At 63.0% G+C, this 57,671-nt stretch carries 50 protein-coding genes and 1 pseudogene (1 of these 51 running past the window's edge); 25 read left to right on the top strand and 26 right to left on the bottom strand.

Translation table 11 applies throughout. The features are described from left to right. The 3 genes from FJ492_RS25315 to FJ492_RS25300 form a co-directional block, all read left to right on the top strand. Positions 1 to 1,330, top strand: partial view of an FAD-binding oxidoreductase gene (locus FJ492_RS25315; RefSeq protein WP_140772844.1) — the 3' portion only. Its footprint begins 74 nt before the window's first position; only the last 1,330 of its 1,404 coding nucleotides appear in the window; the start codon falls outside the window, past its left edge; its stop codon occupies positions 1,328 to 1,330. Between the two features lie 208 nt (positions 1,331 to 1,538). After that, entirely contained in the window at positions 1,539 to 2,120 is a 582-nt protein-coding gene (locus FJ492_RS25305) for an NAD(P)H-dependent oxidoreductase (protein WP_140772814.1), read from the top strand. After that, positions 2,120 to 2,707, top strand: a complete 588-nt coding sequence (locus FJ492_RS25300; protein WP_140772812.1) for an NAD(P)H-dependent oxidoreductase — start codon at positions 2,120 to 2,122, stop codon at positions 2,705 to 2,707. Before FJ492_RS25305 ends, FJ492_RS25300 begins: the two co-directional genes overlap by 1 nt. A gap of 210 nt (positions 2,708 to 2,917) precedes the next feature. Here FJ492_RS25300 and FJ492_RS25295 read toward each other — a convergent pair whose 3' ends face one another. The 5 genes from FJ492_RS25295 to FJ492_RS25275 form a co-directional block, all read right to left on the bottom strand. Beyond that, a complete protein-coding gene (locus FJ492_RS25295) occupies positions 2,918 to 5,368 on the bottom strand; it encodes an FAD-dependent oxidoreductase (RefSeq protein ID WP_140772810.1) in 2,451 nt (816 codons plus the stop codon). Further along, positions 5,365 to 6,546 (bottom strand): pyridoxal phosphate-dependent aminotransferase, encoded by a 1,182-nt coding sequence (locus FJ492_RS25290; protein WP_140772808.1) that lies wholly within the window; start codon positions 6,544 to 6,546, stop codon positions 5,365 to 5,367. Before FJ492_RS25290 ends, FJ492_RS25295 begins: the two co-directional genes overlap by 4 nt. Continuing rightward, positions 6,539 to 7,444, bottom strand: coding sequence for a homocysteine S-methyltransferase family protein (locus tag FJ492_RS25285; protein ID WP_140772806.1), 906 nt, complete (start codon positions 7,442 to 7,444; stop codon positions 6,539 to 6,541). Before FJ492_RS25285 ends, FJ492_RS25290 begins: the two co-directional genes overlap by 8 nt. Beyond that, complete coding sequence (locus FJ492_RS25280; protein ID WP_140772840.1) at positions 7,441 to 9,894, bottom strand: FAD-dependent oxidoreductase; 2,454 nt, start codon at positions 9,892 to 9,894, stop codon at positions 7,441 to 7,443. The genes FJ492_RS25285 and FJ492_RS25280 overlap by 4 nt, the downstream gene beginning before the upstream one ends. Before the next feature lie 95 nt (positions 9,895 to 9,989). Then, on the bottom strand, positions 9,990 to 10,577 hold the full coding sequence (locus tag FJ492_RS25275) for an XRE family transcriptional regulator (RefSeq protein WP_051442803.1): 588 nt from the start codon (positions 10,575 to 10,577) through the stop codon (positions 9,990 to 9,992). A 180-nt stretch (positions 10,578 to 10,757) separates the two neighbouring features. Between FJ492_RS25275 and FJ492_RS25270 the strand changes: the two genes are divergently transcribed. Beyond that, positions 10,758 to 11,462, top strand: a complete 705-nt coding sequence (locus FJ492_RS25270; RefSeq protein ID WP_181166753.1) for a nitroreductase — start codon at positions 10,758 to 10,760, stop codon at positions 11,460 to 11,462. A gap of 21 nt (positions 11,463 to 11,483) precedes the next feature. Here the strand turns inward: FJ492_RS25270 and FJ492_RS25265 are convergent, their stop codons facing one another. The 5 genes from FJ492_RS25265 to FJ492_RS25245 all read right to left on the bottom strand — a co-directional run bounded on the left by FJ492_RS25265 (position 11,484) and on the right by FJ492_RS25245 (position 18,224). Next, complete coding sequence (locus tag FJ492_RS25265) at positions 11,484 to 12,926, bottom strand: MFS transporter (protein WP_140772802.1); 1,443 nt, start codon at positions 12,924 to 12,926, stop codon at positions 11,484 to 11,486. Positions 12,927 to 13,088: 162 nt separating this feature from the next. Further along, on the bottom strand, positions 13,089 to 13,676 hold the full coding sequence (locus FJ492_RS25260) for a sarcosine oxidase subunit gamma (RefSeq protein ID WP_140502622.1): 588 nt from the start codon (positions 13,674 to 13,676) through the stop codon (positions 13,089 to 13,091). Next, a complete protein-coding gene (locus tag FJ492_RS25255; RefSeq protein WP_140772800.1) occupies positions 13,669 to 16,662 on the bottom strand; it encodes a sarcosine oxidase subunit alpha in 2,994 nt (997 codons plus the stop codon). Before FJ492_RS25255 ends, FJ492_RS25260 begins: the two co-directional genes overlap by 8 nt. Next, a complete protein-coding gene (locus tag FJ492_RS25250; protein WP_140772798.1) occupies positions 16,659 to 16,955 on the bottom strand; it encodes a sarcosine oxidase subunit delta in 297 nt (98 codons plus the stop codon). The genes FJ492_RS25255 and FJ492_RS25250 overlap by 4 nt, the downstream gene beginning before the upstream one ends. A 9-nt stretch (positions 16,956 to 16,964) precedes the next feature. After that, positions 16,965 to 18,224, bottom strand: a complete 1,260-nt coding sequence (locus FJ492_RS25245) for a sarcosine oxidase subunit beta (RefSeq protein WP_140772796.1) — start codon at positions 18,222 to 18,224, stop codon at positions 16,965 to 16,967. A gap of 196 nt (positions 18,225 to 18,420) precedes the next feature. Here FJ492_RS25245 and FJ492_RS25240 point away from each other — a divergent pair, with 196 nt between their 5' ends. From FJ492_RS25240 to FJ492_RS25205, 8 genes and pseudogenes are all read left to right on the top strand, one after another. Beyond that, entirely contained in the window at positions 18,421 to 20,910 is a 2,490-nt protein-coding gene (locus FJ492_RS25240; RefSeq protein ID WP_140772794.1) for a mechanosensitive ion channel family protein, read from the top strand. A 147-nt stretch (positions 20,911 to 21,057) separates the two neighbouring features. Next, the gene (locus FJ492_RS25235) at positions 21,058 to 21,321 is read left to right on the top strand and encodes a hypothetical protein (protein ID WP_027145877.1); all 264 of its coding nucleotides are present in this window, start codon (positions 21,058 to 21,060) and stop codon (positions 21,319 to 21,321) included. Between the two features lie 104 nt (positions 21,322 to 21,425). Beyond that, positions 21,426 to 21,583, top strand: a pseudogene (locus FJ492_RS29600) (FkbM family methyltransferase); the annotation flags it as partial. Positions 21,584 to 21,735: 152 nt separating this feature from the next. Continuing rightward, positions 21,736 to 24,297, top strand: coding sequence for an FAD-dependent oxidoreductase (locus FJ492_RS25225; RefSeq protein WP_140772792.1), 2,562 nt, complete (start codon positions 21,736 to 21,738; stop codon positions 24,295 to 24,297). A 90-nt stretch (positions 24,298 to 24,387) separates the two neighbouring features. After that, complete coding sequence (locus FJ492_RS25220) at positions 24,388 to 25,236, top strand: DUF1194 domain-containing protein (protein ID WP_140772790.1); 849 nt, start codon at positions 24,388 to 24,390, stop codon at positions 25,234 to 25,236. A gap of 113 nt (positions 25,237 to 25,349) precedes the next feature. Continuing rightward, on the top strand, positions 25,350 to 26,300 hold the full coding sequence (locus FJ492_RS25215; protein ID WP_140772788.1) for an ABC transporter substrate-binding protein: 951 nt from the start codon (positions 25,350 to 25,352) through the stop codon (positions 26,298 to 26,300). Between the two features lie 68 nt (positions 26,301 to 26,368). Next, positions 26,369 to 27,142 carry an ABC transporter permease gene (locus FJ492_RS25210; RefSeq protein ID WP_140502780.1) on the top strand — a complete coding sequence of 258 codons (774 nt, stop codon included), beginning with the start codon at positions 26,369 to 26,371 and terminating at the stop codon, positions 27,140 to 27,142. Further along, positions 27,139 to 27,924 (top strand): ABC transporter ATP-binding protein, encoded by a 786-nt coding sequence (locus tag FJ492_RS25205; protein WP_140772786.1) that lies wholly within the window; start codon positions 27,139 to 27,141, stop codon positions 27,922 to 27,924. The genes FJ492_RS25210 and FJ492_RS25205 overlap by 4 nt, the downstream gene beginning before the upstream one ends. Positions 27,925 to 27,957: 33 nt before the next feature. Here FJ492_RS25205 and FJ492_RS25200 read toward each other — a convergent pair whose 3' ends face one another. Further along, the gene (locus FJ492_RS25200; protein WP_348625742.1) at positions 27,958 to 28,971 is read right to left on the bottom strand and encodes a GlxA family transcriptional regulator; all 1,014 of its coding nucleotides are present in this window, start codon (positions 28,969 to 28,971) and stop codon (positions 27,958 to 27,960) included. A gap of 255 nt (positions 28,972 to 29,226) precedes the next feature. Between FJ492_RS25200 and FJ492_RS28905 the strand changes: the two genes are divergently transcribed. Beyond that, the gene (locus tag FJ492_RS28905) at positions 29,227 to 29,640 is read left to right on the top strand and encodes a hypothetical protein (RefSeq protein ID WP_181166752.1); all 414 of its coding nucleotides are present in this window, start codon (positions 29,227 to 29,229) and stop codon (positions 29,638 to 29,640) included. 80 nt (positions 29,641 to 29,720) lie between these two features. On the opposite strand, the gene FJ492_RS25190 is transcribed toward FJ492_RS28905, so the two are convergent. Continuing rightward, entirely contained in the window at positions 29,721 to 29,906 is a 186-nt protein-coding gene (locus FJ492_RS25190; protein WP_027145885.1) for a hypothetical protein, read from the bottom strand. Between the two features lie 218 nt (positions 29,907 to 30,124). On the opposite strand from FJ492_RS25190, the gene FJ492_RS25185 reads away from it, so the two are divergent. Then, positions 30,125 to 31,024: a LysR substrate-binding domain-containing protein gene (locus FJ492_RS25185; RefSeq protein ID WP_015317416.1), complete on the top strand. Its 900-nt coding sequence runs from the start codon at positions 30,125 to 30,127 to the stop codon at positions 31,022 to 31,024. Here the strand turns inward: FJ492_RS25185 and FJ492_RS25180 are convergent, their stop codons facing one another. Continuing rightward, positions 31,025 to 31,978 (bottom strand): alpha/beta hydrolase, encoded by a 954-nt coding sequence (locus FJ492_RS25180; protein ID WP_140718102.1) that lies wholly within the window; start codon positions 31,976 to 31,978, stop codon positions 31,025 to 31,027. A 216-nt stretch (positions 31,979 to 32,194) separates the two neighbouring features. Next, positions 32,195 to 32,380: a hypothetical protein gene (locus FJ492_RS28900; RefSeq protein WP_181166751.1), complete on the bottom strand. Its 186-nt coding sequence runs from the start codon at positions 32,378 to 32,380 to the stop codon at positions 32,195 to 32,197. A 295-nt stretch (positions 32,381 to 32,675) separates the two neighbouring features. Here FJ492_RS28900 and FJ492_RS25170 point away from each other — a divergent pair, with 295 nt between their 5' ends. After that, positions 32,676 to 33,737, top strand: a complete 1,062-nt coding sequence (locus tag FJ492_RS25170; RefSeq protein WP_246676119.1) for an acyltransferase — start codon at positions 32,676 to 32,678, stop codon at positions 33,735 to 33,737. A gap of 29 nt (positions 33,738 to 33,766) precedes the next feature. Here the strand turns inward: FJ492_RS25170 and FJ492_RS25165 are convergent, their stop codons facing one another. From FJ492_RS25165 to FJ492_RS25125, 7 genes are all read right to left on the bottom strand, one after another. Further along, on the bottom strand, positions 33,767 to 35,896 hold the full coding sequence (locus FJ492_RS25165) for an ASKHA domain-containing protein (protein WP_140502636.1): 2,130 nt from the start codon (positions 35,894 to 35,896) through the stop codon (positions 33,767 to 33,769). Next, positions 35,847 to 36,821, bottom strand: a complete 975-nt coding sequence (locus FJ492_RS25160) for a methyltetrahydrofolate cobalamin methyltransferase (protein WP_027145888.1) — start codon at positions 36,819 to 36,821, stop codon at positions 35,847 to 35,849. Before FJ492_RS25160 ends, FJ492_RS25165 begins: the two co-directional genes overlap by 50 nt. Positions 36,822 to 36,903: 82 nt before the next feature. Continuing rightward, complete coding sequence (locus FJ492_RS25155) at positions 36,904 to 37,995, bottom strand: methylenetetrahydrofolate reductase (protein WP_027145889.1); 1,092 nt, start codon at positions 37,993 to 37,995, stop codon at positions 36,904 to 36,906. Next, positions 37,992 to 38,588, bottom strand: coding sequence for a methylenetetrahydrofolate reductase C-terminal domain-containing protein (locus FJ492_RS25150; RefSeq protein WP_140751864.1), 597 nt, complete (start codon positions 38,586 to 38,588; stop codon positions 37,992 to 37,994). Before FJ492_RS25150 ends, FJ492_RS25155 begins: the two co-directional genes overlap by 4 nt. Then, positions 38,581 to 38,883 carry a virulence factor gene (locus FJ492_RS25145; RefSeq protein ID WP_027145891.1) on the bottom strand — a complete coding sequence of 101 codons (303 nt, stop codon included), beginning with the start codon at positions 38,881 to 38,883 and terminating at the stop codon, positions 38,581 to 38,583. Before FJ492_RS25145 ends, FJ492_RS25150 begins: the two co-directional genes overlap by 8 nt. Positions 38,884 to 39,291: 408 nt before the next feature. After that, a complete protein-coding gene (locus tag FJ492_RS25135; RefSeq protein WP_140772784.1) occupies positions 39,292 to 39,867 on the bottom strand; it encodes a DUF4893 domain-containing protein in 576 nt (191 codons plus the stop codon). A 568-nt stretch (positions 39,868 to 40,435) separates the two neighbouring features. Further along, positions 40,436 to 41,065 carry a DUF1638 domain-containing protein gene (locus FJ492_RS25125; protein WP_140502782.1) on the bottom strand — a complete coding sequence of 210 codons (630 nt, stop codon included), beginning with the start codon at positions 41,063 to 41,065 and terminating at the stop codon, positions 40,436 to 40,438. Positions 41,066 to 41,128: 63 nt separating this feature from the next. Here FJ492_RS25125 and FJ492_RS25120 point away from each other — a divergent pair, with 63 nt between their 5' ends. Further along, positions 41,129 to 41,269 carry an entericidin A/B family lipoprotein gene (locus FJ492_RS25120; protein ID WP_140502638.1) on the top strand — a complete coding sequence of 47 codons (141 nt, stop codon included), beginning with the start codon at positions 41,129 to 41,131 and terminating at the stop codon, positions 41,267 to 41,269. An 87-nt stretch (positions 41,270 to 41,356) separates the two neighbouring features. On the opposite strand, the gene FJ492_RS25115 is transcribed toward FJ492_RS25120, so the two are convergent. Beyond that, positions 41,357 to 42,055 carry a B12-binding domain-containing protein gene (locus FJ492_RS25115; protein ID WP_140502640.1) on the bottom strand — a complete coding sequence of 233 codons (699 nt, stop codon included), beginning with the start codon at positions 42,053 to 42,055 and terminating at the stop codon, positions 41,357 to 41,359. A 288-nt stretch (positions 42,056 to 42,343) separates the two neighbouring features. Here FJ492_RS25115 and FJ492_RS25110 point away from each other — a divergent pair, with 288 nt between their 5' ends. The 7 genes from FJ492_RS25110 to FJ492_RS28895 all read left to right on the top strand — a co-directional run bounded on the left by FJ492_RS25110 (position 42,344) and on the right by FJ492_RS28895 (position 50,341). Beyond that, positions 42,344 to 43,918, top strand: a complete 1,575-nt coding sequence (locus tag FJ492_RS25110; protein WP_140502641.1) for a trimethylamine methyltransferase family protein — start codon at positions 42,344 to 42,346, stop codon at positions 43,916 to 43,918. A 97-nt stretch (positions 43,919 to 44,015) separates the two neighbouring features. After that, positions 44,016 to 44,696, top strand: a complete 681-nt coding sequence (locus FJ492_RS25105; RefSeq protein ID WP_181166093.1) for a 4Fe-4S dicluster domain-containing protein — start codon at positions 44,016 to 44,018, stop codon at positions 44,694 to 44,696. 105 nt (positions 44,697 to 44,801) lie between these two features. Further along, positions 44,802 to 45,539: a dienelactone hydrolase family protein gene (locus FJ492_RS25100; RefSeq protein ID WP_140772782.1), complete on the top strand. Its 738-nt coding sequence runs from the start codon at positions 44,802 to 44,804 to the stop codon at positions 45,537 to 45,539. Positions 45,540 to 45,644: 105 nt separating this feature from the next. After that, positions 45,645 to 46,823, top strand: coding sequence for an NAD(P)/FAD-dependent oxidoreductase (locus tag FJ492_RS25095; RefSeq protein WP_140772780.1), 1,179 nt, complete (start codon positions 45,645 to 45,647; stop codon positions 46,821 to 46,823). 122 nt (positions 46,824 to 46,945) lie between these two features. After that, positions 46,946 to 47,506, top strand: a complete 561-nt coding sequence (locus FJ492_RS25090) for an RNA polymerase sigma factor (RefSeq protein ID WP_140502645.1) — start codon at positions 46,946 to 46,948, stop codon at positions 47,504 to 47,506. Between the two features lie 2 nt (positions 47,507 to 47,508). Then, positions 47,509 to 49,719, top strand: coding sequence for a VWA domain-containing protein (locus FJ492_RS25085; RefSeq protein WP_140772778.1), 2,211 nt, complete (start codon positions 47,509 to 47,511; stop codon positions 49,717 to 49,719). A 352-nt stretch (positions 49,720 to 50,071) separates the two neighbouring features. Further along, positions 50,072 to 50,341 carry a hypothetical protein gene (locus FJ492_RS28895; protein ID WP_181166750.1) on the top strand — a complete coding sequence of 90 codons (270 nt, stop codon included), beginning with the start codon at positions 50,072 to 50,074 and terminating at the stop codon, positions 50,339 to 50,341. A 16-nt stretch (positions 50,342 to 50,357) separates the two neighbouring features. Here FJ492_RS28895 and bmt read toward each other — a convergent pair whose 3' ends face one another. Together bmt and FJ492_RS25070 are read right to left on the bottom strand one after the other, a co-directional pair. Further along, a complete protein-coding gene (bmt, locus tag FJ492_RS25075; protein ID WP_181166754.1) occupies positions 50,358 to 51,380 on the bottom strand; it encodes a betaine--homocysteine S-methyltransferase in 1,023 nt (340 codons plus the stop codon). Positions 51,381 to 51,509: 129 nt separating this feature from the next. Further along, complete coding sequence (locus FJ492_RS25070; RefSeq protein WP_140772774.1) at positions 51,510 to 52,367, bottom strand: helix-turn-helix transcriptional regulator; 858 nt, start codon at positions 52,365 to 52,367, stop codon at positions 51,510 to 51,512. Between the two features lie 230 nt (positions 52,368 to 52,597). On the opposite strand from FJ492_RS25070, the gene FJ492_RS25065 reads away from it, so the two are divergent. Next, positions 52,598 to 53,608, top strand: a complete 1,011-nt coding sequence (locus tag FJ492_RS25065) for a fatty acid desaturase (protein WP_181166749.1) — start codon at positions 52,598 to 52,600, stop codon at positions 53,606 to 53,608. A 94-nt stretch (positions 53,609 to 53,702) separates the two neighbouring features. Further along, positions 53,703 to 54,533, top strand: a complete 831-nt coding sequence (locus FJ492_RS25060; protein WP_140772771.1) for a PhnD/SsuA/transferrin family substrate-binding protein — start codon at positions 53,703 to 53,705, stop codon at positions 54,531 to 54,533. Here the strand turns inward: FJ492_RS25060 and FJ492_RS25055 are convergent. Both FJ492_RS25055 and FJ492_RS25050 read right to left on the bottom strand, forming a co-directional pair. After that, positions 54,498 to 55,853 (bottom strand): Xaa-Pro peptidase family protein, encoded by a 1,356-nt coding sequence (locus tag FJ492_RS25055; RefSeq protein ID WP_140772769.1) that lies wholly within the window; start codon positions 55,851 to 55,853, stop codon positions 54,498 to 54,500. The two genes, FJ492_RS25060 and FJ492_RS25055, sit on opposite strands and share 36 nt — an antisense overlap. 9 nt (positions 55,854 to 55,862) lie before the next feature. Beyond that, positions 55,863 to 57,671, bottom strand: a 1,809-nt coding sequence (locus FJ492_RS25050; RefSeq protein ID WP_140772768.1) for an FAD-dependent oxidoreductase, incomplete at its 5' end; no start/stop codon positions are given.

Raw genomic sequence — 57,671 nt, 5'->3', positions numbered from 1 at the left:
GAGCCGCGACTTCTACTGGTACAGCCCGGTTCTGAAACAGCAGCTCGACCATATCACCGGCGACCTGATCGTGACGCCGAAGACCGAAGCCGAGCTGATCCGCGTGCTTGCCGCCTGTCACCGCCATGGCGTGCCGGTGACGCCGCGCGGCAGCGGCACCGGCAATTACGGCCAGGCGATGCCCCTGTCGGGAGGCGTGGTGCTCAATCTTGCGGAGATGAACGAGATCAAGTCGATCGGCCCAGGCCGCGTGGTGACCGGACCCGGCGCGATCCTGGCCGACATCGACAAGGCGACACGGGCGCATTCCGGACAGGAATTGAGGCTGTCGCCCTCCACCTACAACACCGCTTCGATCGGCGGCTTCATCGCCGGCGGTTCTGGCGGCGTCGGCTCGATCAATTTCGGCGGATTGCGCGATTTCGGCAATGTGCTGCGCTTGCGCGTGGTGACGATGGAGGCCGAGCCGAGGGTGCTCGAACTGACAGGCGAAGACCTGCACAAGGTGACCCATGCCTATGGCACCAATGGCATCATATCAGAGGTCGAGATGCCGCTGACGGCAGCCTATGAGTGGATCGACGTCATCGTCGGCTTCGACGCTTTCATGGATGCGGCCCGCTATGGCAATGCGCTGGCCTGCCAGGATGGCATCCTGACCAAGCTGATCACGCCGATCGCAGCACCCGTTCCGCAGCTCTATTTCAAACGCCACCAGAAATTTTTCAGGGAAGGCCAAAGCATCTGCGTCGTCATGGTGGCGCAGCATGGGCTGGACGCCTTCCTTGCCTTTACGCGCCGCGCTGGGGGCGAAGTGATCTTCAACGCCGCCCTTGCCGCGCCGGACGAGAAAAAGGGCTTGCCGCCGGCCTATGAGTTGGCCTGGAACCACACCACGCTCAGGGCGCTGCGCGTGGACCCCGCGATTACCTATCTGCAGTCGCTCTATCCCTTTCCCAACCAGCTGGCGCTGGTCGAGAAAATGGATGCGATGTTTCCCGGCGAGGTGTTCTCGCATCTCGAATTCGTGCGGCTGGACGGCAACATCACCTGCTTTGGCCTGCCACTGGTCAACTTCACCACCGAGGCGCGGCTCAACGAGATCATCCGCCTGCACGAGGACAATGGCTGCCCGATCTTCAACCCGCACCGCTACACGCTGGAAGAGGGCGGCATGAAGCAGACGGACGGGGTGCAACTCGCCTTCAAGCGTGAGACCGACCCGCAAGGCTTGCTCAACCCTGGCAAGATGATCGCCTGGGAAAACCCGGACTATGATTATCGTTCGGGCCGGACTTTTCTGTTCAAGGGGCTGCAAAAGGCAGGCTGATAACGATGAAGCGTTGGCGCCAAGCCACCCCCCTCTGGCCTGCCGGCCATCTCCCCCTCAAGGGAAATTGGATGTCGCTTGGGCTTTCGCCAATTGCCAACGCCGCAACGGATTGGGGACGTCGAAACTGCCAATCTCCCCCCTGGAGGGGGAGATGCCCGGCAGGGCAGAGGGGGGCGCCTCGCGCTGACCTGCGGGATGTCCTCCCATGAACATCCTCGTCCTCTACGCCCATCCGGTCGAGACCAGCTTCAATGCCGGTCTGCACCGGATGATCGTCGAGCGGCTGACGGCGGCGGGCCATACAGTCGATGACTGCGACCTCTATGCCGAGGACTTCGACCCGCGGCTGACGCGGGCCGAGCGGCTCGGCTATCACGACCGGCGTGGACCAGGCGATGCGGTTACCGGCTACATTCAGAGGCTACAGGCAGCCGAGGCTCTGGTGCTGTCGTTTCCGGTGTGGAACTACGGCTATCCGGCGATCCTGAAAGGGTTTTTCGACCGCGTCTTCCTGCCCGGCGTGTCGTTCAAGCTTGTCGATGGCAAAGTGCAGCCGACGCTACACAACATCCGCAAGCTGACGGCTGTCACTACCTATGGCGGCAGCCGATTCCGCGCCATGCTGATGGGTGACCCGCCGCGCAAGGTTGTGAAGCGCATGCTGCGCGCCACGATCAAGCCCGGCGCTCCGGTCTCCTATCTTGCCCACTATTCGATGAACCTGTCGACCGACGGGACGCGGAAGTCCTTCACGGCGAAGGTCGCGGCCAGCATGGATGCATTTTGATGCGTGCGCTTGTGGTCTATTGCCATCCGGTGCCGGAGAGTTTTTGCGCTGCGGTCCGCGATACCGCCGTGGAAGTGCTGACGCGGCGAGGCTGGGACGTGCGGCTGCTCGACCTTTATGCGGAAAAGTTCGATCCGGTGATGAGCTGCGAGGAGCGGCGTTCCTACAACGATCAGGCGCCGCGGGATCCGGCGCTGAAACCGCATTTCGAACTGCTCAACTGGGCCGAGGCGATCCTGTTCGTCTATCCGACCTGGTGGTACGGGCTGCCGGCGATGTTGAAGGGCTGGCTCGACCGCGTGTGGGCGACCGACATCGCTTTCCAGCTGCCGGCTGGCAAGGGAGGGATCAAGTCGCTGATGACGCATGTGACCAAGGTCGGCGTCATCACCACCTGCGGTGCGCCGACCTGGTGGAGCGTCGTCGTCGGCCAACCCGGACGCAAGACCTTGCTGCGTGGCATGCGGGCGCTATGCGCCAGACGCTGCAAGACGTTCTTCCTGGCGCATTATTTGATGGACGCGTCGACGCCGGCGACGAGGGCGGCGTTTCTGGTGAAGGTGCGGGCGAAGCTGGAGCGGTTTTAAGCGCGGGACTTGCCTTCTCTCCTTGTGGTTAGAAGGTGGCCTCGCGAAGCGAGGTCGGATGAGGGGTGTTCCAGAGAACACCGACGTCTCACTCCGCTGGAACACCCCTCAACCGTCTCGGCGCTACGCGCCGATCCACCGCCCTGGGCGAGTCACGGGCCTCGCCCGCCCTTCGGGCCCCACAAGGGGAGAAGGAAGAGGAAGAGGGCGCTACATCTTCGTTCGTTCCGCCTTCGGATCATACATAGGCTTCAGCGATGCCTCCGCCGCAAACCGCTCGCCGGCGATTTCGATTTCGTAGGTCGAGGCCAGCACATCTGCCTCGCTCTCGCCCTGGCAAGGCACATAGCCCAGCCCGATCGCCCCGCCGAGATGGTGACCATAGTTGCCGGAGGTGATCGGACCGACGATCTTGCCGTCGCGCAGGATCGCCTCGTTATGGAAGAGCAGGGGCTGCGTATCCTTCAGGCGGAACTGGACCAGACGGCGGTCCAGTCCGGCTTCCCTCTTCTTCAGCACGGCATCTCGGCCGATGAAATCGCCCTTGGCCGTCTTCACCGCGAAGCCGAGGCCCGCCTCCAGCACGTTATCTTCATCGGTGATGTCATGGCCGAAATGGCGGAAAGCTTTTTCGATGCGGCAGGAATCCAGCGTGTGCAACCCGCACAGCTTCAGCCCGACATCCGCGCCGGCATCGTCGATCGCCTCGAAGACATGGGCGGCCTGGTCGCTCGAGACATAAAGCTCCCAGCCGAGTTCGCCGACATAGGTGACGCGATGCGCCCGGGCGAGGCCCATGCCGATTTCGATCTCCTGGAAGGTGCCGAACGGATTGTTCTCGTTGGAGAAGTCGTTGGGGCTGACCTTCTGGATCAGTTTTCGCGCATCCGGGCCCATCAGGCAAAGCACGCTTTCGGCGGCGGTAACATCGGTGATGACCACGAACTGCTCGCCGGCATGCCGGCGCAGCCAGGCGAGGTCGCGCTGCAGCGTGGCGCCCGGTACGACGAGGAAATAGGCAGTCTCCGAAAGCCGCGACACGGTGAGGTCGCTCTCGATCCCGCCGCGCTGGTTGAGCATCTGGGTATAGACGATCTTGCCCGGCGCCACGTCCATGTCGTTGGCGCAGAGCCTTTGCAGGAAGGCGCAGGCATCGCTGCCCTCGACGCGGATCTTGCCGAACGAGGTCATGTCGAACAGGCCGACCTTATTGCGGACGGCTAGATGTTCCTCGCGCTGGTTGTCGAACCAGTTCTGCCGCTTCCAGGAATAGCGATATTCGCGTTCCTGTCCTTCGCGCGCGAACCAGTTGGCGCGCTCCCAGCCGGCGACTTCGCCGAACACGGCGCCACGCGCCTTCAGATGCTCATGCAGGGGCGAGCGGCGCACACCACGCGATGTCGCCATCTGGCGGTAGGGGAAATGGTCGGCATAGAGCAGGCCGAGCGTTTCGGTAACGCGCTCCTTGAGATAGCGGCGGTTCTTCTGAAACGGCTGGGTGCGGCGGATGTCGACTTCCCAGAGGTCGAATGGCGCTTCGCCATCGTTGATCCACTGCGCCAGCGCCATGCCGGCGCCGCCGGACGAGACGATGCCGATCGAATTGTAGCCGGTCGCCATCCAGTAGCCGCGCAGCTCCGGCGCCTCGCCGAGATAGTAGCGGTCGTCGGGAGTGAAGCTTTCAGGGCCGTTGAAGAAAGTGTGGATGCCGGCGGTGGCCAGCATCGGCATGCGGTTGACGCCCATTTCGAGGATCGGCTCGAAATGGTCCATATCCTCGGGCAACTGATCGAAGCAGAAATCCTCGCGAATGCCCTCCATGCCCCATGGCTTTGCCGCCGGTTCGAAGGCGCCGAGCATCATCTTGCCGGCGTCTTCCTTGTAGTAGGCGCACTCGTCCGGCACGCGCAGCACCGGCAGCCGGCCGAGGCTGGGGATCGGCTCGGTGACGAGATAAAAGTGCTCGCAGGCGTGCAGCGGGATGTTCACGCCGTTCCGGGCGCCGAGGTCGCGCGCCCACATGCCCGCGCAGTTGACGACGATGTCGGTTTCGATCGTGCCCTGGTCTTCGCCTTGCGCCCAGGACACGCCGGAGACGCGGCCATTTTTCGTATGGACCTTTGTGACCTTCACATTCTCGGCGATGGTGGCGCCGCGCTGACGCGCACCCTTGGCCAATGCCATGGCGATGTTGGCGGGGTCGCACTGGCCGTCGAGCGGCAGATGCACGGCGCCGACCACGTCGGAGACGTTGAGATGCGGGTACATCTCTTTGACTTCGTTGGGAGAAATCTCACGCACGTCGACATCGAAGGCGCGGGCGAGCGACGCCTGCCTGTAGATCTCGTGCTTGCGCTCTTCGGTCAGCGCCACGGTGATCGAGCCGACCTGGCGCATGCCGGTGCCGACCTCGGTCTCGGCTTCCAGCTTGATGTAGAGGTCGGCCGAATATTTCGCCAGCCGGGTCATGTTCTGCGAGCCGCGCAACTGTCCGATCAGCCCGGCGGCATGCCATGTCGTGCCCGAGGTCAGCTGCTTGCGCTCTAAAAGCACGATGTCGGTCCAGCCGAGCTTGGCCAGATGGTAGGCGACCGAACAGCCGGAGACGCCGCCGCCGATGATGACGGCTCGCGCTTTGGTGGGAAGGATCCTGGCGGTCATGCGGCCTCGCGGCGGTAGCTGGAAACGAAACGGCGCAGCCGCGTGGCTGCTTCCTGCAATACGGGCTCGGGCTGGCACAGGCTGATTCTGATATGGCCGGCTGCGGCTTCGCCGAAACTCGAGCCCGGCATGACGCCGACCTTCTCCTTGTCGAGGAAGGCGAAGGCGAATTTCTCGTCGTCGGGTTCGACATCGGATATGTCGAGCATGACATACATGCCGCCTTCGGAACCGCGCACGGTGACATCGTTCATTCCGTGTACCGCATCGAGCAGGACGGTGCGGCGTGCGGCGTAGCGTTCGGCGATGTCCTTGACGCCATAGTTCTGCTCCAGCGCCTCGGTGCAAGCGATCGAGATGAAGGCGGGCAAGCCGTAGGTCGTCACCAGGTTGAGGTTGATCAGCAATGTGATCATTTTCTCAGGACCGGTCAGCCAGCCCATGCGCCAGCCGGTCATGCCGTGGCTCTTGGACATGGAATTGATGACCAGCGTGCGCTCGGCCATGCCTGGCAGCGAGCGCGGCGAGATGTGCTCGCCGCCGCCCAGCGTCCAGTAGACCTCGTCGGACAGCAGCCACAGGTCATGCTCGCGGCAAACCTCGGCCAATTGTTCCAGCCGCTCGCGCGAATAGACCGCACCGGTCGGGTTGTTCGGCGTGTTGATCAATATGGCGCGCGTGTTGGGCTTGAGTGCCGCGCGGATCATGTCCGCGCGGGGTTGGAAACCATCCTCGGCCGGTGTCTCGACAACGGTGAAACTGGCACCCGCCGCACTGAAGGTGTTGGGATAGGTGGCATAATAAGGGGCGACGACGATGGCGTGGTCGCCCGGGTCGAGAACAGCCTGCACGGCCGCGTAAAGTGCGGCCTGGCCGCCTGGCGTGGCGATGACCTCTTCCGGCATCGTCTCGACGCCGGTGCAGGCGCTGGAGGCCGCCGCCATCGCCTTGCGCAGGCGTGGCAGGCCAGGCAGCGGCGTGTAGTGATGGTTGCTGCCACGGACCGCTACCACACAAGCTTCGATCGTTTCCGAAGGCGTGTCGAAATCATGGTCGCCGGCCGACAGCATGATGATGTCCTCGCCGGCTTCCTTGCGGTTCCAGGCGGCGAAATGAACCTCCCAGCCGTCCTTGCCCGATGGCACGATGCCGGTAATGCGCGATGATGGTCTAGGCATGTGAGACTCCCGAGATCGCGTAGCCGTTCCGTTGCAGCCGGTCGCGCAAGGCGGCGATATGGGCAGGACCGACCTCGCAGCAACCGCCGACGATGTCCGCACCCGCTTCCACCCAGCCGACAGCCTGTTCGGCATAAGCGTCCGGACCGAGGTCGTGGCGGGCATGCAGTACATCCACCGTGCCGCCATGCTTGAGCGCTTCGGTGGAGGTGAAGCCATTGGCATAGGCGCCGACTGGGCCGCCCAGCTTGATCAGTTCCGGCAAGGCCGCCGCGATCGCTTCCGGACGGCAGCAGTTGAGCAGCCGCGCCGCCACCGACAGATCGCCAAGCGCCTCCGCCGCCGACGCAATCGTCTCGCCACTGCGCAAGCGTGGCGTGCCGTGATCGGCCAGTGTCCATGACACCCAGACAGGCTTGCCGCTTTCCGATGCCGCGGTGACCGCGGCCCGCGCTTCCTCTGATGACGCCATGGTCTCGCACAGGAACAGGTCGACACCGTCCGCCTGCTCGGCGACGGTACGGCGGTAGATGTCGAGCGTGTCCTGGTAGGAGATGGTCAGCGCCGGCGCGTAGCTGCCGAAAAGCGGCGACAGGCAGCCGGCGATGGCCGCATCGCCCGCCTCGTCGCGCGCTTGCCTGGCCAGCTCGATGCCACGCTTCTGCAATGGCTTGAACAAGTCTTCCGCGCCTTCGCGCGCCAAGCGTTCGGGCGTCGCCGAATAGGTGTTTATGGTGATGACACGGGCACCGGCGCGGATGAATTCGGCATGCAGGCCGCGCACGAGGTCCGGTTCGTCCATAAGCACCCTGGCCGACCACAGCGGCGTCGGCTCGGACTTGCTGCGCCGCACCAGCTCCTGACCCATGCCGCCATCGGTGAGGATAGCGTTCTTCATGCCCGCAGCCTTTCGTTCCTGGGATCCCACAAGGGCTCGTCCTGCTGCACGACCGCCTTGAAGCGATCGCCGAAGATGTCGACCTCGACGGCGGTACCGGGTTCGGTCAGGTCGGCGCGCAGCATGCCGAGCGCGATCGACTTGTCGACGCGATGGCCCCAGCCCCCCGATGTCGTCTCGCCGACGATCTGGCCGTCATGCCAGAGCGTCGACATGTAAGGCGCGTCGCAATCGCCGGGACTTTCGACCACGAGCGTGACGAAGCGTTTCTTCACGCCTTGCTGTTTCTCGTTCTGGAGCGCCGACTTGCCACGGAAGTCGGGCTTTTCCCATTTGACGAAACGCTCCAGCCCGCCCTGCAGGATCGAGTAGTCCGTCGACAGGTCGCCCTTCCAGGTGCGGTAGCCCTTTTCCAGACGCAGCGAATCCAGCGCGTACATGCCGAACGGCTTCAACCCATGATTCTGCCCGGCGGCGCAGATCGCATCGAAGATCGCGGCGGTGTCGTCGACCCTGGTGTGGATCTCCCAGCCGAGCTCGCCGGCGAAGGAGACACGGACCAGCTTGGCCCAGCGGCCGGCAATCCTGGTCTCCTGATGGGTCAGCCATGGCAGGGTCAGGTCGGCATCACAGACATCGGCAAGGATTTTTCGCGAATTGGGACCGGCCAGGATCTGCGTGGAGAATTCCTCCGTCCGGTCGATCAGCTTGAGCGCCGCATCACCGGGCATGTGCGATTTCAGCCATTCGAAGTCATGCCACTGCGCCACCGACGCGGTGATCAGCGTCATGGATTCCTCGCCATGGCGTACCACCGACATTTCGGTGACGATGCGGCCCTTGTCGTCGGAGAAATAGACGAGGCCGATGCGGCCAGGCTTCGGCACCAGGCCGGTCACTTGCCGGCTCAACCACTCGGCGGCACCTGGGCCCTCGAGGTTGAAGCGCGAGAAGCCGGGCAGGTCGAGGATGCCCGCGGCGTCACGCACGGCCAGGCACTCTTCACGGACGCGATGCTGCCAGGGTCCGTCGCGGCGGAAGGTCAACGTGGCTTCCTCGGAGACGTCGTCGCCGTCCCGCGCGTACCAGATAGCGCGCTCCCAGCCATTATAGGCATCGAAGCGGGCGCCGAACGCCTTGATGCGATCGTGGATCGGCGACAGTTTTCTGTCACGTCCTTCCGGCCAGGCGTGACGCGGGAACTGGATGGCATATTCATTGCCATAGATTTCCATGCCCTTGGCCACGCAATAGTCCGGCGCGGAAGCAAAGGAAGTAAAGCGGCGCGGATCGCACGACCACATGTCCCATTCGGTCCGGCCTTGCGTCACCCATTCGGCCAGCACCTTGCCGGCGCCACCGCCCTGGGCGATGCCGAAAGTGAAGACGCAAGCCTCGAAGGCGTTGGGAACGCCCGGCATCGGACCGATCAGCGGATTGCCGTCCGGCGCATAAGGGATCGGGCCGTTGATGACCTTGGAGAGGCCGGCGGTGCCGAGGATCGGCACGCGGGCGACCGCATCGGCCAGGTAATGCTCCAGCCGGTCGAGATCGTCGGGGAAAAGCTGGAAGGAAAAATCCTCGGGCATGGGATCGTTGTGGGTGGCCCAATGCGCGCGGCAATTGCGCTCATAGGGGCCAAGATTCATGCCGGCCTTTTCCTGGCGCAAATAGTATGAGGTGTCGACGTCGCGCAGCAGCGGCAGCTTCTTGCCCTGTTCCTTCGACCAGGCGGCGAGTTCGGGGATTTCCTCGAACAGTATGTACTGGTGGCTCATCACCATCATCGGCACGTCGCGGCCGAACATCCTGCCGACTTCGGCGGCACGGTAGCCGGCTGCATTGACGATGATCTCGCAGCGGATCTCGCCTTGCGCTGTTACGACCACCCATTCGTCCTTCTCGCGTCGCACGCCGGTGACGGGGCAGAAGCGGATGATCCTGGCACCCATGTCGCGCGCGCCTTTAGCCAGCGCCTGCGTCAACTGTGCCGGGTCGATGTCGCCGTCGCTCGGATCGTAGAGCGCGCCCTTCAACTCGTGCGTTTCGAGGAAGGGGTAGCGGCGCTTGATCTCGTCGAGCCCGACCACGTCTATGTCCATGCCCTGGTGGCGGCCCATGCCCTTGGCGCGCTGGAATTCCTGCATGCGCTCGTTGGAGTGGGCGAGCCTCAGCGAGCCGGTGACATGGTAGTTCATGGGATAGTCGACCGCGTCGGCGAGCCCACGATAGAGCTCGGTCGAATAGCGCTGCATGTTCATCAGCGACCAGGAGGAGGAGAAGGTCGGCACATTGCCGGCAGCATGCCAGGTCGAGCCCGAGGTCAGCTCGTTCTTTTCCAGGAGCACGCAGTCGGTCCAGCCGGCCTTGGCCAGATGATAGAGCGAGGAGGTGCCGACAACGCCACCTCCGATGATCACCACGCGCGCCGAGCTCGGCAAACCCGCCATGTTCTTCTCCCAATCTTCAAGCGCGCCGCGCTTTATTTTTGTTTGATGCATGTCGTTATCCCAAAACCGCTCCACGGGTTTGGGGCGACATGCACTCAATAGACTGGTGGCGAAACCACCCAGATGACGACCGCCGGCTCGCTACCCGGATTGCGCCAGCGGTAAGGCTTGCCTTCGAAGCGGAAGGAGTCGCCTTCGCCAAGCCGGTGCCAGACCCCGGCTATTTCGATGTCGAACTGCCCGGACGCGATGTATCCGGCCTCCTCGGTCGGCCGGCGGGCCTCGCTCTTCAACTCCGCGCCCGGCGCGAAGACCGACCGCACCATCTCGAAGCTACCACCGAGGTCCGGTGACAGAAGCTCCTCCACCAGGCCGGATTCGCTGGTGCCAAGCGTGCGACGCTTGCCGGCGCGCACTACCACGCCGCGCTCGCTTTCCACGGGCACGTCATGGCTGAAGAACAGGCTGATCGGCACGCCGAACAACTCGGCGAAGGCCCTGAGGTCACTGAGCGATGGCGTCGACAGGCCGCGCTCGACCTGGCTGACCCAGCCGACCGACCGGCCGAGTTTCAGCGCGATCTCGGCCAGCGTCAGCCCGCGCACCCGGCGCAAGGCCCTGATATCGCCGGCCAGGACTCGTTCGTCAGCTCCCTGTAATGTTCGTGCGGTAGGCGAGGCCAAATCGCTCACTTCATGAAAAATTGCAGTCGAATTTCATGAGAAATGAAGCTCATGAAAAAATCAAGTAGATTTTCACCAATGTTCAAGATTTGCTTGCAGGATTTTGACGGTTCATGCAAAGGCTCCGCCGCGAGCGGCGAGTGGGGACGTCCGATCGACACAATGGCTAAGGGACGGCCCATGCTGGAAAAGAAGGCTCGAATCGCGGTTGATGCCGAGATCGTCGACGATGCGATCATGTCGCGCCGTTCGGTGCGCGCATTTCTGCCCGACATGGTCGACGACGAGACGATCCGAGACATACTGACTGTTGCTGCGCGGGCTCCCTCCGGCACCAACATGCAGCCGTGGCGGGTCTATGTCACCAAGGGCGGGACCAAGCAACGGATCACGGATGCCATCATGAATTCCGGCATCCGCGCGGAAAAAGCCGACTGGGACGAATACCGCTATTATCCCACCCAGTTCTTCGAGCCTTATCTCACCCGCCGCCGTGCCAACGGGTTCGGCCTCTACGGCGCGCTCGGCATCGGCCGCCGGGAAGTCGACAAGATGCGCGCCCAGCACGACCGCAACTTCGTCTTCTTCGACGCGCCGGTCGGCATGATCTTCACCATCGACCGCCGGCTCAACCAGGGTTCGTGGATCGATTACGGCATGTTCCTGCAGAACATCATGGTCGCGGCGCGCGGCAGGGGGCTGCATAGCTGTCCGCAAGCGGCCTTCGCGCCCTATCACCGGCAGATCCGGCCGGTGCTCGACATTCCCGACGAGGAGATCGTCGTCTGCGGCATGGCGCTCGGCTATGAAGACACGTCCAAGCCCGAGAACGCCTTCCGCACCGACCGTGAGCCGCTCGAGCAATGGGTGACGTTCAGCGAATAGGTTTCGTCCGGCGCAGCTCCGCTATTCCGTATTCATGTGTGCGCCGTGGCCGCTGACATGGGCGCCGTCCTGCGGCGTCAGCTTGAGATAGGCGAGCAGCGCGCAGAGCGTGATGATGCCCTCGATCACGAACAGGATCCGGAAATCGCTGGCGGCGGCCGGCCCGCCGCCAGCGAGAAACGACAGCATCGCAGCCGCCAGGCCGACGCTGATCGCGACCGCCAGCTGCCAGAGAATATAGTAGAGCGCGCTGAAGCGGGCGAGTTGTTCGGGCGCGATGTCGGAATAGGCGAGGTTGCCGGTCGAAGCCCATTGCACCGAGCGAAAGACGCCAAAGACGAAGATGTAGGTGAGCGTGATCCAGACCGGAGTCGTTGCTTGCATCAAGGCGAAGCCCGCGACCATGGCGGCAACAACGGGTGTGTTGAAGACCAGCACGCGGCGAAAACCGAAACGGTTGAGGACGCGTGGCATGAAGACACGCATACCCACCGAACCGACCGCCGCCACGAAGGTCAGCGATCCCGCCTGCACCGCGCTCATGCCGAAGCCGAGCTGGAACATCAGCGGCAGCAGGAAGACGACGGAGCTGAGACCGATCGTGTCGAGCCCGCCGCCAGTAAGGAAGGAGATGCGGAAGGTGCGGATGCGCAGGAGCTTGAGATCGAGCAGGGGATTGCGCACACGCAGGCAGTAGAAGGAGGCGGCCGTCAGGATGATGAGCGCCAGCGCAAGCTCGGCGGCGATCATGCTGCCGGCGGCGTCTTTCGCCGCCAGCGAGTCCATGCCGAAGACCAGCAGGACCATGCCGCCGCCGACCAGCACAAAGCCTGGAAAATCGAACCGCGTGCGCACCGGCTTGGGCATTGTCGGAAACAATGAGGCGGCAAGAATAGCCGCCGCGAGCGCGAACGGCACGTTGATGAAGAAGATCCAGCGCCAGGAGATGTAGGTGGTCAATGCGCCGCCGACGAGCGGACCGACCAGCGGCCCGGACTGCCCGGCCAGTGAGATATACATGTTGATCTTCAAGGTCCGGCTGCGCGGGAAGGTCGACAGGATCACTACCTGGCCGAGCGTGCCCATCAGAGCGCCACCGAAGCCCTGCAGCGCGCGGGCGCCGACCAGCATCCAGATGTCGTTCGACAGCCCGCACAGGGCCGATGAAGCGGCAAACACCAGCAGGGCAAAGCAATAGACATTGCGCAGGCCGAAACGGTCGGCGGCCCAGCCGCCGAGCGGCATCGAGATGATCAGGCTGGCGACGTAGACGGTGATCAGCAGGCCGAGCTGGCTTGGCGGACGGCCAAGGCTTTCGCTGATGCCCGGCAGCGCCGTCACCACGACATTCTGGTCGAGGCTGGTCATGAACACGCCGCAGGCAACGGTCAGCGGCAGCAGGAGCAAGGCTCTGGCCGACACATCGGCGCGATCGGTGGCGCCGGCGGATAGTTCAGCGGTCATGGGGATGTTCGAACCAAATATGCCGACTCTGAGATGGGATTTTCATCCCCTTGGACCGGTTGAACGGGCCACGTTTCCATCATGGGCGCCCGCGGCGCAATTCTCTAGCGGCAGAACCAGCCGGCATTGAGGCCAGAGGCAGCCGCTCTAAGGCCACACCGCTTACTGTGCCTCGTAGCCGACCTCCTCGCTGGCGTGGCAGAGCGCCTTCCAGAACGAGCGGGCGAAGGAGCGGAAGACATAGATGTCGAACTGGTCGGTGCCGGTGCGCTGGATCTGGGCGAAGACATCGTGATGCGTTGTCGAGCGGCCGGCGCCGACCGGAAAGGCGGGCAGGGCGAAGTCGATGGCGAAGAATTTCGACAGCACCCATTCGGCTTTCGGCCCGGCGATGCGGATGGCGGTGCGGCCATGCGACAGGTCCGTCACCGTGCCGATGGCCGGCGTCACCGACTTGGCGAAGGCCGCGGCCAGTCCTTCGGCCTCATCGGTTACCGTGAATTTTCCCGGTGCGAAGCCGAACACCGATTTCACGCCGTCGCTCAAGCCGCCGCCAGCGCCGTCGGGCAGCGCAAGCCCGGTGACGCCGCGGATGGCCGCGATCAGTTTCTTCTCTTCGCCCGGCCATGCTGCGAGTTGCACGATCGAGCCCGGCCGGGTTTCGGTGAGCAGTATCTCGACGCCATGTTCGAAATTCCCATGCGAGCCGACATGGAACTCCGGCTCGAGGGGCGATTGACGCTCAGCCATGCATGCGGGTCCCTTCCGGATCGTAGAAGTGGTTGGAGACGATCTCCACGGGGCCGAAGCGGTTGCGCAAGGGATCGGAGACATGGGCGCGCGTGCCGTGCCTGGCCTTGCCGCCCTTGACCAGCGCCAGCGCGATATGCTTGCCGAGCGCCGGCGAATAGCAGCAGGCGGTGATGTGCCCGACCGAGCCGTGCGGATTGGCTTCGTCGACCTCCTCGACAATGTGCGCGCCGCCATTGAGCGGCCGGTTGTCGAGCGAGACCAGGCCGACCAGTTCCAGCCGCTCGGACGCAACGAGACCTTCGCGGTCCATCATCGCCGAGCCGATGAAGGGCTTCTTCTTCGACAGCATCCAGTCGAGATGCAGGTCGCGCGCCGTGGTGCGGCCGTCGATCTCGGCGCCGGTGACATGGCCCTTCTCGATGCGCATCGTGCCCAGCGCCTCCAGCCCGTAGGTGACCAGCCCGAACGGCTTGCCGGCTTCGATCAACGCTTCCCAGACATGGGTGCCGTGGCCGGCGCCGCAATAGACCTCGAACGCCATTTCACCGGAGAAGGACAGCCGGCAAATCATCACCGGCACAGCTGAAATCTCGCCGTGCACGATGCCCATGAAGGGCAGCGTCGCATTGTCGACAGCCGTGCCGGTGACACAGGCGGCCAGAATCTGCCTCGCTTTCGGCCCGCCGATCGCGGCTCCTGCCCATTCGTCGGTCACGGAGGTGACGTGGACCTTGAGTTCCGGCCAGATCACGTCGAGGAAATATTCCAAATGCTGCATCACCTTGCCGGCATTGGCCGTGGTGGTGGTCATCAGGAAATCCTGTTCGCCGAGCCGCCAGGTGGTGCCGTCGTCGAAAGCGAAACCATCCTCTCGCAGCATCAAACCGTAGCGCGCCTTGCCAACGGCGAGGGTCGAGAACATGTTGGTGTAGACACGGTCGAGGAACGTGGCGGCGTCGGGGCCCTGCACGGCGATCTTGCCCAGCGTCGAGACATCGACGATGCCCGCACTTTCGCGCGTCGCCTTGGCTTCGCGCACGTAGGCCTGTTCGATGGTTTCGCCTGAAAGCCCGTAGATCATCGGCCGGTACCAGAGGCCGGCCGAATACATGGTCGCGCCATTGGCGACATGCCAGTCATGCATCGGCGTCAGCCGTTCGGGCTTGAGGTCGCCGAAGCGCTCGGCTGCCAGCGAGCCGATCGACACCGGTGCGAAGGGTGGCCGGAAGCGCGTCGTGCCGACTTCCGGGATTGGCTTGCCGAGCGCTTCCGCCATGATGGCAAGACCGGGGACGTTGGAGCTCTTGCCCTGGTCGGTGGCCATGCCGAGCGTGGTGTAGCGCTTCAGGTGCTCGACAGAGACGAAGCCTTCGCGATGCGCCAGGCGGACATCCTCCGCCGTGACGTCGTGCTGGAAGTCGACAAAGCTCTTGCCGCTGCCCTTGATTTCGAACACGGGCGCGGGATCTGGATCTCCAGGGGTTGCCTCGACAGCGGGCAATGCTACAGGCGCGGCGGTTCCGCCAGCCGCGGCAGTGCCTGCGGCGCGCCCTTCGGCGATCGCCTCGACCGTCGAAAAGCTGCCGGTGAAGGCGCCCGCGCCGATCCAATTTTGCGTCGGCTTGGGCGGCAGGAAGGCCTGCCGGGCGGCGTTCCATTCCGCCTTGGCGCCGGCCTGGCTGGCCAGATGGATAGTCGGCGACCAGCCGCCCGACATCAGCAGGCAATCGGCATGGACGCTGCGCGCATCGCCGCTCAGCGCACCGGCGACCATGTCGAAACGCTGGACCTTGAGGCCGGACAACGACTTGCCGCCTTCCGTGGCGACCACCGCATGACCGGAAAGCAATTCCGCCTCGGCTTCGCCGGCCAGGGCGCTCATCTCGGCGGACGGTTGCGGGCGCACGTCGACGATGGCAACGATCGCCGCACCTGCCTGCTTCAGCGCCAGCGCCGACCGGTAGGCGCTGTCATTGTTGGTGAACACCACGACGCGCTGCCCCGGCAGCACGCCCAATTCGTTGGCGTAGCGCTCCGCCGCATGCGCCAGCATCACGCCGGGCCGGTCATTGCCGGGAAACACCAGCGGCCTCTCGAAGGCGCCGGTAGCCAGCACGACGGATCCCGCGCGGATCGCCCAGTAGCGATGGCGCGGCTCACCCTTGGCGGGCTGTGCCTTGTGGTCGCTGACCCGCTCGAGCGCGGCAAGCGTGTTGTTGTCGTAGTAGCCCCAGACCGTGGTGCGCGGCAGAAGCCGGACGTTGTCGCGCGCCTCGAGCTGAGCGACGGTGCGGTGCACCCAATCAGCCGCGGGTGCGCCATCGATGGTTTCGCCGGACCAGTTGGCCGAACCGCCGAAACGCGGCTCGAGATCGGTCAACATGACGCGGGCGCCTTGGTCCGCGGCGGCCTTGGCGGCCATCAGGCCGGCTGGGCCGGAGCCGACCACAAGCACGTCGCAAAAGGCGTTCATGCGCTCGTAGCGGGCCGGGTCCTTTGCCGATCCGGCGCTGCCGAGGCCGGCGGCGCGGCGGATGAAATGCTCGCAGAACATCCAGAAGCGCGTGCCTTTCAGCGGGCCGATAACCGGCCCCATGAAGGTCTTGTAGTAGAAGCCGGCCGACAGCAGTTTGCCACCGAGCTGGTTGACGGCATGGATGTCCCAGGTGAGCGAGGGGAAACGGTTCTGGCTGACGGCAATCAGCCCGTCATGGATCTCGACCATGGTCGCCGGGATGTTGGGTTCCCGCACCTCGCCCTTCAGCACCGTTACCAGCGCGTTGGGCTCCTCGACGCCTGCGCTCAGCAGGCCGCGCGGGCGATGGTATTTGAAAGAACGCCCGAAAAGGGTGACGCCATTGGCCAGCAGCGCGGACGCCAGCGTGTCGCCGCCATGCCCGGTATAGGCAACGCCGTCGAACGTGAAGCGGATCGTCTTCAACCGGTCTATGCGGCCGCCGGTGACGGTGCGGCGCGGGCTCATGGCTTGTCCTCCGCCTTGCGGCGCGCGGCCGAGCTGTGATCGCCGCGCACGAAGGCGACACTGGAAATCTCATGCGTCAGCGTGTTGCGCACGACCCTCAGGTGAGCCCGGCAGCCGCCGGAATGCTGCCAGACCTCGTTGTGGTCGCCGGCCGGGTTCAGCCGGTCGTAGACGTAGGTGTTCCAGGCCTCGAAATTCTGCGAGGCAGGGTCGGGACGTTCGCGGTTGCCGTCACCCTGATAGGTGAACTCGATGACGTCGCGCGGGCCGCAATAGGGGCAAGTGATCAGCACTGAATGTTCCTAATGAAGCCGCGGGTTCGCGCCCTGGCCCTTGTCGTCGATCACCAGGCCGCGATGAAATCGGTCCAGCGTGAAAGGGGCGTTGAAATCGTGCGGCTGGTCCTTGGCGATTGTCCAGGCAAAGCACCACCCGGAAGCGGGCGTCGCCTTGAAGCCGCCATAGCACCAGCCGCAATTGAGATACATGCCGGGCAGGGGCCCGATGGTGATGATCGGCGAACCGTCCATCGACATGTCGCAGACGCCGCCCCAGGAGCGCAGCATGCGCACACGCGCTAGGCCCGGGAAAAGCGCCAGCATCTCGCTCATCACCTCGTCGACGATGGGCAGGTTGCCGCGCTGGGCGTAGCTGTTGTAGCCGTCGATGTCGCCGCCATAGACAAGGCCGCCCTTGTCGGACTGCGACATGTAGAAATGGCCCATGCCGAACGTCACGACCGTGTCGATGAAGGGTTTCAGCGATTCGGTGACGAAGGCCTGCAGCACATGGCTCTCGATCGGCATTGTCTCGACGCCGGCCAGTTGCATGACGCGGCCGGTGCTGCCGGCCACCGCGACCGCTACCTTCTTGGCCCTGACATCGCCGCGCGATGTGGTAACGCCGGTGATGCGGTCGCCGTCGCGCAGGAAGCCGGTGACCTCGCAATTCTCGACGATGTCGACGCCGCGCCGGTCGGCGCCGCGTGCATAGCCCCAGGCGACCGCATCGTGCCGGGCGGTGCCGGCGCGCCGCTGCATCAGGCCGCCAACCACCGGAAAGCGTACATCATTGGAGATATCGAGCGCCGGGATCAAGCGCTTGATCGCGGCTGGCGTCATCAGTTCCGCATCGACGCCGAGATGGCGCATGGCGTTGCCGCGTCTTGCGTAGTCGTCGAACTGAGCCGGCGTGTGCGCCAGGTTCAGGCAGCCGCGCTGCGAGAACATAACGTTGTAATTGAGTTCGTGCGACAGGTTCTCCCACAGCTTCATCGAATGTTCGTAGAAGCGGGTATTGGCGGGCAGGAGATAGTTCGAGCGAACGGCCGTCGTGTTGCGGCCGACATTGCCGGAGCCCAGCCAGCCTTTCTCCAGCACCGCGACATTGGTGATGCCATGTTCCTTGGCTAGATAGTAGGCGGTCGCCAGGCCGTGACCGCCGCCGCCGATGATGATGACGTCGTAGGATGCCTTCGGATCCGGCTTGCGCCAGGCCGGCTTCCAGTCCTTGTTTCCCTTGAACGCGTTCGCGAGCAGCGAAAGGGCTGAGTACTCTGCCATGTGTAAGGTGTCCGTTGCGGCGATGCGGCAGACTATAGAGCAGGGGGCTGATAGAAAGCCAATATTGCGCCATCGCCTTTCGACTGGCCGACGCTTGATGAGTGCGATCGTCGCGATGACTTGCCCCATGATATGGCCGTCTTTATCAAGGACAGGCTTTTGAATGCCTTTGCCGCCCGCGAGTCGCCGATCCATCATGTTTTTTCGATTGCTTCGCCTCATTCTGGTCCTGGCGCTTGTCGTTGCTGCGCCGCTGTCGTTCGAGGCGGCGGCGCAAGGCGTTGGCCAGGCGCCCGCCGGACTGGTCGCCGACCAGCAAAAGATCATCCAGGGCCTGACGACCAAGGCCGACAATTTCGAGAAGCAGACACAGCAGGATGGCGAGGACGACAGCAACCTCGTCGATATCCGCCTGCAGCTCGAGGAATTGTCGCGGCAATCGCTGACCAGCGCGCTGGCGTTCCGCACGCGCCTGGGCGAAATCAACAGCCGGCTCGAACAGCTCGGGCCGCCGCCTGCCGCGGGCCGACCGGCGGAGCCCGACATCGTCAGCGGCGAGCGCCAGGCGCTGACGTCCGAAAAGGCGGAGATCAACGCGGTCATCGCACAAGCTCAGACCTTGTCGATCCGCATCAGCGGGCTGATCGACAAGATCGGCAACATGCGCAGCGCGCTGTTCCGGAATCTGTTGACCAAGCGCTACGTACTCTCGGACGCCTTGAGCCCGCAGGTGTTTTCCGATGCGCGCGACGAGTTCGGCAATTTCTACAAGGCGGTGTCGTCCTGGCTGAGCTTCGCCATCAAGTTCAAGTTCCAGGCCATCCTGGCGGCAACCTTCGTGGCGCTCGGCCTTGCGCTGGTGCTGCTGGTCGGCGGGCGGCGCCTGTTCGGGCGGGTGTTCGAGGCCGACTCCAGCAATGAGGACCCGTCCTATCTCAGCCGTCTTTCGGTGGCGTTCTGGTCGACCTTGCTGCCGACGGTGGCGGTTGCCGCCTTTCTCGGCTCGACGATCTTCTTCTTCAACTATTATAATGTTTTGCGCGGCGATATCGGGCTCTTCCTGAATGCGCTGGCGGCCGTCATCGGCGTGGTGTTTTGCGTCAATCGGCTGACCAACGCTGCGCTTGAGCCGCGCCTACCGAACTGGCGGCTCATTCCCGTCGAAACCGGCCCGGCGCGCTGGCTGGTGCGGCTAGCGACAGCCATGGCCGTGGTCATCGGCGCCAACTATTTCCTGTCGATCGTCAACGACAAGATGGGCTCGCCGCTGTCGCTGACCATCGCCCGCAGTTTCGGAGCCGCCATAACCGTCGGCGTCATCCTGATGCTGATGGCGATGCTGAGGCCGTTCAGGGCGCGTGACGGAAGCTGGCGACCATGGCCGGCATGGCTGCGCTATACATCGCTCGCCCTTGGCCTGTTCACCATCGTCGCGGCGTTGCTCGGTTATATCGGCCTTGCGCTGTTCGTCTCACAACAGGTCGTGGTCACCGGCACGGCGCTGATAACAGCCTATATCGGCTTCCTGTCGGCGCAGGCGATCGGCGAGGAGGACGCTTTCGCCAACACGTCGGTCGGGCGCTGGCTGTCGGCCAATTCCAGCTACGAGGACACCGCGCTTGACCAGCTCGGCCTTGTCGTCAGCATCGCCATCAACGTGATGATCGTGCTGGTGTTCCTGCCGCTGATCCTTTTGATGTGGGGCTTCCAGCCTGGCGATATCGAAGCGTGGGCGTACAAGCTCGCAACCGGGATCAATATCGGTTCGGTGACGATTTCGGTCACCGGCATCCTGTCGGGCATCGTCGTCTTCGTCATCGGCTATTTCCTGACGCGCTGGTTCCAGGGCTGGCTCGACGGCTCGGTCATGGCGCGTGGCAAGGTCGATACAGGGGTGCGCAACTCGATCCGGCTGGCGGTCGGCTATGCCGGCGTTGCTCTTGCGGCGCTGGTTGGTATTTCGGCGGCCGGCATCGATCTCTCCAGCCTGGCACTGGTCGCCGGCGCTCTCTCCCTCGGTATCGGCTTTGGCCTGCAGAATGTGGTGTCCAATTTCGTCTCCGGCCTGATCCTCTTGGCCGAGCGGCCGTTCAAGGTCGGCGACTGGATCGTGGCCGGCGACGTCAGCGGCACGGTCAAGAAGATCAGCGTGCGCGCCACCGAGATCGAGACTTTCCAGCGGCAGTCGGTGATCCTGCCCAATTCGAACCTGATCAACAATGCCGTCGGCAACTGGACGCACCGCAACAAGCTGGGCCGCATCGACATCAAGGTCGGCGTCGCCTATGGCAGCGACGTCAAGCATGTCCACGCCGTCCTGCTGGAGATCGCGCGCAGCCATCCGCTGGTGCTGAAGAACCCCGAGCCGTTCGTGCTGTTTTCCAATTTCGGACCCGCCGCGCTCGAATTCGAGATTCGTCTGTTCCTGGCCGATGTGATGAACGGCAACATCGTGCAGAACGACGTCCGCTTCACCGTGCTGGAGAAATTCGACGATCAGCACATCGAAATCCCTTCAACGCCTCGCGCGGTCGTCGAGGCCAAGAAGCACGTGGCATGGCCGACCGATGACGACAAGATCGAGGCCGATTTCGCCGAACAGCAAGAGGCTAAGGCGCAAGCCGAGGCCGAAGCGAAGCGTCAGGCCAAATCAAGCCGCAAGACACGCAAGCCCGATCCGGATTAGATTTGAGGCGTTGCACGTCGCCAAGACCAATTGCGGCATGAATGCGGCATTCAGTTGCGGTTCAGCTTCCATCTCATATAAGCTCCATGCAAAGGCGAAAATGCCTTGTGAAATGCAACAGAGGCGGTGGGAACACCGATATTGCAAATGTGGAAGTCTCTCGTCGCCGCCGTGGCTTTGCTCGCCGTGAGCGGCTCCGCCCATGCCGCAAGCGCGGTCAACAAGGACGCCGAGACGCGCACGCTGGTCGTGACCGAGGGCGGCAGCAAGACCGAGCTTGCGCTGGCCGGCGGCGAAACCGTCGAGTTCTGCCAGAACGGTTGCTTCGTCACCTTGCCCAATGGCGACCTCGAAGCCCTGACCGGTTCGGAAACCGTCGAGATTTCCGGCGGTGTCGCCCGCATCAAGTAATCTCGGTGGCATGATTGGAAAGGCCGGGCGTTTGCTCGGCCTTTTATCATTTCCGGTAGCTGTCTAACAATGACGCTGAAAATCCCCCCGCGTCAGCCGTTTGCATCGTGTTCGAGCAGCTCGACCTCAAGCGCTATCGTCCCGGCATGATCAAGGTCGAGGTCGGCGCGCCGCCCTGTAGATAGGCCAGGTCGTGGTCAAGCTGAAAACGGCGGGCTACCAGCTTGGCTTCCTGGCCCAGGACGTGTGGGCGTTTGCCTGATGGGTAGCTGTTTTCCCTGATTTGGGAAGGGTCGCGCCGCATCTTTGGCGTGTCGCAAACAGGCGGTAGCGCCGTGCCCGTCGCCTGCATATTGTGCGCCGATCAAGCGGGCGCCGACGCCGCCCGCAACAGCATTTCTGGAGTCGCGGGCAATGGCAGAGTTTCCGAAAAAGGCGAAGGTCGTCATCATTGGCCTTGGCGGCATTGTCGGCGCATCGATCGCCCATCATCTGATCGAACGCGGCTGGGACGACATTGTCGGCATCGACAAGTCGGGCATCCCGACCGATATCGGCTCGACCGCGCATGCGTCGGACTTCTGTTACACCACCAGCCATGATTTTCTGTCCTGCTGGACGACGCTCTATTCCATCGATTTCTACGAGAAGATGGGCCACTACGCGCGCGTCGGCGGCCTTGAGGTCGCCCGTGTGGGCGACGACGGCCGCATGGACGAGATCAAGCGCAAGATCGCTTCGGCCAAGGCTTTCGGCACGCGCGCCCGTTTGATCGAGCCCGCCGAGATCAAGGAAAAATTCCCGCTGATCGAACAGGACCTGGTGCAGGGCGGCCTGTGGGATCCGGACGCCGGTCTCGTCATTCCGCGCTCGCAGACCGTTGCCGGCAAGCTGGTCGACCAGGCCGAAGCGTCCGGCAAGCTCAAATCCTTCGCCAACACGCCGGCGAAGTCGCTTGTCGTCAAGGATGGCCGCATCAGTTCCGTGGTGACGGACCGCGGCACGATCGAGGCCGACTACGTCATCGTCTGCGCCGGCATCTGGGGCCGGCTGATCGCCGAGATGGTCGGCGAGGACCTGCCTGTCATGCCGATCGACCATCCGCTGACCTTCTTTGGCCCGTACACCGAGTTCGCCGGCACCGGCAAGGAGATCGGCTGGCCGCTGCTGCGCGACCAGGGCAACTCGGCCTATATGCGTGACACTGGCGATCCCAAGACCGCCGAGGGCGGCCAGATCGAATGGGGCTATTACGAAGAGACCAATCCGCGCCTCTGCCACCCGCGCGACCTGCTGGAGAAGGATCAGGCGCGGCTGTCGCCGTCGCAGCGCGATCTCGACATGGAGCAGATCCTGGCGCCGCTCGAACGCGCCATGGAACTGACGCCGATCCTGGGTGAACTCGGCTATAACGAAAGCCATTCGTTCAATGGCCTGCTGCAGGTGACGGCCGATGGCGGCCCATCCATGGGCGAAAGCCAGAAGGTGAGGGGGCTTTGGTATGCCGTCGCCATCTGGGTCAAGGACGGCCCGGGCATGGGCAAGCTGATCGCCGATTGGATGACCGACGGCCGCACCGAGATCGACCACCACGCGATCGACTATGCGCGCTTCTATCCGCACCAGACCAAGGAACAGTTCATCTGGGATCGCTGCACCGAGACGGCGATGAAGGTCTACAATCCGGCGGTGCATCCGCGCGAACCCTTCTCCAAGGCCCGCAACGTCAGGCGTTCGCCGTTCTGGGAGCGCGAGAAGGAACTCGGCGGCTATTTCATGGAACTCGGCGGCTGGGAGCGCGCCCACGGCTACGCCGCCAACGAGCATCTGCTTGAAAAGTATGGAAACCGGGTGCCGGTGCGCGAGAACGAATGGGACAACCGCCATTTCTGGCGCGTCTCCAACGCCGAGCATCTGGCGATGAGCGAGGATTGCGGCATCGTCAACCTCTCGCATTTCTCCATGTATGATATCGAAGGACCCGACCATGTCGCGCTGCTGGAATGGCTGTGCGCGGCCAAGATCGGCGGCGACAACAACATCGGCAAGGGCATCTACACCCACTTCCTCGACGAGGAAGGCATGGTGCGCGCCGACTTCACCGTGATCCGCATGGCCGACCGCTGCCGGCTGATCGACGGCGCCGACGCGGGGCCGCGCGACTTCCAGTACATGCGCCGCACGGCTCAGGACAAAGGTTTTGATGTCACGATCACCGATGTGACCGAGAAGTACGTCACCATCGGCATCTGGGGGCCGAACGCGCGGGCGACCTTGCAAAAGGTGGTCGAGAACCCGGATGGGCTTTCGCCGGAGAATTTTCCATTCGCGGCGATCAAGCCGGTCAGGATCGGCGGCAAGGACGTCACCGCGTTCCGCATCTCCTATGTCGGCGAGCAGGGCTGGGAACTGCATATGCGCTACGAGGACGGTCTGGCCGTCTGGGACGCGCTGCGCTCGACAGGCGTCATGCCATTCGGCGTCGAGACCTACGCCAATACGCGCCGCATGGAGAAGAGCCTGCGGCTGCAGAATGCCGACCTTTTGACCGAGTATAATCTGCTCGAGGCCGATCTTGCCCGACCGAAGGTCAAGGAGAACGATTTCTGCGGCAAGGCGAAGCATGTGGAGTATCGCGAACGGGCGCACCAGCCCGCCATGCTGTGCACGCTGGTGATGACCGAGAATACGGACTCCAAGGGTGTTGCCCGTTATCCCGTCGGCATCATGCCGGTGATGGACCCCGAGAGCGGGGATACACTGGTCGACGAACTCGGCCGCCGCTCCTTCACAACATCGGTCGCCTATGGCCCGACCATCGGCAAGAACATCGCGCTCGCCTATCTGCCCTGGGCCTATGCCCAGGAGGGCCGCAAGCTCACGGTCGAGTATTTCGGCGAGACTTATCCGGTCGAAGTCGCCAGCGTTGGCTACAAGCCGCTTTACGACCCGGAGAATCTCAAGCCGCGGAGCTGATCGCCCCCGGCCGGGCTCGCTATTGGATCAGCGCGGCCACGGCCGGGCTTTTCTCTTTTTCGGTGGGCGATTCTGGCTTAACCTTGCGCAATGTCTGGTTTGCACTGCGCGAGACATCTGCTTTCGGCCACTGCCGCACTGGCGCTGACGCTCTGGCTGGCGCCGAGATCCCACGCCGACGAGCCGGTCGATGTCGAGCTGGTGCTGGCGGTGGACGTTTCGCTGTCGATGTCGGCGGAGGAGCTGGAGATCCAGCGCCATGGCTACGCGGCGGCGCTGACGCATGACAATGTGCTGCAGGCGATCGCCGATGGCGCCTATGGCAAGATCGCCGTCACTTATGTCGAATGGGCCGGCACCGGCTGGCAACACGTCATCGTGCCGTGGACGGTGATCGCAAGCCGCGCCGACGCCGAGCGGGTGGTGGCGCAAATGTCGGCCCAGCCGCCCAACAGCGCACGGCGCACCTCGATCTCCGGTGCATTGGAGTTCGGCAGCGACCTTTTCGCCGAAAGCGGCTACCAGGGAACCAAGCGCGTCATCGACATTTCGGGCGACGGGCCGAACAACCAGGGCGCGCCGGTCAATCTCGTCCGCGACGGGGTGGTCAGCCAAGGCATCGTCATCAACGGCCTGCCGCTGATGACCCGGGGCGGCTTTTCTGGCGTCTATGACGTGAACGATCTCGACCGCTACTACAGCGACTGCGTCATCGGCGGCGCCGGTGCCTTCATGATCCCGGTCAATGACTGGACACAATTTCCCGAAGCCATCCGCCGCAAGCTTGTGCTTGAGCTTGCCGGTCCGGCGTCACCCTATTGGGTGGCGGAGGAGGCGGACTATCCGCCAGTGGAGCTGGCGCAGGACAAGCCCGCCGCCGACTGCCAGGTCGGCGAGAAAATGTGGCGCAACCGCAACTGGATGCCCGATAGCAGGTAGAGCAATTCCAGACCGGGTTGCGGCTGCTTTGTGCGCAAACACGTTCCTGTTGATTGACAAGCCCATCGGCCTCTGTGAACAATTTCCCCCAGAAAAACAAAAGGGGAACTGACATGAACAGGATAACCGTCTTTGCCGCGACATTGACGCTTGCCGCGGGGTTGACCGCGCCGGCGATGGCCGCCACGTCACTCACCATCGGCATCAGCGGCTGGACCGGATTCGCGCCGCTGACACTCGCCAAGCAGGCAGGGCTGTTCGAGAAGCATGGCCTCTACGTGACCTTGAAGAAGGTGCCGCAGGCCAGCCGGCCGCTCGCCATCGCCAGCGGCGACCTGCAATGCGCCGCCACCACGGTCGAGACCTGGCTGGTCTGGAACGCCAGCGGGGTGACCACCAAGCAAATCTTCCAGCTCGACAAATCCTATGGCGCCGACGGCATCGTCGTGCGCAACGACATCAAGACCGTCGCCGACCTCAAGGGCAAGAATGTAGCGTCCTCCGCGCCGGGAACGTCGCCCTATTTCATGCTGGCCTGGGTGCTGAACAAGAACGGCATGTCGACCAAGGACGTGACGGTCGTCAATCTCGAGCCTGACGCGGCGGCGCAAGCCTTCCTCGCCGGCCAGAATGACGCGGCCGTCACCTACGAGCCCTTCATCTCGGCCGTGCGCGACAAGGCCGACCAGGGTCATATCCTGGCGACCACGCTCGACTATCCGATGGTTCTCGACACGGTCGGCTGCACGCCCGAATTCCTCAAGGCCAATCCCGACGCCGCCAAGGCGCTTGCCGACAGCTATTTCGATGCCCTCGACATGATCAAGAAGGATCCGCAGAAATCCTACGAGATCATGGGCGCCGACGTGAAACAGTCGGCCAAGGAATTCGAGGATTCGGCGAAGTACCTGAAATGGGCCGACAAGGCCGCGAACAAGCAGTTCTTCACCAAGGAATTCCAGGACTTTTCCAAGACCGCCGGCGACCTGCTGCTGCAGATGGGGCTGATCAAGGAGGCGCCCGACGTCGCCACGCTGGCCGACACCAGCGCCGTGGCGAATTGACGGTTCAACCCTTGGATACCGTGCGGCGGCGCAGTGCGCCGCCACTTTCCCGCTGACAAAGGATGAAGATGCGCCCCTTGCATCCTGTCTCACCGAGCCTGCGAACAGTGCTCGGTATCTCCTTCTTCGTGCTGTTCGTGGCCTTCTGGGCCTGGATCACACTTGGCGGCCACGTCAACCGCATCTTCCTCGCCGACCCGCTGTCGATGCTGCGGGACGGCTGGCGGCTGCTGGTCGAGGACCGTTTCTGGCTCGACATACTGATCACCATCTGGCGGGTCTTCGGCGGTTTTGTGCTGGCCTCGGTCGTCGCCGTGCCGCTCGGCATCGCCATGGGCGCCTGGAAACCGGTGGAAGCATTTCTGGAACCCTTCGTCTCCTTCGCCCGCTACCTGCCGGCCTCGGCTTTCATTCCGCTGCTCATCCTGTGGGCCGGCATTGGCGAGCTGGAAAAGCTGCTCGTCATCTTCGTCGGCTCGGTGTTCCAGGTCATCCTGATCATTGCGGTCAAGGTCGGTTCCACACGGCGCGACCTGGTCGAGGCCGCCTATACGCTGGGCTCGACCAACAATGGCATCGTCAGGCGGGTGATCATGCCGGCCAACGCGCCCGAGATCGCCGAGACGCTGCGGCTGGTGCTCGGCTGGGCCTGGACCTATGTCATCGTTGCCGAACTGATCGGCTCGTCGTCGGGCATCGGCTATATGATCATCAACAGCCAGTCACGGCTGGCGACCGGGCAGATCATCTTCGGCATCATCGTCATCGGCCTGATCGGGCTGTTGTCCGATTTCGCTTTCAAGGCGTTCAACCGCTGGCTCTTTCCATGGAGCCTGGCGTGAGCAAGCTTCTCATCGAGGGCGTTGCGCGCACCTTTGCCGGCGTGCGCGGCGGAGAGCCGGTCAGGGCGCTGATGCCGGTGGATCTCGCGGTCGCGGCAAATGATTTCATCACCATACTGGGGCCGTCCGGTTGCGGAAAGTCGACGCTGTTGAGGATCGTCGCCGGCCTGGAAGCGCCAAGCGAAGGTCGCGTTCTGCTCGACGGCAAGGCGGTGACGAGACCCGGGCCGGACCGCGGCATGGTCTTCCAGTCCTACACGCTTTTCCCATGGCTGACGGTCGCCGAAAACATCGCTTTCGGCCTGCGCGAACGCGGCATGGTCGAGGAGGAGAGGGAAGGGATCGTTGCCTCCTATGTCGATCTCGTCGGGCTGAAGGGGTTCGAGAATCATTGGCCGAAGCAGCTTTCCGGCGGCATGCAGCAGCGCACGGCGATAGCGCGGGCACTGGCCAACGATCCGGAAATCCTGCTGCTGGACGAGCCGTTCGGAGCCCTCGACAACCAGACGCGCGGGCTGATGCAGGAATTGCTGCTCGGCATATGGGAACGGCGCAAGAAAACGGTGCTGTTCGTCACCCACGACATCGAGGAGGCGATCTTCATGGCCTCGCGGGTCATCGTGATGACGGCGCGGCCCGGCCGCATCAAGTCGGATGTCGCCATCGACCTGCCGCATCCGCGCCACTACACGCTGAAGACCAGTCCGGAATTCTCGGCGTTGAAGGCACGGCTGACCGAGGACATCCGCGTCGAGGCGATGCGGACCGCAGAGGTGCACTAACCGTTCACGGCTCGGTCGTCTGCGGTTTTGGGGTCAAGCCGCCAGCAACTGCTTGCGGTCTACGCGCTCCTGCTGCGGCGAGCGGGCGTAGAGCTCGCGGTAGCATTTCGAGAAATGCGAGGCCGAAACGAAGCCGCAGGCGACCGCCACCTCGACCACCGGGAGCGACGACTGGATCAAGAGATGCCGGGCGCGGTCGAGGCGGATTTCGAGATAGTAGCGGGCTGGGGAGCGGCCCATCTCGGTGCGGAACAGGCGCTCGATCTGGCGGCGCGACAGGTCGACATGGTCGGCGATCTCGATCAGCGACAGCGGCTCGGACAGATTGGCCTCCATCAGTTCGATGATGGTCAGCACTTTCGAGTTCTGCACGCCAAGGCGGGCGCGCAGCGGCAGGCGCTGGCGGTCGGTGGGGCTGCGCACACGGTCGGTCAGCACCTGCTCGCACACGCGGTTGACGAGGTTCTCGTCGAAATCGTCGCCGATCAGCTTCAGCATCATGTCGAGCGCGGCGGTGCCGCCGGCGCAGGTGTAGATGTTCTGGTCGATCTCGAACAGGTCGGCAAAGACATTGGCCTTCGGGAAGGCCTCGGAAAAGCCCGGCAGGTTTTCCCAATGGATGGCGCAGCGCTTGTTCGACAACAGCCCGGCGGCGGCCAGGATATGCGCACCGGTGCACAGACCGCCGACGGCGACGCCGCGGTTATATTCCTCGCGCAGCCAGGCAAAAGCCGACTTGTTCTGATAGCGCTCGACATTGGTGCCGCTGCAGACGATGGCCATGTTCGGGCGGTCCGGCCCGGCCATCTTCTTGCGTTCCTCCTCCAGCGAGGTGTTGACCGCACACTCCACGCCGTTGGAGGCGCGCACCGGCTTGCCGTCAATGCTGGCAAGGCGCCAGCGATAGGCCTCGTAGCCGAGCATCCGATTGGCGGAGCGCAACGGGTCCAGCGCGGTCGCAAAAGCGATCATGGTGAAATCGGGAACAAGGAAGAACACAAACGACCGCTTGATCGGATGCTTGACGGCGTTCACGGGGAACCTCATCTGGCCATGACGCGAACAGGATGTCGCGAATAGCATAGCGTCATCAGGAAAAACCATTCCTGTCAATCGGCTAGGCGGCTTTGGCAAGATTAAATTTGCGACATGGGTCGCAAATGGGCAATCGCAGCGCGGTGCTGCTCAAACCAGGCCACCGTCAGGTTGTGAAAAGGTGATGGAAGCGCAACAGATAAACGCCGCCTCGGCGGAACCGAAGCGGCGGCTGTCAACTCTGAAGCCGTGGCAGGGAGCGCGGCTGTGGAGGTATCAGGCGACGAAGCCGAGACGCGCCGCAGCCATGGCCCCGGTCTGGCCAGGCATGGTGTTGGCGAGGCGCTGACGCTCGAGAGCGGTGGTCAGGTTCATTTCGCGGCGGGCGAAGAGGCGGGCAAAAAGCTTCATGATCATCTCCAATCGGTTGCTCAGACGGGTCGCCTTCGCTTGATGGAGTGGGGCAGCTCGTTTGCTGACGGGGATATAGGCTTGTGTAAGCACAAACTGAATCGCAAAAGCGAAGCGCTTGATATGAAAAGCGACACCGACCGCAACAGATTTGGGCAGGTTGCAGGTGTTGTGCCCAATATTTACGAATATTTACAGTTGGTTGGCTTCAAAACCGAGCTGCTATGCGGCTTGCTCATATGCGCCATGCAGCGGCAGCATGGCTGCTGAATTCGTTTGAATACAAATAAAATAGAGAAGGCCTGCCGGGCGGGTTGCGCGGCAGGCCTTCAGCACGGGGTACACACGATCTACTTTGCTCCAGCCCAGGATCCGACGCCATTGCGAATGCCGGTCTTGGTGTCGGAAGCTTCCGGCCAGCCGATATCCTTCTGCAACTCGATCGGCAGGGAACGGATGGCGCGTTCGGTCTGGTAGCGGGCGCGGGCGGCGTTGAATTCGGTCGCGATGCGGCCGAGGGACGACAGGATAGACATTTCGATCTCCTTTGCTGCGGCGCGGGAGGCGCCGGCAATGCACTACGTCAGGTCTGTTTCAGCTTCATTACATGTCGAATGCAGGTCTGCGTCGTGGTCGTTTCGTGCCGCTTTTGGCGGCATGCTGCTTCGATGGAGTTGACTATGCTCCTGATCTGATGTTCAATCAAACGAAATGGAATGATGCTTTGTATCAGAAAAATTGAAGGCAGATCGTCATGAACGCCCCACTCAATCACCCGCTGCCGCTGCTCGACCTCGACGTTTTGCGCACCTTCGTGGCGATTGCCGAGACCGGCAGCTTCACCACCGCGGCCAATGCGGTGTTCCGGACCCCGTCGGCCGTCTCCATGCAGATCAAGAAGCTGGAGGATATTCTCGGCCGCTCGGTGTTCGCGCGCGACGCGCGTTCGGTGACGCTGACCACGGACGGCGAAATGCTGCTCGGCTATGCCCGGCGGCTTCTGTCGATCAACCGCGAGGTGGTGTCGAAGTTCATCATCCCCGATATTGTCGGGGTGGTGCGGCTCGGCTCACCTGACGACTATGGCGAGCGCGTGTTGCCGCATGTGTTGAAGCGTTTCGCGCAGTCGCATCCCTCGATTGCCGTCGACGTCACCATCGACCAGAGCAGCAATCTGCGCCGGCGCATGGACGACCGCGCGCTCGACATCACGCTGTTGACGAACTCCTATAAGACCAGCGCGCTTGGCGCCGAGGTGCTTTTGACCGAGCCCATCGTGTGGGCCGGCGCCAAGGGCGGCTGCGCGCATCTACGCGAACCGCTGCCGGTCTCATTGTGGGAAGAAGGCTGTGCCTGGCGGGCCGGTGCGCTCGAGGCATTAGGCCGCGAGGGCCGCAACTATCGCGTCGCTTACATGAGCGCCCATACCGCAGGCCAGCGAGCCGCGATCATGGCAGACCTTGCGGTCGCGCCGCTGCCGCGATCGTTCCTCGGCAACGACATGGTCGAACTCTGCCCAAAGGACGGCATGCCCGATATCGGCACTTACAATCTTGCCATGGTGGTGGCGCCGGACGCCAGTGCGCCGGTCAAGGCCGTCGCCGACCACATCCGCGCGACTTTCGAAGTATTTAGGGAAACCGGCAAGTTCTGATCATCCGGGATAGTCGGACCGAAGGCGCTGCTCCGCCGCCTCTGCGGAGGCGGCGATCGGCGAAGGGCTCTGGCTCAGGAAAGCAACGATGTGTTGGCGCGCGCGCCGCGCTTCCGGCATGTCAATCAGCGGCCAGACGTGGAACATGCCTTCCTCGTAAACCAACTCCACCTCGACACCGGCGGTGCGGGCTTTTTGTGCAAAGATCAGATTGTCGGGCGTGAGAAGATCGCGGGAGCCCGTCAGGAGCAATGTCTTCGGCAGCACCGACAGATCGCCATAGACCGGGCTGATGCGCCAGTCGGTCGGATCCATACCGGCACTATAGAGCCGGATCGCCTCCCGCCCACCGGCAATGCCCAACCATGGATCGTTCCGCTCCGCCTCGAATACTTCGGGGTTTGCGAGCGAGACGTCGAGGCCGGGTGAAATCAGCACATGGCGCGAGGGCAGGGGCAGGCCCGCTTCCGCGGCCATCATGGTCAGCACCACGGCCATGTTGCCGCCGGCGGAATCGCCCATGAAGATGATGTCTTCCGCCTCTGTCTCCTCGAGCATCCGGCGATAGACAGCGCCGACCATGCCGAACATTGCGTGGAAGTTGTGCTCGGGCGCGATTGGATAGATCGGCACGGTGATGCCGTAGCCCAGCCGGTCGGCCATGTCGGCGATCAGATACCAGTGATAAGGCGTGATCTCAAAGACATAGGCGCCGCCATGCAGGTAGAGTATCTGCTTGTGTTCTCCGGCCCTGGGCGCGATTTCGTAGACCGGAAACCCGTCAACGCTGCGCGTCTGGATATCGTAACGCTGCTGCAGCAAGGCCGGCGGACGGTGATCCTCGGTCTTGCGCGCGGCCGCTATCCAGCGCTGCAGGTTTTCCGGGCTGGAAAAGGCCTGCTTGCGGCTGTGCCTGAGCACGAAGGACACGACGTGGCTTTTCAAACTTGGCATGCGGATACACGGACTTCGGCGGCAGCCGACTAAGAGAATTCCCCTTCATTCTTGAAGATCGTGCCCTGGCCAAAGATGTCAAGATCAGCGCCTTGTCCACACGCTGGTGTGATCAGTGGCGCGGCAGAAGTGCCGCGCGCAGCCGGTTGCGGGCCGTCGGGGACGTACGAGGTCCCCGACGAAGGCCGAGCAATTTGCATTTGTCGGTGAAGGTCATCAGCGCGTCGTACCCAGAAGCAGCGAGGCGAGCGTGGCCTGCGGATCGTTCGGCGGCGATGCCGGCCACCCGATGTCCTTCCGGACATGCGCCGGCAAGCTGTTCAGCGCGCGGATCGCCTTATTCCTGGCATGAGCTTGCCTGACGGTCACACCGAAGCGGCCGAGACTTTCGAACATCGACATTTTCATCTCCCTTGAAGAACGGCAGTGGCCAAGGACTTCTCGGCCGCCGTTCGATGCGGGGTAAATGCGCCTGCCATGTATCGGATGGATTTCGCGGAAATAGCGCGTTCGTTTCCAGATCGGCCTAATCTGGAAACATTGCATACAAATGAGTTTTCGAGGCGCCGAAGTCGTTTTCAGGTCCCGGTAAATTGGACGTCCTCGGGCGGTGGTGCGCTGCGACTCGAATAGAAAATAGTTGACAAGTCGCCCCGCAACTGCCTGTAATTGTGCAGCGCAGCAGCAGAAGTGTGCGTTGCAGCACAACGCGGAAACCATGACTGGGGTCATCGTGCCGAGTATCCACAGCATTCAGTATCTGCGGGCGCTAGCTGCGAGTGCTGTGGTCTGCTTCCACGTCAGCGAGCAGTTCGACGGCCCGTTCTCGGTCGGTGCTGCCGGGGTCGACGTCTTCTTTGTGATCAGCGGTTTCATCATGTGGGTGACGACGGCGAGCCGCCCGGCGGATCCAGTGGGCTTCATCGGCCGCCGGATCACCCGCATCGTGCCGCTCTATTGGATCGTCACCTTCATGACTGCCGCAGCCATGCTGATCAAGCCACAGTTTTTTTACGATCAGTTGCTCAGCCCGCTGAGTCTCGGCCGCTCGCTGTTCTTCTTGCCGCTTCTGCAAGACGGCGCATTGCATCCCGTCGTCCTCCAGGGTTGGACGCTGAGCTACGAGATGATGTTCTATCTCGTTTTCGCCTTGACTCTTTTTCTGGGCGAACGATGGCGTCTGGGCGTGCTCGTCGGCAGTCTCACCATCATCGTCGCGCTGTATTTTGTCTTGCCCGACGGATATGCGCGTTCCTTCACCAGCCCAATCGTGCTCGAATTCGCTGCCGGCGTCATTCTCGCACGCCTGTGGCTCCAGGACGTTAGGCTCTCGTTTGGGCTGGCCCTGACGCTGCTTAGTGGTGGGTTTCTTCTGCTCGCCGTCATCCCGTTGGTCGACGCCGATATGCCGCGCGTATTGCGCTGGGGCATCCCGGCCATGCTGATCGTGGCGGGTGCGGTCTTTGCCGAACGCGCTCGGCCGTTCAGGCCTGTGGCCTTGTTCAGTTTCCTCGGCGAAGCCTCCTATTCGATCTATCTTTGGCACGCCCTGGTCGCCGTCGCGGTGACGGGCATCACCTTGCGGCTCGGCGTGCTGCCGGCATTGCAGCCGGCGCTGATCGTCGTTCTCAGCCTGGTGTTCTCGGCGATGCTTTATCCGGTCGTTGAAAAGCCGCTCATCCGGGCGCTGCACCCCTCACGCCCCAAAGGCGTCAAGCGCGGAAAAGAGACCCCGCTTACCCAGGCTGCAGACACATGAATCCGATCGCAACGGCCTGAAGCGGTTTGTCAGTCGCGGCTGCGCCGTGCGGCGTGGCCTTCGCGCGAGCGCCTTCGCGGTGCTGAATCTCCGGCGATGCCATCCTCGCTGACCGTCTTGCGTGGCGGCAGTTTCACCGCCGCCGACAGTTTCGGGAAGGGATCGACCTTGTTGGGCAACGCCATGGCATAGACGAAATGCTCCTGGAATTTCGGCTCCAGCGCGGTCTCGATCTTCTCGATCTGGCTCACCGTCTCCTCAATCTCGCGACGATAGCCGCGATTGAGCAGCGCCATACGGGCACCGGCGCCGGCGGCGTTGCCGACGGCCGAGACCTTGTCGAGATCGCAATCGGGGATAAGGCCGAGCACCATGGCGTATTTCGGATCGATGAAGGAGCCGAACGCACCGGCGAAATGGATGCGGTCGACATGCTCGGTGTTCTGCTTTTCCATCAACAGCTTGGTGCCGGCATAGAGCGCCGCCTTGGCAAGCTGGATGGCGCGTACGTCGGTCTGGGTGATGGTGATCTTGGGTTCGCCTTCCTTCAGCACGTAGGAGAAGGTGCGGCCGTTGGCGACGACGCGCGGCGAGCGCGCGGCCAGCGAACCGTCGACGACACCATCCTCCGAGATGATGCCGGCGAGATACATTTCGGCGACGATCTCGATGATGCCGGAGCCGCAGATGCCGGTGACGCCGGTCGCCTGCACGCTGTCGAGGAAGCCCGGTTCGTCGGACCACAATTCCGAGCCGATGACGCGGTATTTCGGCTCCAGCGTGTCGGGATCGATGCGCACGCGCTCGATGGCGCCGGGCGCAGCCCGCTGGCCACCGGAGATTTCGGCACCTTCGAAGGCCGGACCGGTGGGCGAGGAGGCAGCCACGACACGCGCGCGATTGCCGAGTACGATCTCGGCATTGGTGCCGACATCGACGATCAACATCATCTCGTCCTGGCGATGCGGGCCTTCCGACAGCGTCACCGCCGCCGCATCGGCGCCGACATGGCCGGCAATACAAGGCAGCATATAGAGGCGCGCGCCCTGGTTGAGCTTCAGCCCGATATCGGATGCCTTGATGCGCACGGCGCCCGAGACGGCAAGCGCGAAGGGGGCTCCGCCGAGTTCGGTCGGATCGATGCCGAGGAACAGGTGATGCATGATCGGATTGCCGACGAAGACGGAATCCAGGATGTCGTTGCGCTGGACATTGCCTTCCGCGCAGACCTTGTCGACGAGGCCGGAGATCGCCTCGCGCACGGCCACCGTCATGCCTTCGCGGCCATCCGGGTTCATCATCACATAGGAGACGCGGCTCATCAAATCCTCGCCAAAGCGGATCTGCGGATTCGACGTTCCGGACGAGGCGGCGACGCGCCCCGACAGCAGCGATACCAGATGCATGGCGATGGTGGTCGAGCCGATGTCGCAGGCCAGCCCATAAGCCTCGTTCTTGAGGCCCGGCCACAGCGCGATGACGCGCGCGATGTCACTGTCGGCATCCTTGTGGATGGCAGCGGTAGCGGTCCAGTTGCCCTTGCGCAATATGCCTTGCACCTGCGGCAGCAGATAAAAGTCGAATTCGAGGTTTTTAAAGCCCCAGTCCTTCATCAGCGCGATCTTGAGCCGGTCCAGGTCGCCTGATGGGTTGTGCATGTCGGGCTCTTCGATCTCGACATAGCACATGCGGATCGCCGTATCGCGGGCGATCACCCTGGTGTCGGCATCCTTGCGGATGGTCTGCGCGTTGATGACGGTGTCCTGCGGCACGTCGATGACGAGATCACCGAGGATCTGCGCCGAGCAGGAGAGGCGGCGCCTTTCGGGCAGGCCGCGCACGCGTTCGTAGCGCTCTTCCTTGGGACCTTTGGGCGAGATGTGGTCGTTTGAGGAGGTGATCTTGTGCTTGGCGAAATTGCCTTCCTGCACCTCGATCTGGCAGCGCCCGCAAGTGGCGCGTCCGCCGCACACGCTCTCGACATAGACGCCGAGCTGGCGCGCGGCGTCGAGCACCGGCGTGCCGACAGGGAACCGCCCGCGCTTGCCTGACGGCATGAACAGCACGAGCGGATCGGTAATGTTTGCAGGTGAATTCACGATTGCGCGCTTATCCCCGGCCCATCCGGGCTTCACGACCGCCGCGCCGGCGGCTGCCATTGCCGCCGCCTTCGCCCGGTGCATTGACCGCTGTCGGCGCCGCCACCGCGTGGCCGCCTTCGGCCGGCTTGTAATCCTTGTAGGTCTTGATCCATTTGGTGCAGTTCTCGTCGGTGCCGTTCAGCACGTTGGCGCCGCGCACGGCTTCCATTTCCTGCGGCCGCACCGGGTTCATGATCGCCGAAGTCATGCCCGCGCCGATCACCATCGGGATGAAGGCGGCGTTGATGCCGTGGCGGTGCGGCAGGCCAAACGAGATATTCGACAGGCCGCACGTGGTGTTGACCTTGAGCTCTTCGCGCAGGCGGCGCAGCAGCGCGAACACCTGGCGGCCGGCATCGCCAAGCGCCCCGATCGGCATGACCAGCGGGTCCACGACGACGTCGTGCGCCGGGATGCCGAAATCGGCGCAGCGCTGCACGATCTTCTTGGCGACGGCGAAGCGCACGTCCGGGTCCATCGAAATGCCGGTCTCGTCGTTGGAGATGGCGACGACGGGCACGTTGTATTTTTTGACCAGCGGCAGGATGGCTTCGAGTTTTTCCTCCTCGCCGGTGACGGAGTTGACCAGCGGCCGGCCCTTGGCGACCTTCAGCGCGGCCTCGATCGCGGCGCTGACGGAACTATCGATCGACAGCGGCAGGTCGACCAGGCCCTGGACGATTTCCAGCGTCTGCACCAAAAGACCAGGTTCGGTTTCGTTCGGGTTGACCGAAGTGACGCCGGCATTGACGTCGAGCATGGTGGCGCCGCAGGCGGCCTGCTCCAGCGCGTCCTTGATGACGGTCTCGAAATTGCCAACCACCATCTCGGCGGCGAGCTTCTTGCGGCCGGTCGGGTTGATGCGTTCGCCGATCACGCAGAAGGGCTGGTCGAAGCCGATGATGATTTCTCGTGTCGCCGAGGCAACGATGGTCCGGGTCATGAAATCTCTCCGTCGTGATATAAAGAGTTCTTTATATCGTTATCTCTTGTCGATCAAGCGAATGGTGGTCGTTCCGCGCGGGTCAATGCGCGGTCTTCACCATATCCACCTGGGTTTCGGTAATCTCGTCGTGCAGGATGTGGTCCAGCCGGTCGGCGACCATCTGGTCGTCGCGGCGGATCTCACGCTTCCAGGGCTGGCGGCCCTTCAGCACACCCGATTCATCGACGATCTCGGCGACATATTCCTCCTGGCGATAGGCCATCACGTGGATGCCAGAGACGCCGGGAATTTCCTTCACCTCGTTGATGATGTCGGTGCAGAGCTGCTTGCCTTCCTTCTTCTGGTCCTGGGCGCCTTCCAGCCGCTTGATGATGGCGTCAGGGATATGAATGCCGGGCACGTTGGAGCGGATCCATTTTGCCGTCTTGGCTGAAGCGAGCGGGCCGACGCCGCACAGGATGAACACCTTTTCAGTGTGGCCGAGATCGCGGGCCTTCTGCATGAAGGTCTTGAACATCGGCACGTCGAAGCAATACTGCGTCTGCACGAACTGCGCACCGGCGGCGATCTTCTTGCCGAGATGGATCGGGCGAAAGTCGAAGGGCGGCGCGAACGGATTGACGGCAGCGCCCAGGAACAGCTGCGGGGGCGTCGTCAGCTTGCGGCCGGACAGAAACTTGCCGTTGTCACGCATGATGCGGCAGGTCTCCAGCAGAGACATGGAATCGAGATCGAACACCGGCTTGGCGCCCGGCTGGTCGCCGGCCTGCACGCCGTCGCCGGTCAGGCACAGCATGTTGGCGACGCCCATCGCAGCACCGCCCAGCACATCGCCCTGGATGGCGATACGGTTCTTGTCGCGGCAGGCGATCTGCATGATCGGGGCGTAGCCCATGCGGGTCAGCAGTGCGCAGATGCCGACCGACGACATATGGCAATTGGCACCGGACGCGTCGACCGCGTTGATGGCATCGACCCATCCGTCGAATATCTTCGCCCTGTTATAGACATCCTCGGGATCGGCGCTGTCGGGTGGGTTGAGCTCGGTGGTCACCGCGAATTCGCCGCGCCTGAGCACGCGCTCCAGCCGGCCGCGCGAGGTGTGGCCGGGCAGGGGATCGAGCGGCAAATGGATGCCGGCCGGATTTTCATCGAGCTGGCGGCCGATCATGCGGAGGCTCCGGTCTTCGCGGCAGCGGCGGCTTCACGGGCTGCCGCGGCCTGCGCGGTCACCCGCAGCCAGGCTGAAGTTTCGCGCAAGGACTGGTCGACCGGCTTCTGCACGGTGAGGATCCTGTCGGAATTGACCATGTTCTGCGAACCTTCCCAGGCCTTGACCCAGACGCAGGGCATATCGGGCTCGACCTCGCAATTGCCGTTGGCGCGCACGCCTCCGCAGGGGCCGTTGCGCAACTGCTTGGGGCAATTCATCGGGCACGACATGCCGGTCGAGGACAGGATGCACTGGCCGCACATGCGGCAGTCGAACATGAAGCCCTTGACGCGCTTTTCAACGAATTTGATTGGAGCCTCGACGCGGCCGTAGCCGATGCCCTTCCACAAGGGATGCAGCAGCAGGAACGTGTCGGCAAAACGGGCATAAAACCACTCGAGCAATCGCGAGTGCCGAACAGACCATAGTCTCACCGCGAACGAGCGCTGCACGCGGCGCTGTGGCGACACGTCGGCTGGCTTGTAGTCGGATTTCGGCGCGGCCTTCTTGACCAGCGTGGCCTGGGTAACCGCCGGGTTCTCGTCAGACATTTTCTTTTCCGCCCGCCTTGACCAGAGCGACCAGCCGCTCGCGGTCGTATTTCGTGTCGAGCTCGTGGAATGCCTTTTCGACCTCGGCTTCGAGATCGTCACCGACCGGAACCGGTTCGGCCTTGCGCCATTCGGCGAGATAGTCGTCAGTGCCACCGGCGCCGGTGCGCATGGCACACATGTCGATCGCCTCGGTGAAGCGCAACGGCAATTCGCGCTTGGCGTTCTGCCGGCCTTTCCTGACGATGACCTGGGCAGGGATGTCGCGCCAGTAGACGACGATAAGATCGGCCATGAATTTCTCGCTCCTCGATATTCCGAGCATTGCCGAAAGCGTCGTAAGGCTGCTTGTTATGGGACGACGCGCGCGCATTCAAAAGCGACGCATTTGGATGTCGTAAAATGAAAGGCGGGTTTATTCGTTTGCGACCTATGTCGCGACGGGGTCAATGCAGCAGGAATGGCGGCGAAGTTTGCGCTGTTCCCGACGCTGGATGCGTTATCAGATGCCGGTTCTCAGCCCTCCAGACGTAGAACCAGATCGTTGGGTGGTACCATTGTTTCGATAGCAGCCCTGGATCGAACGTCGCGACGCCGCCATTGATCTTGCCATGCTCCAAGGACCGGCTGATGTGGCCGGACCTTAGGGCAGGCGGGTTAATCCTTGGTATGCCGGAAGCCTACCATGGCATGAAGACCCCGGTCAGCGTTTGAACTCCGTGATGTCGAGCTTCGACTCGTAGTAGGGCGCGGGGAATTCGATGCGCCATTCCTTGGCGCTGTTGCGGAAGGCGTAACCGACCTGGTCGGTTTGCGGGCCGCTGCCATAGGGCTTTGCCAGGTCGTCGTTGACGGAGCCGGAGCCAAGATAGATCGAGCGTTTGTCGCCGTCGTCGAAGAAGCGGCCCTGGGTGCGCTGCGAACCGCTGATCTTTTCCAGCCGCCAGCCGGAGCCATCATCGGTGACCCTGCATTTGAACCAGCCATAGATCACGAGCGGGCTCGGTCCGCCGATCTTGATCGTGCGGCACCGCCAATTGCCGGTGAGATCCTTGTCGGAGAAGGCGACCAGCGGCTTGCCCAGCAGCGTGTCGAGTTGCTTGAGCTCGGCGGGTTTGCCCGCCTTTGCCTCGGCGAGCGCCGCCTTGCGGGTGTCGCCATATTTGTCGAGCCGCGCCTTGTCGGCGGCGGTGATCAGTTTCTGCACCTGACCGTCGGCAAAGGCGGGCAAAGCGCAGCAGAGCAGGCCGACAACGGCAAGCAAGGGGCGGAGGTTCATCAAAGGATTCCCTGTTTTTGTCTGGGGCTAACTTACCGGGTCGCTGGCGCCTGTCATCCGTGCTTAACAGCGTCACGGTCGAAATTCATGGTGTGACGAATGCGAATCTTGCTCACGGGGTCGTCGGGTTGGCTGGGTGGTGGTGCTGCGCGCACGGCACGTTTCTTCCCCCGAGGCCGACGACATGGCGCATGCGATCGAGGAGTCGGACGCCAACACCAAGGCGAACGAACTGCTGTTTCGGCGGCTGACGGTGGACGACGCGGCGCAGGCGCATGTCGCGGCATTGGAGAAGGCACCGGAACTCGGCTTCGACATCTTCATCGTCTGTGCGCCAACGCCGTTCCAACCCGACGATTGCGCCGACTTGATCGCCGACGCTCCATCGGTCGTGGCGCGTTATTTTCCCGAATTTCCGGCACTTTATGCGCGCAAAGGCTGGACGATGTTTCCCTCGATCGACCGGGTCTATGACGCGTCACGGACGAGGGACAGGCTGGGCTTTGCCTGCAGGACAAGTTTGCCGACGTGCTGGCGGCGCTGGCGGCCGAAGACGGGACCTGAGCCGTCAGGCGTTCGCGGCCGCCCGCGCCAGGCCTGGCGTCAGGTCGCCAAAACCGGTGGAGCGGCGCTCATAGGCAAGGCCAAGGAGGGCAGCGGCCTTTTCCGCGACCTTGTCGAGCTCGGGGTCATCAGTCTGCGCGAGATAGATCAGCTTCTGGTAGTTGCCGAAATAGTCCTTGATCAGCTCCGGGTGCTTGTCCAGGCCGAGCGGCTTCATGAAGAAGGCATCGAATTGACGGCACAGGAAATCCGTCATGTAGAACGACATCATGTCGTCGTCGCCGACCTTGTCGTAGGCCTCCATGCCTTGATAGAAGGCGAAGCAATGCGGGCCGGCCATGCGCTCGACGCCATGCTTCTCCAACACGCGGTCAAGCAGGCCGCCAGTGCCGCAATCGGCATAGCCGACGAAGATGTGCTCGTAACCTTCCGCCTTGGCCCTCTCGATCGCCTTATCCATGGCTGGCGCGATGCGGTCGGGATAGAAATGAAATTCCGCCGGCAAACACGTCAATTCGAGGTGATCCAGCCCGAGCCGTTCCTTGACGGCCAACACCTCGCGCGCAATCATCCCGCAGGCGATGACGAGCAGCCTGTCGCTTTGATTCGGTTTCGTTTTCTGTGTTTTGGCCATGGGATCAGTCAAGCCGAGCTTCGTTGCTGTAAGCTAATTTATCTATTGAGGGAGACACCGTCCATGAAACTGCTACGCATCGCACCGATTGCCATTCTTGCCAGCGTCCTGGCCCTTACGGCTTGCGCGAACACCGTCCGCGGCGTCGGCAAGGACGTCAAATCGACGGCCAGGGCGGTCAAGGACACCGTCACGAAGCCCTGATCCGCGAGCGGCCTTCCCATCATCTGGGAACAAAAAAGCCGCGCTGCAAGGCGCGGCTTTTTCTATTGTCCATGCCGGATTGTCCAATCAGGCCGAAGCACGCACGTTGTGCTTGCGCTTCATAAAGTCCTTCGCGGTCTCGACCGCCACCGCGGCGTCGCGGCAATAGGCGTCGGCGCCGACGGCCTTGCCGAATTCCTCGTTGAGCGGCGCGCCGCCAACCAGCACGACATAGTCGTCTCGAATGCCCTTTTCCTTCATCGTGTCGATGACGACCTTCATGTAGGGCATGGTGGTGGTGAGCAGCGCCGACATGCCGATGATGTCGGGCTGGTGCTGCTCGATCGCATCGAGATATTTCTCGACCGCGTTGTTGATGCCGAGGTCGATGACGTCGAAGCCAGCACCCTCCATCATCATACCGACGAGGTTCTTGCCGATGTCGTGGATGTCGCCCTTGACGGTGCCGATCACCATCTTGCCCTGTTTCGGCGCGCCGGTGGCGGCGAGCAGAGGGCGCAGTATGAACATGCCGGCCTTCATCGCATTGGCCGACAACAGCACCTCGGGAACGAACAGGATGCCGTCGCGAAAATCCTCGCCGACGATACGCATGCCCTCGACCAGCGCTTCGGTCAGCACCTTGTAGGGCACCCAGCCGCGATCGAGCAGGATGCGCGTGCCTTCCTCGATTTCTTCCTTCAGACCGTCATAGAGATCGTCGTGCATCTGCTGCACCAACTCGTCGTCGGAAAGTTCGGAAAGGATGATCTCGTCGTCGGACATTTTAATCCAGCTCCTCACGGCATCGCGACTGTGTCGCAAGGCACAAAATAATGGCGTTCATACCTAACCCGCAACGGGCGGGTATCCATAGCTGATTTGCGACTTCCCGCAAAAGGAAAGCGACTGGAAAATCTATCGGATTTCTTGTCGATTTTGCGACAGGCGTTGGCGCGGACGGGCCGTTTCGAATAGGGTGCTTGGCTACGATCCGGCGAAAGCCGCGCCATGCGGCCGCAACGGTTACGGACCGGCCATAGTCAGGCAGGCCATATTCAGGGAAGAGCGATCATGAGCGAACACGCGGCAGTCGACCAGGAAGCGTCAAACGCGCGGCGTGGGCGCGGCGCCAGCGGCGGAGCGGCGGCAAGGCGCGCGGCGCGTTCCGGCGGCGGCCCGGGCACACAGCTCACTTACATCAAGCGCAAGATCAACGTTTACGAGGTGCTGAACGAGGAAGGCCTGGCGCTGATCGAGAAGAATACCGACACGGTGCTGGAAGAGATCGGCATTATTTTCCGCGATGACGCGGAAGCGTTGCAGTTGTGGAAAGAGGCCGGCGCCGACGTCAAGGGCGAGCGCGTGCATTTTCCCAAGGGGCTCTGCCGTTCGCTCTTGAAGACCGCGCCATCCGTCTACACCCAGCATGCCCGCAATTCAGAACGCTCGGTGCAGATCGGCGGCAATGCGACCGTGTTCGCGCCGGTCTATGGTCCGCCCTTCGTACGCGATCTCGACGGCGTCAGGCGCTATGCGACGATCGAGGATTTCCAGAATTTCGTGAAGCTCGCCTATATGGCGCCATCGATCCACCATTCGGGCGGCACGGTGTGCGAGCCGGTCGACGTGCCGGTCAACAAGCGCCACCTCGACATGGTCTACGCGCACATCAAATATTCCGACAAGCCGTTCATGGGTTCGGTGACCGCGCCGGAGCGCGCCGAGGACACGGTGGCGATGGCCAAGCTCGTCTTCGGCGACGACTTCGTCGAGAACAACACGGTGCTGACCAGCCTGATCAACGCCAATTCGCCGATGGTGTTCGACGAGACCATGCTTGGCGCCCTGAAGGTCTATTCGCGTCATAACCAGGCCTGCATCGTCACGCCGTTCATCCTGGCCGGCGCGATGAGCCCGGTGACGGTCGCCGGCACGCTGACGCAGGTCCTGGCCGAAGTGCTGGCCGGCGCGTCGTTCACGCAGCTGATCCGGCCGGGCGCCCCGGTGCTGTTCGGCACCTTCGCCTCGTCGATCTCCATGCAGTCGGGCGCGCCGACCTTCGGCACGCCGGAACCATCGCTGGTCTCCTATGGCGCGGCACAACTCGCACGCCGCCTCGGCTTGCCGTTCCGCACCGGCGGCTCGCTCTGCGCCTCGAAAGTCCCGGACGCGCAGGCAGCCTATGAGAGCGCCAACACGCTGAACTCGACCATTCTCGCCGGCACCAATTTCGTGCTGCATTCGGCTGGCTGGCTCGAAGGTGGCCTGGCGTCCTGCTACGAAAAATTCATGATGGATATCGACCAGCTCGGCATGACCCAAAAATTCTCCGAAGGCGTCGATCTTTCGGAAAACGGCCAGGCGATGGACGCCATCCGCCAGGTCGGCCCGGGCAGCCACTATCTCGGTTGCGACCACACCCAGGCCAATTTCCAGACCGCCTTCTACCGCTCGTCGATCGCCGACAACAACTCCTATGAGCAGTGGCTGGCCGAGGGTCAGAAGACCGCGCCGCAGCGTGCCAACGATCTGGCGCGGCGCTGGCTGGAGTCTTACGAGGCGCCGCACCTTGATGAAGGCATCGACGAAGCCCTGAAGGACTTCATCGCCAAGAAGAAGGGGTCGATGCCCGACGCCTTCACCTGAAAGGAGCCCGAGTCAGGCGGGGCTAAAGTCGCCAACATCATCCACAAGGAAGTCTGGCGGAGCGCCTTCTCCGATCCGGACAAGAAGGGATGATTGCGTGCGCGGCATGATCGGGGAGATCACGGCCGCGCTTGGCGCCAACGGCCTCATCCTGCGTGGCGGCTTTCTTTTTCCCCATCACGACGGTGCCCCTCATGGGGTCTCGGGCGCGCCGGCAAAGTCCGTCCTGCTGGTGGGGCAGGCGGGTGCCGCGCCTTGGCCGCATTTCCTGCGCTGGCGGGAAGAGCAGCCGCAGGCGATCGCCAATCCGCTCGACACCTGGTCGCGGCAGGTGATTGGCGCTGTAGCAGAAAAGTTTGGCGCGCGCGCCGTTTCGCCGTCGGACAAGCCTTACCTGCCGTTCCAGCAATGGGCTGTTCGGGCGGAGGGGCTGAGGCCGTCGCCGCTCGGCATCCTCATGCATCCGCAATATGGGCTGTGGCATGCCTATCGCGGCGCGTTGCTGTTCGAGGAGGAGATAGCGCTTCCGCAGCCTTGCGAAGCGATCCATCTCTGCGACGCATGTGTCGAGAAACCGTGCCTGAAATCCTGCCCGGTCGATGCCTATTCCACGGAAGGGTTCGCCTACCAGCCCTGCCTGGCGCATGTTCGGGGAGCGAATGGCGGGCCGTGCCGCACTGGCGGTTGCCTTGACCGCAATGCCTGCCCCTATGGCACAAGCTACCGCTATCCGGCAGAGGTTCAGGCCTTCCATATGGCTGCATTCGCTGATCTTTAGCGCGTCACGCGATCCCACGAAATGTTGACTGGCGGACTCAGGCAACCGCCTTGCCGCGGCCGCTTGCGCGGATATGTATCGCCCATCTGATCAACGGAGCAGGCAATGGCGAAGCAGGACCTTCAGATCAAGACCCGTGACGGCGTGGCGAAGGCTGGCCTGTTCCGCTCGACCAACGTCTCTCCAGCCAAAGCTGGCATCATCCTCTATCAGGACGCTTTCGGTCCACGCCCGGCGCTTGACCAAATGGCGGAACGGCTGGCGGGCGAGGGCTATGCGGTGCTGGTGCCGGACCTCTTCTATCGCAATGCGCCTTACGATCCGTTCGACGCCAAGCCCGCCTTCACCGTGGAAAAGACCAAGACAGCGCTGATGGCGCTGGTCACCGGCACGACGCAGGAGATGACCATCAGCGACAGCGGCGCGTTTCTCGAGGCAATGTCCGCCGAAGGCGTCACCGGGCCGATCGGCACCGTCGGTTATTGCATGGGCGGAGCGCGGGCGCTCAACGCCGCTGCGACGTATCCAGACACGATCAAGGCCGCCGCCAGTTTCCATGGCGGCAATCTCGCCAGCGATGCCGCCGACAGTCCGCACCGCAAGGCGGCCTCCATCAAGGCGCGTGTCTATGTCGGCATGGCCGGTGTCGACCGGAGCTTTCCGCCGGAGCAGTCGACGCGGCTGGAAGAGGCGCTTCGGAACGCTGAAATCGACCACGCGATCGAGAATTATGTCGGCATGGCGCATGGCTGGTGCGTGCCCGACCATAGCGTCTTCAATGCAGCCGGTGCCGAGCGGCATTGGAAGCGATTGACTGACTTGTTCGCAGAAACGTTGGTCTGAGCCTTCGCCCACCCTGTTGGCCGCGCGGCACATTGGAGGTATCAGGCGGAATGAGCGCCTCGCCCGGCTAATGCGGCGCGGGGTCATGCGGGAACGATCAGCCTGATGCAATCCTATGATGTCGTGATCATCGGCGCCGGCGCCGCCGGAATGATGTGCGCCGTGGAGGCCGCCAAGCGCGGCCGTTCGGTGCTGATCCTCGATCATGCGGCGGCACCTGGCGAAAAGATCCGCATCTCCGGCGGCGGCCGGTGCAATTTCACCAACATCCATGCGAGCCCGAAGAATTTTATCTCGAGGAATCCGCATTTCTGCATCTCGGCGCTCAGCCGCTATACGCAACGCGACTTCATCGCGCTCGTCGAACGCCACGGCATCGCCTATCACGAGAAGACACTGGGGCAGCTGTTTTGTGACGGCTCCGCGCGCCAGATCATCGACATGATGGTCTCGGAAATGCGGGGCGGGGATGCCGAGCTGGTGTTGTCGACCCGCGTTGAGACGGTCGCCAAAACCGTGCAAGGGTTCGAACTCGCCCTTTCCACCGGCGCGGTCTCTTGCCAGTCCCTGGTCGTGGCCTGTGGCGGCAAGTCGATCCCCAAGATGGGCGCGACGGGATTCGGCTACGAGGTTGCCGAACGGTTTGGCCTTGCCATCGTCGAAACACGGCCTGCCCTGGTGCCTCTGACCTTCGATGCAAAAACGCTTGAACGGCTTTCGCCCCTGGCCGGGAACGCCGTCGACGCCGAGATTGCCTGCGGCAAGACGCGGTTTTCCGAAGCGATGCTCTTCACGCATCGCGGCGTCAGTGGGCCATCCATCCTGCAAATCTCCTCCTATTGGCGCGAGGGTGATGAAATCCGCGTCGCCATGCTGCCGGGCACGGATGTGGCTGAGCTCGTCCGCGCCGCCAGGCGTGGCAATGGCCGGCAAGCGGTGCAGACCGTGCTGGCAAATCATTTGCCGAAACGGCTGGCACAGGCGATAGCCGAGCGAACTGGGCTCGACGGCAACCTCGCCGATCTTTCCGAGGCCCAGATCAAAACCGTCGAGGCCGCGGTCAACGACTGGCGCATCAAGCCGGCCGGTTCGGAGGGCTACCGTACGGCCGAAGTGACGCTTGGCGGGGTAGACACCAATGGCCTCGACCAGAAGACGATGCAGGCGAAATCGATACCCGGACTGTTCTTCATCGGTGAAGTCGTCGACGTCACGGGTTGGCTCGGCGGCTATAATTTCCAATGGGCGTGGTCGTCGGGCTGGGCGGCGGGCCAGGCGTGTTGATATCCTGGTGGAGCCGGCCTGCCCTGAATCTCAACCCGCTCCAGGTGCAAAAGTCCCAATTCGAAAAAAATCTTTCCATCACCCCAAGGATTAGCCATTAGCCTTCGTCCAACGGGCAAATGATGGCGATGATGCTGGATGTGAGCGAAGCCTCCGACGCCGAGCTGATCGGGCGGGCGAAGGGCGGAGACAGGGGGGCCTTTGGCAAGTTGCTGGAGCGTCACTACGACTTCGTCTATCGCGCCGCCTATCGCTGGTGCGGCAGGAAGGCCGATGCCGAAGACATCGCCCAGGAAGTCTGTGTCCGGCTCGGCAAGGCGATCCGCGATTATCGCGGCGGCGGCGCGTTCACGACATGGCTCTATACCATGACGATGAACGCCGCGCGCGACATGATGCGCAAGACCGCGCGCGAGACCGTCAAGACTGAGGCCTATGGCGTCCATGCGCTGATTTCGGGCGAGGCCCCGGCCGAGAGCGAAGACCCCGCCGAGGCGCTGTGGGCGGCGGTGCGGCAATTGCCCGACAAGCAGCGCGATGCCGTGATGCTTGTCTATGGCGAAGGTTTGAGCCACGCGGCCGCCGCCGAGGCGATGGCGATCTCGGAGACGACGGTTTCCTGGCACATCCATGAAGCGAAGAAACGGCTGAAGACGTTGATGCGTTCAGCCGGGGAAGTGTGACCATGGTCGACGACAACGAACTCAGAAAGCTGCGCGACGCGGCAATACCGGTGCCCGGCGAGAGCGCGAAGGCGCGCGCCTTCGAGGCCGCCCTGCGCGCTTATGACCAGCAGAATATTTCCGCCGTCACCCAAGGATCAGTCGGCGGCCTTCGTCTCACAGAGCGAGCACAAAAGCTCTGGAGCGAGATCATGCAAAAGAAACTCATTGCCACGCCGGCCATCGCCGGGCTCGTCGCCCTGCCGATCGCCGGATACGCCACCTTCCATATGCTGAGGGAACAGCCTTCGCCGTTCGGCGGCGACGAGAAGATCACCGAGATGCTGGCCGACAAGCCAGCGACGCTGAAGCCATTGCCCAAGCAGGCTCCGGGAGATCAGGCCGTCAATGAGCCGGCCGTGACCACTGTGCCGGCCAAGGACAAGAAGGCCGACGCGGATCTGGAAAGTCGCGATGCCAGCGATGCCCTCGCGCCGGCCGCACCGCCGAAATCCGAATCGACTGCCGCCGGTGGCGCAGCACAACCGAACGCGCCGGTGAGCCCCACTGTATCATCGAGGCTTGACCTGAAGACTTACAGCGGCAAGGAGATGGAGTCTGGGACTTTGCGAGCCTCCAGGCCGGCGCCTGCACCCACCGGTGAAGTTTCACGGGAGAGTGCCGGTCTCATGCCAACCGCGCCCGATGCCGCGCGGACCAGTCGCGTCCAGGGAGCTGAGTCCAAGCTTATGGCCCCGCAACAGCCGGCGGCCATCCCGGCCGACCAGATGCAGCCGCAAGAGGAAAACCGCGACCGTATCGAGGATTTCAAGACCAACCCGGTGCATGCCGCACTCGAGGATCCGGTCTCGACCTTCTCGATCGACGTCGACACGGCCTCCTACTCCTTCGTGCGCGGCTCGCTGAAGCAGGGCTACCTGCCGCAAGCCGATACGGTCCGCGTCGAGGAGATGATCAATTACTTCCCCTATGACTGGAAGGGGCCGGACTCGGCCTCGACGCCGTTCAACTCGACCGTCAGCGTCATGCCGACGCCGTGGAACGCGCACACCAAGCTAATGCATGTCGCCATCAAGGGTTTCGACATCAAGCCGACCGAGCAGCCGAAGGCCAATCTGGTCTTCCTGATCGACGTGTCGGGCTCGATGGACGAACCGGACAAGCTGCCGCTGCTCAAGTCGGCGTTCCGGCTGCTGGTCAGCAAGCTCAAGGCCGACGACACGATCTCGATCGTCACCTATGCGGGTGACGCCGGCACCGTGCTGATGCCGACAAAGATTGCCGAGAAGGACAAGATCCTCAATGCCATCGACAATCTGCAGCCCGGTGGCTCGACGGCAGGTGAGGCCGGCATCAAGGAAGCCTACAAGCTTGCCCAGCAGTCCTTCGTCAAGGACGGCGTCAACCGGGTGATGCTTGCCACCGACGGCGACTTCAATGTCGGCCAGACCGATGACGACGACCTGAAGCGGCTGATCGAGAGCGAGCGCAAGACCGGTGTATTCCTGTCGGTTTTCGGTTTCGGCCGCGGCAATCTGAACGATGAAATGATGCAGACCATTGCCCAGAATGGCAACGGCACCGCCGCCTATATCGACACGCTGGCCGAGGCCGAGAAGGTGCTGGTCGAGGACACGTCCTCGACGCTGTTCACCATCGCCAAGGATGTGAAGATCCAGGTCGAGTTCAACCCGGACAAGGTCTCCGAATATCGACTGATCGGCTACGAGACCCGGGCGCTCAACCGTGAGGATTTCAACAATGACCGCGTCGATGCCGGCGATATCGGCTCGGGGCATTCGGTCACCGCGATCTATGAGATCACGCCCAAAGGCGGTGGCGGCGAGCAGATCGATCCGCTGCGCTATGGCCAGGCCACGGTGAACAATGGCGGCGTTGCCAATGCGGGCGAATATGCCTTCGTCAAGATCCGCTACAAGCTGCCGAACGAGGATGTCTCGAAGCTGATCACCACGCCGGTAACCTCGGCCAACGAGGTGTCGTCCTTCGACCAGGCGAGCGCCGACCAGCGTTTCTCCGTCGCGGTCGCGGCCTTCGGCCAGAAGCTGCGCGACGAGGATGCGACCGCGAAGTTCGGCTACGACAAGATCATGGAGATTGCCACTGCCGCCCGAGGAGCCGACCCGTTTGGGTACAGGTCCGAGTTCCTTTCGCTTGTGCGCCTTGCCTCGGCGCTGGGCGGCAACCGGTAGTGGCGATGAAGGCCGGTTTCTTTCAGATGATGGGATCGTTCTGACAACCGGCCCACGGGCGGGTGAGGCAGGCCGGCGAGGGATACTTTCCCTTGCCGGCCTTTTTTCGGATCTGTTGATATTCAGGTGATGCCGGCCTGCAAACAGTGGCTTCCTGCGCTTCCGGTGCTCACGTGCTTAAAGTACGCTCCGCTCCGGTTCTCGAAAGTCACTGTTTTCGGCTCGGCCTGACCTGAATCTCAACAGATCCTAGGGCAGCGCGCCGGATCGTTAAATTGCGCCGCATTTCCGGTACCGGATCGCAATTTCCTCTCGTTACGCCGGTTATGTCTAAGGCTTGAGGGAGCCGGAATTGCAAATCAGAACCATCGCCAACTCGACTCCGCCGGCACGGGATGCTTCGGCGGTTTCATCAGCCCCGCCAGCCGAATCCAGACGCATCAGCGATGATGTCGCGCAGGCGCGTCACACCGCCATGTCGGCACTGACCAACGACCGCTTCCGCGCCATGCTGGAGCAGATCACCGATCCCGGTGCATCGGGTGCGCTTGCGACAATGCGCGGCGACAATGTCGTCGATTTCAAGTCGGCGCAGTCGAGCTACGCCGACAACACCGAATAGCCGTTAAGAAATCGCGTCAAGCGCGGCCGCGGCGCCGCTCGCGGCGGGCTTCGCTGGTCTCGGCGGTGTTTGCCGTCGCCACCTTATTGCGCATCGGGCCGATGCGCTCGACGATTTTTTCGACCGTCGGACGATCCGCCCTGGTGTGGGCGTCGAGTGCCTTGCGCATCGCGGCAAGATGCTGAAACGAGGTGCCGCAGCAGCCGCCGATGATCTTGGCGCCGCCATCGACGGCGAGCCGGACATAGTCGGCCATCAATTCCGGCGTGCCGGAATAGTGGATCTCGGTGCCACGGAATTCAGGGATGCCGCAATTGCCCTTGACAATGACGGTCGCCTCCGGCTTCGCCTCGGTCATGTCGAGCAGCGAGGCCAGAATGTCGGAGGCGCCAACGCCGCAATTGGCGCCAACGCCGAGCGGGGCTTGCGACAGGCCATCGGCGACGCCGTGGATATCCTTCGGCAGCAGGCCCATCATGGTGCGGCCGGCGGTGTCGAAGGAGCCGGTATAGGTGTAGGGCATGCCGACGCGGATGGCGGCTTCGGCAGCGGCGCGGATTTCGTCGGGCGCCGACATGGTCTCGATCCAGACGACTTCGGCGCCACCTTCCTTGAGGCCCTCGATCTGCTCGGCAAAGGCGTCAACCGCCTCGTCATAGGTCATGGCGCCAAGCGGCACCAGCAATTCGCCGGTTGGGCCGACCGAACCGGCGACGATCACCTTGCGGCCGGTCTTGTCGGCAACGGCCCGCGCAATCTCGGCCGCTCGCTTGTTCAGCGCATGGACGCGATCCTGCGCATGGTGCAGCTTCAGCCGGAGGCGGGTGCCGCCGAAGGAGTTGGTCAGGATGATGTCGGCGCCGGCGTCGACAAAATTCTGGTGCAGGCGGGTGATGGTGTCGGGCGCGGTTTCGTTCAGCAGTTCCGGCGCCTCACCGGCCTCCAGACCCATGGCGAATAAATTGGTGCCCGTGGCGCCATCGGCCAGCAGCACACCCTTTTCAGCCAGCAGGGCATCGATCGGATTGGGCATCGTCATCGGATTGGCTTTCATGTCCTGGAATTCGAATAAGGATATAAACAAGTCTTTATATCTAGTCAATCAAATTGCGACGTCGGAATGGCAGGCATAGAGGCGGATCTGACGATCCCGCGGTATCCAGCGCGCTCAGACAGCGCCTGCTGCGAACGACATGCCGGCCAGATTGCGTGCGAAAGCGGCCGCTTCGTGCGGGTTGATGTCGGCGGCGCGGATCAGATTGTCGAAGTGTCGGGTCAGGGCCTGGACCGGCTGGGTGGCGTTCAGCACCACATACATGTCGCCGACATAGATGGCGGCGCGGTAGGGGCCGAAGATGGTGAGCGGGATGGAATAGCGCATGCGGCCGTCGTAGAGGAACAGGCGGAAGGTCGGATAGAGGTCGTCGAGCAGCGTCGCCATATGGGCAAGTTGCTGCTGGCGGTCTGCCGCCGGGAAACGGTCCCACACACCGAGGCCGCGGGCGAAAATCTCCAGCGTGTGGCGCGGCATGCAGACTTCCATGTCGGTTTCCGGACGCCGGTTGTATTCGATGCGGTATTGCGTCTCGCTGGCCTGCGCCAGGCGGCTCCTATTGGTGATGTTGGCCTCGTAGTCGACGAGCGCGCGAGTGCGCAGGAGATCGGGAATGCCGGCCGGCACATAACGGATCTTGGTGCCGGCCGCTTCAGCGAACCATTTTGCCAGCAGCGTGCGGTCGAAGCCGTCGGGCGCTTCCTCGATCTCGAGGCTTTCGCGGATTTCGCCGGTCACGCCTTCGTCCTGGCTGAGGCCAAGCAGCCAATCCAGCGACACCTTGAATTCGGCGGCGATGTTGAGCAGCGTTTCAGCGCGCGGCAGGCGCGTCGAGGCGCCCGACATCAGTTGCGACAGCGCCGACCGATCGATGCCGACTGCTGACGCGAAAGCCGACTGGTTGAGGTCTGACCTTGTCAGGAGGAGCTTCAGACGCTCCCGGAAGATCGTCGACAGATCGCGTTTGTCCATACCTTTGCTTCCGTCTTCTGGAGGAAAAATTTGCGCTCGAGCCCGGTGAATAGGCGCTTGAGGCGTAAACGAATCCCTAAGTCTGTTCACAATGTGCAACATATGCGGTCAAAAATGCGCAATCGCAACATTTTGTGCACTTTGTCGCGTTGAGTGGAATCACTTCTCCTGACACAATGCTGTCAGGAACCAGTTGGGGTTCCGGCGACTGAGGGACAGTGGTCGATAGCATGACTGGCAAGAGCATTCGGCGAAGCAGCAGACCGGCCATCGAATGGCCGACCGTGGTTCTCGCTTTCTTCTGCTACGGTGTCTGGTTCGTTGCCGGTCTCTTCCTCTGGCCATCCTATCCCATCCTGGCCCTTGTCGTTATGGCCGTTACGCTGGCTCTGCAGTCCTCGATCATGCATGAAGTGCTGCATGGTCACCCGACCCGCAACGCCCTCGTCAACGAAGCTTTCGTCTTCCTGCCGATCGGCCTCGCCTGGCCGTTCCGCCGCTTCAAGACCATTCACCTGCGCCACCATGCGGACGAGCGGCTGACCGATCCGCTGGACGATCCCGAGAGCTACTATAAGGCTCTGTGGCATCACGAAGAATTGCCGCCGCTGATGAAATTCGTGCTGAAGGTCAACAACACGATGGCCGGTCGCCTCGTGCTGGGGCCATGGCTGTCCTGCATCGGCTTCTTCATCGACGACGCCAAGCAGGCGATCGCCGGCGACAAGGCGATCCGCAAGGCCTGGCTGCTGCATGCGATCGGCCTCGTCGTGGTGCTGCCGGTCGTGCAGTTCGGGTTCGGCATGCCGGTTTGGCTCTATGTGCTGGTGCCGGTCTGGCTCGGCCAGTCGCTGATCTCGATCCGCACCTATGCCGAGCATCAGTGGTCGGAGCATCCGGAAGGCCGCACGGTGATTGTCGAGCGCTCGCCGCTGTCGCTCCTGTTCCTCAACAACAATCTGCATTTTGTCCATCACAAGAGCCCGACCATCGCCTGGTACCGGCTGCCGAAACTGTTCCGTGACCGGCGCGAGGATTGGCTGCGGATGAACAATGGCTATGCCTACCCGAACTATTTCGCGCTGCTCAGATCCTATGCCTTCAAGGCCAAGGAGCCGATCGTGCATCCGGTTCTGCGGCGCGCGCCCGAGCCGGGCAGGGCGTTCAAGCCGCGCGTCAGGGCGCGCAGCATCAGTGGGCTTGGCAGCGCGCCGGTTCCCGCCGAACCGCCCAAGGAATAGTATCCGCGCGTAGAGTGGATACCGTGTCGGCCAATTCTGATTGGGCGCCGCGTTTTTGCGATCCTTTATCCCGGCATGGTGGTTTGATATCGGCATGAGCGAATTGATTGCGGCGTTGCCGATGTATGACTGGCCGGAGGCGCGTGACGAGGTCGACGCCCAATGGGCGGTGTTGCGCGATGCCTTCCGGCGGAAGGGTATCGGTGCGCCGCAAAGCATTGTGCGCCGCAATGGCGACCTGCCGGTCGTGCCGGGTGGTATCCATGAGGCTCAGGGGGGCCTGATTGCTCCGGATCCGGCGACGCTGCCGCCGGATGAACTCGATTCCCATAAGCTCTGGCTGCATCCGGCACTGTTGTTCGCGCAGGCCTGCTGGGGGCCGATGGAACTCGGCCTGTCCCGGCATGTGCAGGTGGTTGGCCAGCCAAGTTATGACGCCTATGAGGGCGGACAGGGCGAACTCTATTCGAGCGCGCTGGTTATGCGGGCAGGCGAGGGACCGGAGGTTCGGTCGCCCGCCGACGGCAAGGCCTTGCTGCCGCTCGATCTCATCCGAGACAGGCGCTTTACCTTCAACAGCCTCGATTCCATGTCGGGCATCATCGCGCTGACGCGCGACCTTGAAGCGGCGGCCGGCGAAAACCTGGACATATTTTCATCGAGCGGCGAAAGCGGCGGCCATCGCGACTCGATCGTGGCGGTCGCCGAAGGCAGAGCGGATATCGCGGCGATCGACTGCGAAAGCTGGGCGCTGGCGCAGCGTTTCGAGCCGGCGGCGCGCAAGGTCGTGATCGTCGGCTGGACGGCACGACGCAAAGGCCTGCCTTACATCACCGCCAGGACGACGCCGGAAAAGACCCTGCACTCGATGCGCGAAGCGCTTGCTGGACTAGCCGAGCAGCCTCGCATCCAACGGGTAGGTTGAAAGCTTCTCGTTGCCGGTCTCGGTGATCAGGATCTGCTCCTCGATCTTGACGCCTTCGCGGCCGCCCAGCCGGCCGATATAGCTTTCCACGCACAGCACCATGCCTGGTTCAAGCACGCCATCGGGCGTGTCTGGCGTCCAGTCACTGGCATGCGGCAAGGTTGGATATTCGTCGGCCAATCCAACGCCGTGGTAGAGCACGCCGTAGCGGGTCGGGAAGCAGTCTCCCGGCGGGATGGCTGAGCGTTCGACAAGGTCGCGGAACGAGACGCCGGGCTGCATCAACGCGATATTGTGTTCGATCTGATCGGCTGCGATGCGGAACAGGTCGCGTTGTTCGTTGGTCGGCTTTGTATCGCCGCACAGCCAGGTGCGCGAGAGATCGGCGCAGAAGCCGTAGGGGCCGATCAGGTCGGTGTCGAAGGCGACCAGGTCGCCCGTCTCGATGTTCCGCGACGAACATTCCTGGAACCACGGATTGGTGCGTGGTCCCGACGTCAGCAGCCGCGTTTCGATCCATTCGCCGCCGCGCGCGATGTTGCCGCGATGGAGTTCGGCCCACAATTCGTTTTCGGAGATACCGGGCTTGAGCGCATGTTCCATCTCGCTCATGGCCGCCTCGCAAGCGACGATTGCGCGGCGCATGGCGAGGATTTCGTCCGGCGACTTTAACAAGCGGGCGTTCTCCATCACCGCTTCGCCATTGCCGATCGAAACACCAAGGCGCGCCAGTTCCTCGACGCCTTCCGGGTTGATGTGGTCGACGGCGATGCGGCTGTTGCCGCCGCCGTGCTCCCTGATCAGATCGGCGATACCGGTGGCCCAACGGCGGACTTTTTGCTCGGTCAGTTCGCCGCTGTAGAGATACATCCACGACACCGCCGGCCGCACTTCGTCGACGATGCCGGAATGGTCTGACAGGTGCTCGCAGGAAAAGTAGTCGAACAGCACCACCGGCCCGTCGGTGGCGACGAAGCAATGCCGCGTCGGGTTGTGCGCGACCCAGAGCTGCATATTGGTAGAATCGGCCGCGTAGCGGATGTTGACGGGGTCATAGAGCAAGGCGCCGGCGTAACCGCGGCGCTTCAGCTCGGCGCGGATGCGCTCGAGCCGGTATTTTCGCATCGCCGGCAGGTCGGGCGCGGCAATACCTGCCGCCGCCCATTCCGCTTCAGCTTGTGCACCATAGCCCAGCACATGCTGGTTGAGCGCCGCCGCCTTCTCCCGGGAGGCTTCGCGCAACGCTTCGATCGAGCCTGATACAAACGGCATGATCTTGCGGTGGCGGCCGAAGCTTCCCTTTGGCGCCCCGCTATCCATGACGAAACCTCAGGTTCGCATCTTCTCGCCGCTGGGGTCGAAAGGCGCTTCGACATTGATGCGGGCCGGGCGGCGGGACCCAAGAATCTCGATCTCGAACAATCCGGCACTTTCATCCTCGGCGAGGGCTGCCGGCACATAGCCTTGCGCCATCGACTTCTGGACGTAATGCGCATAGCCGCCCGACGTCACCCAGCCGACCACGCGCCAGTCGCCATCGACGATGCCGCGCACGGCGGACGCGCCTTCGGCGGCCTTTGAACCTCGTATTTCCTGGCCTGATGTGTCGAAGCGCGGCGCACCGTAGCCATGTGGCTTTTCCACCGTGCCATAATCCTTGCTGACCTTGGCCCAGATCGGCTCGTCGCCCATTACATCGGCGTCCGCTGCATCGACGATGAAGGAGACGCGGCGCAGTTTTGGCCCTTCCGCCTGTTCCTTGGCGGCCGCTTCACGGCCGATGAAGCCGTTCTTCTCGAGCTTGATGAAGCGGTCCATCGAGCCTTCGAACGGCCCGTAGATCGGCCGCAACTCGCGGAACCAGGTCGGGAAGTTCTTTTCCAGACGCATCGACAGCAAGGCGCGCATGCCAAAATCGACGACGCCGAATTCTTCGCCGGCATCCTTGATTGCTTTATAGACGAGGCGCTCATAGGCCGGCGCCATCCAGATCTCATAGCCGAGGTCGCCGGTGTAGGTGATGCGGTTGACTAGGCAGGGCGCGCCGCCGACCGCCATGTCGCGGAAATCCATGAAGCGGAAGGCCTTGGTCGAAATGTCGACATCGACCAGTTTCTGCAAGAGGTCGCGGGATTTCGGACCGGCGATCGACAGGCCGACCAGTGTCTGGTCGAAACGGTGGATGCGCACCGATCCGTCTTTGGGCAGGTGCTTTTCGAACCAGCGCATGTGGTACTTCTGCGCCGCCGACGAACCCCAGATCATGAAGCGGTCCGCGGCGGCCTTGGCGATGGTGAAGTCGCCGATCAGCTTGCCGAACTCGTTGATCATCGGCGTCAGCACGATGCGACCGGTCTTCGGCATGCGGTTGGTCATCAGCCGGTTGAGGAACTCTTCCGCACCCGGTCCCGACACTTCGTATTTGGCGAAGTTGGCGATCTCGGTGACACCGACGCGCTCGCGCGTGGCGCGCACTTCCTCGCCGATTGGCCCAAAATCGTTGGAGCGGTGGAAGGAGACGACGTCTTTCGGCTCCTTGCCCTTGGGCGCGAACCAGAGCGGGGTTTCGAGGCCCCACGAGTCACCCATGACGGCGTTGTTGGCGAGCATGGTGTCGTAGAGCGGCGTCGTCTGCGCCGGGCGAGCGGCCGGCAGTTCTTCGTTGGGGAAGCGGATCGAGAAGCGGCGCGAATAGTTTTCGCGCACCTTGGCGTTGGTATAGCGCAGGCCGGCCCATTCGCCGAAGCGGGCGACATCCATGCCCCAGACGTCGAAGCCCGGGTCGCCGTGGACCATCCAGTTGGACAGAGCGAGACCAACGCCGCCGCCCTGGCTGAAACCGGCCATCACGGCGCAGGCACACCAGAAATTGGTCAGTCCCTGAACCGGGCCGACCAGCGGGTTGCCGTCGAGCGCGAAGGTGAAGGGGCCGTTGATGATCTGCTTGATGCCGGCCTTCTCGATGCCGGGGAAATGCTTGAAGCCGATTTCCAGCGACGGTGCGATGCGGTCGAGGTCGGGCGGCAGCAGTTCATGGCCGAAATCCCACGGCGTGTTGACCGGCGACCACGGCTTGCAGGCCTTTTCATAGGTACCGAGCAGGATGCCGTTGCGCTCCTGGCGGGTGTAGATCTCGCC

The organism is Mesorhizobium sp. B2-5-4, assembly GCF_006441095.1.
Lineage (GTDB): Bacteria > Pseudomonadota > Alphaproteobacteria > Rhizobiales > Rhizobiaceae > Mesorhizobium > Mesorhizobium salmacidum.
This window is presented reverse-complemented; position numbering and strand designations above follow the sequence as displayed.

Coding starts and splice junctions, on each gene's coding strand:
- FJ492_RS25220 (WP_140772790.1), top strand. CDS start 24,388: ATGTCTGGTTTGCACTGCGCGAGACATCTGCTTTCGGCCACTGCCGCA.
- FJ492_RS25090 (WP_140502645.1), top strand. CDS start 46,946: ATGGCGATGATGCTGGATGTGAGCGAAGCCTCCGACGCCGAGCTGATC.
- FJ492_RS25065 (WP_181166749.1), top strand. CDS start 52,598: ATGACTGGCAAGAGCATTCGGCGAAGCAGCAGACCGGCCATCGAATGG.
- FJ492_RS25110 (WP_140502641.1), top strand. CDS start 42,344: ATGAGCGAACACGCGGCAGTCGACCAGGAAGCGTCAAACGCGCGGCGT.
- FJ492_RS25150 (WP_140751864.1), bottom strand. CDS start 38,588: ATGTCTGACGAGAACCCGGCGGTTACCCAGGCCACGCTGGTCAAGAAG.
- FJ492_RS25180 (WP_140718102.1), bottom strand. CDS start 31,978: ATGCCAAGTTTGAAAAGCCACGTCGTGTCCTTCGTGCTCAGGCACAGC.
- FJ492_RS25085 (WP_140772778.1), top strand. CDS start 47,509: ATGGTCGACGACAACGAACTCAGAAAGCTGCGCGACGCGGCAATACCG.
- FJ492_RS25240 (WP_140772794.1), top strand. CDS start 18,421: ATGTTTTTTCGATTGCTTCGCCTCATTCTGGTCCTGGCGCTTGTCGTT.
- FJ492_RS25280 (WP_140772840.1), bottom strand. CDS start 9,894: ATGGCGGGTTTGCCGAGCTCGGCGCGCGTGGTGATCATCGGAGGTGGC.
- FJ492_RS25120 (WP_140502638.1), top strand. CDS start 41,129: ATGAAACTGCTACGCATCGCACCGATTGCCATTCTTGCCAGCGTCCTG.
- FJ492_RS25245 (WP_140772796.1), bottom strand. CDS start 18,224: ATGGCAGAGTACTCAGCCCTTTCGCTGCTCGCGAACGCGTTCAAGGGA.
- FJ492_RS25215 (WP_140772788.1), top strand. CDS start 25,350: ATGAACAGGATAACCGTCTTTGCCGCGACATTGACGCTTGCCGCGGGG.
- FJ492_RS25185 (WP_015317416.1), top strand. CDS start 30,125: ATGAACGCCCCACTCAATCACCCGCTGCCGCTGCTCGACCTCGACGTT.
- FJ492_RS25055 (WP_140772769.1), bottom strand. CDS start 55,853: ATGGATAGCGGGGCGCCAAAGGGAAGCTTCGGCCGCCACCGCAAGATC.
- FJ492_RS25210 (WP_140502780.1), top strand. CDS start 26,369: ATGCGCCCCTTGCATCCTGTCTCACCGAGCCTGCGAACAGTGCTCGGT.
- FJ492_RS25095 (WP_140772780.1), top strand. CDS start 45,645: ATGCAATCCTATGATGTCGTGATCATCGGCGCCGGCGCCGCCGGAATG.
- FJ492_RS25125 (WP_140502782.1), bottom strand. CDS start 41,065: ATGGCCAAAACACAGAAAACGAAACCGAATCAAAGCGACAGGCTGCTC.
- FJ492_RS25135 (WP_140772784.1), bottom strand. CDS start 39,867: ATGAACCTCCGCCCCTTGCTTGCCGTTGTCGGCCTGCTCTGCTGCGCT.
- FJ492_RS25225 (WP_140772792.1), top strand. CDS start 21,736: ATGGCAGAGTTTCCGAAAAAGGCGAAGGTCGTCATCATTGGCCTTGGC.
- FJ492_RS28900 (WP_181166751.1), bottom strand. CDS start 32,380: ATGTCGATGTTCGAAAGTCTCGGCCGCTTCGGTGTGACCGTCAGGCAA.
- FJ492_RS25305 (WP_140772814.1), top strand. CDS start 1,539: ATGAACATCCTCGTCCTCTACGCCCATCCGGTCGAGACCAGCTTCAAT.
- FJ492_RS25145 (WP_027145891.1), bottom strand. CDS start 38,883: ATGGCCGATCTTATCGTCGTCTACTGGCGCGACATCCCTGCCCAGGTC.
- FJ492_RS25100 (WP_140772782.1), top strand. CDS start 44,802: ATGGCGAAGCAGGACCTTCAGATCAAGACCCGTGACGGCGTGGCGAAG.
- FJ492_RS25255 (WP_140772800.1), bottom strand. CDS start 16,662: ATGAGCCCGCGCCGCACCGTCACCGGCGGCCGCATAGACCGGTTGAAG.
- FJ492_RS25290 (WP_140772808.1), bottom strand. CDS start 6,546: ATGCCTAGACCATCATCGCGCATTACCGGCATCGTGCCATCGGGCAAG.
- FJ492_RS25115 (WP_140502640.1), bottom strand. CDS start 42,055: ATGTCCGACGACGAGATCATCCTTTCCGAACTTTCCGACGACGAGTTG.
- FJ492_RS25300 (WP_140772812.1), top strand. CDS start 2,120: ATGCGTGCGCTTGTGGTCTATTGCCATCCGGTGCCGGAGAGTTTTTGC.
- FJ492_RS25060 (WP_140772771.1), top strand. CDS start 53,703: ATGAGCGAATTGATTGCGGCGTTGCCGATGTATGACTGGCCGGAGGCG.
- FJ492_RS25235 (WP_027145877.1), top strand. CDS start 21,058: ATGTGGAAGTCTCTCGTCGCCGCCGTGGCTTTGCTCGCCGTGAGCGGC.
- FJ492_RS25260 (WP_140502622.1), bottom strand. CDS start 13,676: ATGGCTGAGCGTCAATCGCCCCTCGAGCCGGAGTTCCATGTCGGCTCG.
- FJ492_RS25200 (WP_348625742.1), bottom strand. CDS start 28,971: ATGAGGTTCCCCGTGAACGCCGTCAAGCATCCGATCAAGCGGTCGTTT.
- FJ492_RS25295 (WP_140772810.1), bottom strand. CDS start 5,368: ATGACCGCCAGGATCCTTCCCACCAAAGCGCGAGCCGTCATCATCGGC.
- FJ492_RS25160 (WP_027145888.1), bottom strand. CDS start 36,821: ATGACCCGGACCATCGTTGCCTCGGCGACACGAGAAATCATCATCGGC.
- FJ492_RS25270 (WP_181166753.1), top strand. CDS start 10,758: ATGCTGGAAAAGAAGGCTCGAATCGCGGTTGATGCCGAGATCGTCGAC.
- FJ492_RS25165 (WP_140502636.1), bottom strand. CDS start 35,896: ATGGCAGCCGCCGGCGCGGCGGTCGTGAAGCCCGGATGGGCCGGGGAT.
- FJ492_RS25285 (WP_140772806.1), bottom strand. CDS start 7,444: ATGAAGAACGCTATCCTCACCGATGGCGGCATGGGTCAGGAGCTGGTG.
- FJ492_RS25070 (WP_140772774.1), bottom strand. CDS start 52,367: ATGGACAAACGCGATCTGTCGACGATCTTCCGGGAGCGTCTGAAGCTC.
- FJ492_RS25190 (WP_027145885.1), bottom strand. CDS start 29,906: ATGTCTATCCTGTCGTCCCTCGGCCGCATCGCGACCGAATTCAACGCC.
- FJ492_RS25265 (WP_140772802.1), bottom strand. CDS start 12,926: ATGACCGCTGAACTATCCGCCGGCGCCACCGATCGCGCCGATGTGTCG.
- FJ492_RS25155 (WP_027145889.1), bottom strand. CDS start 37,995: ATGATCGGCCGCCAGCTCGATGAAAATCCGGCCGGCATCCATTTGCCG.
- bmt (WP_181166754.1), bottom strand. CDS start 51,380: ATGACGATGCCCAATCCGATCGATGCCCTGCTGGCTGAAAAGGGTGTG.